The sequence below is a fragment of the Streptomyces sp. NPDC005151 genome (assembly GCF_053599875.1).
Genome location: NZ_JBSFYR010000058.1, coordinates 1 through 48,224 on the forward strand (window position 1 = coordinate 1; position 48,224 = coordinate 48,224).

Sequence of the window (48,224 nt, forward strand, 5' to 3'; positions counted from 1 at the left end):
CCTCCGCCGCCAGCTCGTCCTTATCCCGACCTCGTGCACTCACGACAGACCATTCTGCCTCAATCGCACACCAAGATCTATCCCTGTAGTACTAGTTCATGAGCCCGACCCAGCTGGGTCAGGGCAGTCGTCTTGCCCGTGCCGGAGGCGCCGGAGAGGATCACACCGCGACGGGCAGAGATCTGATTGCGGTTGAGCTGGATCAGCAACCGCGAGGTGGCGATGACCTTGCGGATGGTCGGGGTGTTCACCATCGGCAGGTCGGCGTGATACTCCCGGCGCCGTTCCTCCTCGCGCAGGCGCTCGTTCCGGTTCAGCGCTGCCTGTTCGGCCGCCGTCAGCAGGCGGGGCGGGACCGGCTCATGCGCGACGAAATGGCCCCATCCCTCCTTCGTGGTCAGCGGACTGTCCGGAGGTGCCGTCCCGCCCGCTTCGATGTCCGGGACGGACGGCTTGCGCTTGCTCATAGCCACCTTTCGGCTTCTGCGCGGGCGTCGAATACCCCGAAACCTGCCACCGCGGCCGGAGGACGGGCCTCGGGCTCTGGACCGGGGGCCATCTCGATCTCAGGTGTCACAGCCGGCGCGCGGACGGCAGCAGCGACGCGGGTGCGGCCGACCACCTTGGCCGACCGGGTGTCCGGGCCGTGCTCGGCGCGGGTCAACAGCGTGTCCAGGACGCGGGCCACCGCCGTCTCGTTGGTGTCGTCCAGGCCCGACTCGGCGGCCAGGCGACGGGCGTGCTGCCACGTGAAGTCCGCGAAAGGCGCGTTCACCAGCGGCAGGTGGACCCAGGGGACGGTGATCCAGCCCTGTTGGGTGCGTACGAACACCTGGGACAGGTCGTAGGGGTCGTAGTGGACCTCCCAGAGACCGCGCTTGGCGGCATGTCCGGAGTGCTGGCGCCGCAGGGCCCCAACTCGGCGCTGTCGTAGGTGCGGTAGTTGATCCTGATGCCGTAGCCGTTGATGGTCCGCCAGGTCACCGGCAGCAGTTCCAGGTAGTCCTCACCACGCAGGACCAGCGGCAGGTAGCCGCAGGCCGCGACCAGGGACGTGTACTTGTCGTTCGGCGACATCGCCTTCTTCGGGCGGAACAGGTCGCGCAGAGCATCGTGTGCTCTGGCCTGCCACCCGGCCAGCAGCCACTCGTCCAGCAAGTCCTGGAGTTCGGGGACCGTCCAGACGGCCCGATCCTCGATCCGCTCGCCGCGGCGCGAAACCTCCCGCCCGGTGTAGGCGGGAAGGTGCTGGACGAACAGCGTGTTGATCGCGGAGAACGTCGCCTCCACGATGGCCTTGTCGGTCGGCGTGCGCGGACGTGCTCTCTGCACCGAGATGCCGAGCCGGTCGCAGGCCCGCACGAAGGTGTCGGAGATGAACACCTTCCCGCCGTCGATGACGACGGTGTCCGGCACGATCACCGGTTTCGCCGCGGCCTGTTCCATCCGTGCGTCCACGTCCAGCAGCCGCAGGTGAGGCATCCGTGATGCCGCCATCCGCAGCGAGGCAGGCCAGCCGGGCCGCATCGGCTCGGGCACCAGCATCCGGGCCAGCAGCAACGAGGCGTCCACCGCCTTGGTGCCCACCGGCCGCAGTACCGCAGCGCGGATCGTCCGCGTTGCGACGTCGACCGCGATCGTCAGATCCGCGCGGGTGGTCAGCCCGGACCCGTCAAAAGACAGGTGGAAGAAGATCGCTGAGAGCGAACGCGGCCCCGGGAACATAAAGTCGCTCAGGAGCATTGAGTCTGCATAGCTCAACTTGAGTGCCGAAGGGGAGATCATGGCTACTGAGTCCAAGGCGGTCACTCCGCTCACCTTGCCTGTGCTGCCACTCGACGACGAGGTGGTGCTGCCCGGAATGGTGGTTCCTCTGGACCTGTCCGACACCGATGTCCGGGCCGCCGTCGAGGCTGCCCAGGCCGCCGCCCGTCCGGGTGGCGGCAAGCCCGAGGTGCTGTTGGTGCCGCGGATCGACGGGACCTACACCGGGACCGGTGTACTCGGCACCGTCGAGCAGGTCGGCCGGCTCTCCGACGGAGACCCGGGCGCCCTCATCCGCGGCCGTGACCGCGTGAGGATCGGTGCCGGAACCACCGGACCCGGGGCCGCGCTCTGGGTCGAGGGGACCCGCGTGGACGTCTCGGCTCCCGAGCCGCTCCCCGGCGCCGCCGCCGAGCTGGTCAAGGAGTACAAGGCCCTCGCCACCAGCTGGCTGAAGAAGCGCGGCGCCTGGCAGGTCGTGGACCGGGTCCAGCAGATCGACGACATCTCCGCACTCGCCGACAATTCGGGTTACTCACCGTTCCTCACCACCACCCAGAAGGTGCAGCTCCTGGAGACCGCCGACGCGGTCGCCCGGCTGAAGCTCGCCATCCAGTGGCTCGGCGAACACCTCGCCGAACAGGACGTCGCCGAGTCCATTGCCAAGGACGTCCAGGAGGGCGTCGACAAGCAGCAGCGCGAGTTCCTGCTGCGGCGCCAGCTGGAAGCCGTACGCAAGGAGCTGTCCGAGCTCAACGGCGATCCGGAGGATGAGTCCGACGACTACCGGGCGCGCGTCGAGTCCGCCGATCTTCCCGAGCACGTCCGTGAGGCCGCGCTCAAGGAGGTCGGCAAGCTGGAGCGCTCGTCCGACCAGAGCCCCGAGGGCTCCTGGATCCGAACCTGGCTGGACACCGTCCTCGAACTGCCGTGGACCGAACGGACCGAGGACGCGTACGACATCCGCGCGGCCAAGGAGATCCTCGACGCCGAGCACGCGGGCCTGGAGGACGTGAAGGAACGGATCACCGAGTACCTCGCGGTGCGCAAGCGCCGTGCCGAACGCGGCCTCGGGGTCGTGGGCGGGCGTCGGGGCGGTGCGGTGCTGGCCCTCGTCGGACCGCCCGGCGTCGGCAAGACGTCCCTCGGTGAGAGCGTCGCGCACGCCATGGGCCGCAAGTTCGTCCGCGTCGCGCTCGGCGGTGTGCGGGACGAGGCGGAGATCCGGGGCCACCGGCGTACGTACGTCGGTGCGCTCCCCGGACGCATCGTCCGCGCCATCAAGGAGGCCGGTTCCATGAACCCGGTCGTCCTGCTCGACGAGATCGACAAGGTCGGCTCCGACTTCCGCGGCGACCCGGCCGCGGCGCTCCTCGAAGTCCTCGACCCGGCGCAGAACCACACCTTCCGTGACCACTACCTGGAGGTCGAACTCGACCTCAGCGACGTCGTCTTCCTGGCCACCGCCAATGTCCTGGAAGCCATCCCGGAGGCCCTGCTCGACCGCATGGAGCTGGTCAGGCTCGACGGCTACACCGAGGACGAGAAGGTCGTCATCGCCCGCGACCACCTGCTCCCGCGCCAGCTGGAGCGGGCCGGTCTGGAGAAGGGCGAGGTGGCGCTCGACGAGTCGGCGCTGCGCAAGCTGGCCGGCGAATACACCCGTGAGGCGGGCGTACGCAACCTGGAGCGGGCCGTCGCCCGGCTGCTCCGCAAGGTCGCGGCCCAGCACGAACTGGGCGACCGGGAGCTCCCGTTCACCGTCACCGACGAGGACCTGCGGGGTCTCGTCGGACGGCCGCACCACGTCCCCGAGTCCGCCCAGGACCCGGCCGAGCGCCGCACCGCGGTGCCGGGCGTGGCGACCGGGCTCGCGGTGACCGGCGCCGGTGGTGACGTGCTGTTCGTCGAGGCGTCGCTGGCCGACCCGGAGACCGGCGCGGCCGGACTGACCCTCACCGGTCAGCTCGGCGACGTCATGAAGGAGTCCGCGCAGATCGCGCTGAGCTTCCTGCGCTCGCACGGCGCCGAGCTGGAACTGCCCGTCGCCGACCTCAAGGACCGGGGAGCGCACATCCACTTCCCGGCGGGCGCGGTGCCCAAGGACGGTCCGAGTGCCGGTATCACGATGACGACGGCGCTGGCCTCGCTGCTCTCCGGACGGCTCGTCCGTACGGATGTGGCGATGACCGGTGAGGTGTCGCTGACGGGACGGGTGCTGCCGATCGGCGGGCTGAAGCAGAAGCTGCTGGCCGCCCACCGGGCCGGTATCACCACCGTGGTGATCCCCAAGCGGAACGAGGCCGATCTGGACGACGTCCCGGCCGAGGTCCTGGAGAAGCTGGAGGTCCACCCGGTGACGGATGTCCGCCAGGTGCTGGAGATCGCCCTCGCCCCGGCCACGGCCAGGGCGGAGGAGAGGATCCCGGCCGCGGCGTGAGCGCCATGGCGTGACGGGCGTGGCATGACGTGCGCGGCCGGTCGGACGGCCCGCGCCACCCGAAAGGGCGGTGCGGGCCGTTCCGCTTGTCCGGGTACGGGAACGTGCTGTTCCGCGTCCGGGCGGGGGCCTGGAAAGGCCACGCTGCTGCCGCGGTCCGTCGGCCGGACCGCCGTCCCCGTGGACTCCGTGGTGCGGCCGGTCGACGAGGGGGCGGACGAGGGGCGGCTCGCGATGCGCCGGGTGAACCCGGACGGCACCGGGCTCAAGGACACCGGCGCACCGGTGCCGGGGCCCTGCTGTGCGTCGTGACGGCTCAGGGGCGGTAGACAGTCCCCGGCACCGGCTCGGCGGGGGCCATCAGCTGCGGGACCGTCACCAGGGTGTAGCCGCGCTCCTTCAGCGCGTCGATGATGCCCGGCACCGCGGGCACGGTCCCCTTGTAGATGTCGTGCAGCAGGATGATGCCGTCCTTGCTCGCCTGGTCGAGTATCCGCTTCTTGATCAGTGCGGAGTCGGTCGTCGAGTAGTCCTTGGCGGTGGCGCTCCAGAGGATCTGCGAGAGCCCCAGGTCCTTGCTGATGCCGGAGACCGTGTCGTCGGTACGGCCCTGCGGCGGGCGCATCAGCCGCGGCTTCTTGCCGGTGATCTTCGCTATCGCGTCCTGCGTCTTCTCCAGCTCGGCACGTATGTCGGCGGGCTTCCGGTCCGTCAGGATCTTGTGCGACCAGGTGTGGTTGGCCACCTCGTGGCCCTCCGCCTCGATGCGGCGCACCGTGTCGGGGTGCTTCAGCACGTGGTTCTTGCCGAGCAGGAAGAAGGTGGCGTGCACCTTCTTCTCCTTGAGGATGTCCAGCAGGTGCGGGGTGTCCTCGCCGGGCCCCGCGTCGAAGGTCAGCGCTATGCACTTCGCCTTACGGCAGTCCACCGGGCCGAACGAGCCCTTGGAGTCGGAGGCTGCGTCCCCTCGCGCCGAGCCCGGGGCCGTGCTCTGCATCGAGCAGCCGCTCAGCGTGAGAGTGACTGCCGTCACAAGAGCGACGGTCAACCCCGTACCGATCGACTTCGTCTTCCTGGGCAAGATCACGTCACTCCCTCACGGCTGAACATCGCACAAGGTGTGCGATGTCCAGGGACTATACACGGGGCGTATACATCGAGTGCATAGTGACGGAGGCGGAGGCGGAGACGGAGGTGACGGTGGAGGCGTGCGGGAGCCCCGGTGACGGGGTGCGTCACCGGGGCTCCGGGGAGCGGAGGCTCAGCCGTTGGCGAGTGCCTGTACGCGGTCGAGAGCGCCGTTGAAGTGGTTGTGGTCGCCGACGTACGGGCCGGACGACGTGTACTGCCAGATCGTGTAGTAGCCCCAGCCGGCCGGGAGCGTGCCGACCGTGGTGTCGTAACGGGCCACCCACAGCGGGTTGGTGGTGCCGAAGCCCGCGTTGTTCCCGGTGCAGGTCGTCCACCAGCTGGTCGCGGTGTAGATGACCGCGTCACGCCCGGTGCGCGCCTTGTACGTGTTCACGAAGTCGCGGATCCAGGAGACCATGCCGGCCTGCGTCTTGCCGTAGCACTGCGCGCCGTACGGGTTCCACTCGATGTCGAGCACGCCGGGCAGCGTCCTGCCGTCCCTCGACCAGCCGCCCCCGTGGTCCACGAAGTAGTTGGCCTGGGTGGCGCCGCTCGTGGTGTCCGGGGTGGCGAAGTGGTACGCACCGCGGATCATGCCGACGTTGTACGAGCCGTTGTACTGCTGCGCGAAGTAGGGATTCGTGTAGTACGTGCCCTCGGTGGCCTTGGTGTAGGCCCACCGGACGCCGCTGTTCCAGAGAGTCGCCCAGCCGACGTTGCCCTGGTGACTGCTGACGTCCACGCCCTCGGTCTGGGCGACAAGCGTTTCCCGCGGCAGGCCGCCCTGGCCGTCGTGGGCGATGACGCCCATGCCCATTGTGGCCGACCCGCGCGCGGGCTTCTTGGCGGCGGCCGTGGGGGAGTCGGCCGCGGTGGCCGCGCCGGGCAGGGTGAGCAGAAGCGAAAGAGCTGCGAGGAGGGTTCCCAGCGCCGCCAGGCGTGAGCGGCGGGTCGTTCCGGATCCGGATCTGTGCACGGGCATGTGCGTGCCTCCGAGGCCTCGGTGGGGGGATCTGCAGACCCAGGGGGGCGGCTCGGCGCACCCCCTGTGGCATGTCATGGTGTGGACATGCCAGTAGTGACGCTACGCACGTAGACCCGTGCGGGGGAAGAGGGCCTGGGCGGTGCCGTTGGTCTACGCCTGCGAAATACTGGCCGAGCTGCGGTGATGACCAGCGGCGAAAGAAACTTTCAGCGGCAGGAAAGCTCATGAGGGGTGTTGACGTGCGCGGGAGCGAAAGCGGTAGTGAACCCGGCGCGACCGGAGGAAGTGGTGTGGACCACGAATTCCTGGCACTGGAGCGGGAATTGGCTGTCTTTCTGCGCCGCGCGCGGGCCAGTTCCGGTGAGATGGCGCGGGAGGTCCATCCCGAGCTGGAGGCCGCGGCGTACGGACTCTTCGTACGGCTGGAGTCGGTGGGGCAGCAGCGGGCCACCGATCTCGCCGCGTACTTCGGCGTCGGGAAGGCGACCATGAGCCGTCAGCTGCGCGCCCTGGAGGAGCTCGGACTGGTGGCGCGCGAGCCCGATCCGGCCGACGGGCGGGCCTTCCTCGTCCATCTCACCGACGAGGGGCTGGCGCGCTTCCGCAGCGTCCGCGACGCGCGCCGCGACCGGTACGTGAGCAAGCTCGCCGACTGGGACCGGACCGAGGTGGCGGAATTGGCACGGCTGCTGCACCAATTGAACGCGCGGGCCGAGGACTGACGCCGGCCGGGCCCGAACCCGGCCCGGCCAGGCATCCCCGGGTACTCTCCGACCCCGCCCCGTGGAAACCGCCCACGCCGCCGGCGCGGGCCAACCCCGTACCTGGGTGACCTACAGCGCCACGTAGACCGCCGTCGCGTCGTCGTGCGTCTTGCTGCGCCGCAGATACGCACGCTCCGCGTCCGCGTCCTCCAGGGCCCTGACCCGGTCGATCAGCCCCTGTGTGCCCTCCTTGTGGAGCACCGCGAGGCAGGCCGCCCAGTCGCCCTCGTGGAACATTTCCGTCCAGCGGCTCGCCCCGTCCGTCAGCGCGGCCACCGCCCGCACCTCGGTGAGCGGCGTCCGCCCGGTCACGGCGCGGACCGCCACCCCGGGGTCGGCGGCGGCGGTGAAGAAGCCGCCCTCCTTGTTCCGTACCTGCGTATCGGCGATCGCGTCGGTGGCCAGGGAGCCCGGCGGCAGCCGGTCGAGCCGGTCGTCGAGCAGCGCGCGCACCGTTCCGTCCGGCGACTCGAACAGTAGTACGGAGTCGGAGAGCACCAGGTGCTCGATCTCTTCCCCGTCCCAGCGCACCACGACGACGGTCGCCTGGGGAGTGCGTACGTGAGAAAGGTCACACAGGGCGCGATGTGTGTCGGCGGTGCGCCGGATGGACTCGGCGAGGATCTCGGTGAGCGTCAGATCCCGCCGCGAACCCGACAGTTCGACCAGCGATCCGCCCAGCCGCGCGGTGAACCAGGGCACGGAGTGCACACAACCGTCGTCCCCCCGTGGCGGAGTGACTCCGTCGAGCAGAACCAACGTGCCACCCCCGCCGGAAGCGGGAAGCGCGGTGGCTGCCCAGTCCTCGTTGGGGCGCTCGGGGCTACCGGGGACCGAGGCGAGTTCGATGCGCATACGGCCAGTCTGCACGACGCCTTCACGGGGCCTGCACGATCGCGGCGTTGGGCCGTACCAGCAGGTCAGTGGGGAGGCTTGAGCGGAAGGAGTGGCTCCGCACCGGGTGCGGGCGGGCATCCTGCCAAAGCCCGGGCGGAAGTTCCAGCCGATGGTCCAGGTGTGGGCTGCGGCGCCCGGGGGGAGACTTGTTCGTCAACTCCGGAGTGATGTTCACTCGTTCAGGTGGCGGAGCGGTTGATGCGCGCCCCCTCTCAAAAGCACTGGAATGGTCAGAAGCCGTACCAGGGGTCGGGGTGTCCTTCCACATATGACCGTGCGTCACCTCTGCTTCAAGGGTGGACGAGTCAAGATTGCGAGCACCGGTGCAGAAGAAGCGGCCGCGGAGCAAAGGCAGCGAGCGAAGCGGTGCCGGGGCGACACCTCCGGCGCCGAGCGGGAGTGAGCCGACCCGGCGCACCGTCCGCGTACGCAGCCGGCTGGTCGCCGGCGTCGCGGTCGTCGGCATCACCGTCATCGCCGCGGGCGCACCCGCGGCCCTCGGCGCCTCCGCCGAACTGACCGAGTCCCAGCGGTTGGTCACCCTTGCGCAGCTGAACCAGCAGGCGGTGGCCCTCGCCCACTCCCTCGCGGACGAGCGCGACGAAGTCACCGCCTACATCGCGGGCGGCCGGGACGGGAAGTCCGACGCGAAGAACGACGGCCCCAGCGCCCGCGTCGACCAGCAGATCGACGAGATCCGCGACACGGCTCCCGCCGCGCTGCGCCGCGACCTCTCCACGATCCCCTCCCTGCGCCGCACCGCCCTCACCGGCAAGGGCTCGGCACTCGCCGCCCACCAGGCGTACTCCGAGGTCATCGCCAAGCTCCACGACCTCGCCGACGACCTCGCCGAGGAGACCCCGCCGCGGGCTGCCGAGGCCACCCGTGCGCCCCTCGCCCTCGGCCGGGCCGCCGATCAGGCCTCCGCCACCCGCGGGCTGCTCATCGCCGCGCTCTCCGTGCCCCGCAAAGAGGCCACCCCGCAGATCGACCCGTTCACCGGGCTGCCCGTCCAGACCCAGGACGAGGGCGGCAGCGAGGACGACCGCAACCGTGACGAGCTGAGCGCCGCCGCCCAGCAGGCCAGGGTCCGCGAGCTCTCCTCGCTCGCCGACTTCGACCAGGCCGCGGGCAGCACCGCCCGCGAGAAGCTCTCCTCCACCGTCACCGGGCCCGAGGTCAACCGCGCGGAGAAGTACCTCGCCGCACTCACCGACCGTCCCGAGCTGTCGGACTCCGACCAGAAGGCCGACCGGAAGACGGTCGAGGCGGCACTCTCCGCCCGCGTCGACCGGATGCGCAGCGTCGAGTCCGCCCTCGGCACCGACCAGGTGCGACGCCTGGAGCAGCTGCGCGACGACGACGTCACCGCTCTCGAACTGCGCATCGCGCTCCTCGGCGGCTGTCTGCTGATCGCCGTCGGCGTCTCCACCGCCGTGGCCCGTACGCTGACCCAGCCGCTCGCCGTCCTGAGGATCGGCGCCGCCCGCCTCGCCGCGGAGCCCGCCACCGCCGAGCCGGTCCGCTACACCGGCCGCAACGACGAGTTCGCCCAGGTCGTTCGATCCCTCAACGCCCTCCACGGCAAGCTGAACGGGCTGCTCCACGAGTTCAACGGCCGGTTCGGGGATCTGGAGAACGAGCGCGGCGAACTGATCGCCGGACGCGAGGCCCTCACGCTCCAGCGCGCCGAACTCCAGCTCCGCACCGCCGATCTGACCGCCCAGCTGGAGCGACTCAAGAACACGGTCCACCACACCTTCGTGAACCTCTCGCTGCGCACCCTCGGCCTCGTCGAGCGCCAGCTCGGCGTCATCGAGAGCCTGGAGGAGCGCGAGCAGGACCCGGAGCGGCTCACCACCCTCTTCAAGCTCGACCACATGGCCACGGTCATGCGGCGCCACAGCGAGAACATGCTGGTCCTCGCGGGCGCCGAGCACGGCCACGGGCACTCCGGCCCGATCCCGCTGGTCGACGTGTTGCGTGCGGCCGTCAGCGAGATCGAGCGGTACGAGCGGGTCACCATCCAGTCCCTGCCACCGCACGCCCAGATCGCCGGTTTCGCCGCCGACGACCTCAGCCACCTGGTCGCCGAACTCCTGGAGAACGCGACCTCCTTCTCGCCGCCCGACTCGCATGTCGAGCTCTCCGGCTGGCTGCTGGAGACCGGCGAGGTGATGCTCTCCGTGCAGGACGAGGGCATCGGCATGTCGTCCGTACGGATGGGTGAGCTCAACGCCCGCCTGGCCGACCCGTCCTCGTTCGAGGCGGGCGAGCAGAGCGCCGACGGCGCGGGCCTCGGACTCCAGGTGACGTCGCTGCTCGCTGCGCGCCACGGGGTGAGGGTCCAGCTGCGCGAGCACAAGGACGGCGGGGTCACGGCGGTCGTCGTACTGCCGCAGGCGTTGCTGCCGAAGGCGCCGCCCGGCGCCACGCCGCCGCCCGTGACCGCGCCGGGGGACGCGCCCGCGGTGAACCTGCCCGGATCGGTCGCCGAGGCCAACTCCAATGCCCTGCCGGGCCGGACGCTCGCGCTGCCCGGCGACCCGCTGATCGCCGCCGCCGAGCAGAAGATCCGCGAGTCGGCAGCGGACCCGGCCCAGGCGAAGGCGCCCGCTCCGGCGGAAGTGCGCGCTCCGGCGGAGGTGCCCGCTCCGGCGGAACCCGAGCCGGTCGCCCCCGCCGAGTCCGAGTCCGAGTCCGAGACCACGATGCAGGTCCGGCTCCCGGAGCTCCGGGATGTCCCCGCGGCTCAGCCGGTCCCGTCGGCCGCACCGGCCCGCGAGACCCCGGCGACCCCCGACCCGTACGCCGTCGGCCCCGACCGCCACGAGCGCACCGCGGACGAGGCCCCGGAGCCCTTCACCGCCCCGGCTCCTTCCCCGGCGCCCGCCGCCGAGGTCTTTCCCGGCCCCCGGCAGCCGGAGCCGCAGGCCGAGCGCATCACCGACAAGGGCCTTCCCAAGCGCACCCCCAAGGTCCTCAGGCCCGCCGCCGCCCCCACCGCCGAGCGCAAGGGCAGCCTGGACAAGGACGCGCTGCGCCGCCGCCTCGGCGGTTTCCACCAGGGGGCGAAGGACGGCCGCCGCGACGTCGAGGCGGAGATCGCCGACGGTGCCGTCACCGGTGCCGGCACCGCACAGACCGAGCAGACCGAGCGGGCAGACCGTTTCGGCGGTCGAACCGATGAGACGGGGGACACAGTCGAGGAGGCACGCAGTTGACTGCGCCCAGCACATTCGGGCTGAGCACCGAGGCCCGGAACCTTCACTGGTTGCTGAGCAATCTCGTGGAAGAGGTGCCAGGGGTCCATTCGGTCACCGTTGTCTCGTCCGACGGACTGATGCTGCTCTCCTCCGACCCCGGCCGCCAGACAGCCGCAGCGACAGGCGGCCTGCAGGACGGCCCCCGGGGCTCCAGCGCCGACCTGGCGACCATCGTCTCCGGCATCGGCTCCCTCACCATCGGCGCCGCGAAACTGATGGACGGCGGCGGCGTCAAGCAGACCATGGTCGCCATGGACGAGGGCAGCGTCTTCGTCATGTCGATCAGTGACGGTTCGCTGCTCGGCGTGCACGCCACCCCCGACTGCGACATGAGCGTCATCGCGTACCACATGGCGCTCTTCGTCGGCCGTGCCGGACACGTACTCACCCCCGAACTCCGCAGTGAACTGCGCAAATCGATGGAGAGCGCCCAGTGACGCCCGCTGCTGAACCCGCCCGCAAGCTTCCGGTCCGCGGGTCCGACCGACGGCCCGCCCGGGTCCGCCCGTACTCGCTCACCGGCGGCCGCACCCGCTTCGGTCACGTCCTTCTCGTCGAGACGTTCGTGGCCGCGCTGGAAGCGCCCGAGGAGCGCCGCGAGCTCACCAACGGCAACCTCGCCACGCGGGTGATGCCGGAGCTCCAGGCCATTGTCGAAATCTGCCGCCGCATGCGTACGGTCGCGGAGATCTCGGCCCTGTTGAAGATGCCGCTCGGCGTGGTCCGAGTGCTGCTCAGCGACTTGGCCGACCAGGGAAAGATCCGTGTGTACGGGACCGGTCACGGCACCGGTCAGCCCGACCGCGCACTGCTCGAAAGGGTGCTGAATGGACTCCGTCGTCTCTGATCCGCTCCTGTCCGCCCCGCGTCAGCCGGGACCGGAGGACCAGGCCGAGGAGTCGCTCCAGGCCTGGCAGTTGGATCACACCAGGGCCCCCGTTGCCACGAAGATAGTGGTCGCGGGCGGGTTCGGGGTCGGCAAGACGACCTTCGTGGGATCGGTCTCCGAGATCACCCCGCTGCAGACCGAAGCGCTGATGACCCAGGCCAGCGAGGAGACCGACGACCTCACCGCGACGCCCGACAAGGTCACCACGACCGTGGCGATGGACTTCGGCCGTCTCACGCTCGACGACGACCTCGTGCTGTACGTGTTCGGCACGCCCGGACAGCAGCGCTTCTGGTTCATGTGGGACGACCTGGTGCGCGGCGCGATCGGTGCGGTGGTGCTCGCCGACACCCGGCGGCTCTCCGACTGCTTCCCCGCGCTCGACTACTTCGAGAGCTGCGGACTGCCGTACATCGTGGCCGTCAACCACTTCGAGGGGACGCTCGGTTACGAGGCGGAGGACGTCAGGGAGGCCCTGACCGTACCCCCGGACGTGCCTGTTGTGATCATGGACGCGCGTAACAGGATCACCGCCGTCGAGTCGCTGCTGGCCCTCGTGGGTCACGCTCTTGACGCGACCCCCGCCTAGCGCCGCTCCCGGCAAGCTTTGCCCCGTCGCGCCGCCCAGCACGCGCGGGACGACGCTCCTTGGACCGACCGGTAATTGGGGGGCGGCGTCACGGGGCTGGGGCACGCACCTCGCGGCGTTGTCGTCCATCACCATGGCTCCGCCATGGCTCAATCCTCCGCCTTGCGATGCACGCACCCCAGCCCCGCTCCTTCACCCACCCCCCAATTGCCGGTCGGTCTTATGGGGCAAACATTGCCGGTCACGGCACTGGACACACCTCGCGCACGTACCACGTAGACGTAACGGAGAACCGCGATGCGGAAGATACTCATAGTCGGAGCCGGCCAGTCCGGTCTCCAGCTCGCCCTCGGACTGCAGTCCAATGGGTACGAAGTCACCCTGATGTCCAACCGCACCGCCGACGAGGTCCGGTCCGGCCGGGTCATGTCGACGCAGTGCATGTTCGACACCGCGCTGCAGCACGAGCGCGACCTTCAGCTCAACTTCTGGGAGTCCCAGGCCCCGCGCATCGAGGGCCTCGGCGTCTCGGTCGCCGCCCCCGACTCCTCGCGCGCCATCGACTGGGTCGGCAAGCTGGACGGCTTCGCCCAGTCCGTCGACCAGCGCGTGAAGATGGCCGGCTGGATGGAGACGTTCGCCCAGCGCGGCGGACAGCTCGTCATCCACGGTGCGGCCGTCTCCGACCTCGACTACTTCTCCCGCACCTACGACCTGGTGATGGTCTCCGCGGGCAAGGGCGAACTGGTCTCCATGTTCGGCCGGGACGCGTCCCGTTCGCCGTTCGACGCCCCGCAGCGAGCCCTGGCCGTCGCGTACGTCCACGGCATGGGCCCGCGCCCCGAGCACCCCGAGTTCGACGCGGTCCGCTGCAACCTGGTCCCCGGTGTCGGCGAGCTCTTCGTGATGCCGACCCTGACCACGTCCGGCCGCGCCGACATCCTGTTCTGGGAAGGCATCCCGGGCGGCCCGCTGGACGTCTTCCAGGGCATCAAGGACCCCTCCGAGCACCTCGCGAAGACGCTGGAGCTCATGGAGCAGTTCACGCCGTGGGAGTACGCGCGTGCCACCAAGGTCGAACTGACCGACGCCAACGGCACCCTGGCCGGCCGCTACGCCCCGACCGTGCGCAAGCCGATCGGCCGGCTGCCCGGCGGCGGCCTGGTGCTCGGCGTGGCGGATGTCGTCGTCGCCAACGACCCGGTCACCGGCCAGGGCTCCAACTCCGCCTCCAAGTGCGCCGACGCGTACCTGAAGTCGATCATCGAGCACGGCGACCAGGCCTTTGACGCGGACTGGATGCAGTCCACGTTCGACCGCTACTGGGACACCGCGCAGCACGTCGTGAAGTGGACGAACGCCATGCTCGGCGTACCGCCGGAGCACGTGCTGAACCTGATCGGCGCCGCCGGTCAGCTGCAGCCGGTCGCCGACCGGTTCGCCAACGGGTTCAACAACCCGGCGGACTTCGACAACTACTTCTTCGACCCGGAGAGGACGAACGCGTACCTCGCCGAGGTATCTGCCGCTGTTTAAGCGTCTGACCTGCGAAGCAGTGGTCAGCGTTGGTGACTGTGGGCCGCCCTCGGACGGCCCACAGGCGGCCCGGTCGGCGCATGCGCGGCGCCGCCGGTTGCCCCAACGCGGCCGGCGGTCTGGGCCACGGCGGCGCCATCAAGCACGGCAGCGACAAGACGAACCTGAAGATCTACCAGGACGGCACGCTGGTCAAGACCCACGACTGGCTGTCCACGTCGATCGCCAATCTCCCGACCACGACCTCCACGTACACCTTCGACCTGAGCGCCGAACGCGACGCGGACATCTACCGGCTGTCCACTCGCGTCCACTCGGTGTGGCAGGTGAAGTCCGCCCCGGCCGACCCGGCGCGGATCGACCAGATGGCGGTGCTGCAGCTGGACTACAACATCGACACCGACCTCGCCGGTGACGCCCGCGGCGGCAGCCAGTCGCTCCGGGTCACCCCGGGGCACCTGCCGAACGCGGTCGGCGCCGGGAAGATCGAGGGCACCACGCTGTCGGTGTCGTACGACGACGGCGCGACCTGGAAGCCGGCGCAGCTGCGCCAGGACGGCACGTCCGGTGCCTGGACCGCCTCTTACGACGCCCCGCACCACGGCTATGTGTCGCTGAAGGCCGAGGCCTGGGACGACGCAGGCAACCGCGTCAGCCAGGAGGTGATCCGCGCCTACGGTCTGAAGTAGGCGAAAAGGCCCGATACGGAGGCTGTCGGCCCCCTTCCATCACGTCACCCACCCCCCCCAGTGACTGATGGAACGATAGCCTCCGTATTCTCACCTGGACTTCGCTCGATCGATGCGATCGAACCACTCGATCACGAGGAGGTCCTGTGCTCTCGATGCTCGGGCTCGGCCCGGCCGAGGAGGAGGTCTACCGCCTCCTGGTGGCCCGTGCCGGCGCCAACGCCGACCAGCTGGCGGCCGAGACCGGCCGCCCGCCCTGCGAGGTGCTGCCGCTGCTCACCGCGCTGGCCCGGCGCGGCCTCGCCATGGTCGGCACCGACGGCGGCGAGAGTGACGAGGGTGACGGCGCCTGGCCGGAGACGTCGACGGTCTTCACCGCCGCGCCCCCGGCCATAGCGCTCGGCGGAACGTTGCGGCAACGCCGCGACGACCTACGGGCCGCCGAAGAATCCCTGCTGGCACTCACCGAGGAGTACCGCAACGCGGCGGCCGGCGGCAGCATCGTCGAAGTGATCACCGACCCCTGCGCGGTACGGCACCGCTTCATGCAGCTCCAGGAGTCCGCCCGGCACGAGATCCGGGCGATGATGGTGCCGGAGTCCACCGTCGTGCAGCCCGAGCACAACACCGCCGAGCACGCCGGGGTGCGCCGCGGTGTGCTCTACCGCACCATCGTGCAGCGCGAGGCGCTGGGCCAGCCCGGCATGGTCGCCGAGGCGCTGGGCGCGATCGCGGCCGGCCAGCAGGTCGGCGTCGCGGAATCGGTGCCGGTGAAATTCATGATCGCCGACCGGGAGCTGGCCATGGTGCCCCTGCTGCCGGGGCGCCGCTCCGCCCCCGCCTCGATCCTGGTGCACGCCTGCGGGCTGCTGGAGGCCCTGATCGCCTACTTCGAACTGGCCTGGGAGCGCGCCTATCCGCTCTCCCCCAACACGGTGGGCGACGGCGTCACCGAGGTGCGCCCCGACGGCCTGGACGAGATGGACGCCCGGGTGCTGGCCCTGGTCCTGGCCGGTCTCACCGACCAGGCCGCCGCCGGCCAGCTCGGCGTCTCCCGCCGCACCGTCCAGCGCCGCATCGGTGAACTCATGCTCAAGGCGGGCGCGGAAAGCCGCATCCAGCTCGGCTGGATCGCCGCCCGCAGAGGGTGGGCCTGACGACCGCGCACGCCCATACGTACGTCACACGGGCAGGTGGGCAGGCAGGCGAACGGCGCAGCCACAGGCGGTCGATTCGGGGCCGGCGGCCCACAGATGACCCACGGCATGTCATGAGCCCTCAATCTGCGGAGAGTTCGCAGGTAGGGGGCTCGGCGCCCGTGTGTGCCTCATTCTCCGACCCGGAGAAGACGAACACGTACCTCGCGCAGGTCTCGGAGCCGGCGGCGGCCCGACCGCCGTACCGCCAGGACAGACACGATAGGCCGGGCCGGTTCCCGTCGGGAGAGCGACGGAGCGCGGCCCGGCTGACGTGTGTACGGGGGTACTGCGTGCGGCTACTCGTCGTCCGGCGCGGACGAGGAGTTGTACCCCGCATCCGAGCCGTCGGACGTGTTTTGGGCCGGCTCCGGGAGGCTGTACCTGCTCAGCGGCGGGCTCTCCGGATCCGGACGCACGGCGCCCAGCGGCGGATTCGACGCCAGCGGCGAGACCTTCACCTGCGACCCGGGCCGGGGCGCCTGCACCACCAGGCCGTTGCCGACGTACAGGGCCACGTGCGTGGCCTTCGGGAAGTAGATCACCAGGTCACCCGGGCGCAGCGCGTTCAGCGGTACCTTCCGCAGCTGCTTCCACTGCTCCTGCGAGGTCCGCGGAATCGCGTGCCCCGCGTTCGCCCAGGCCTGCGAGGTGAGCCCGGAGCAGTCGAACGACCCCGGACCCTCCGCGCCCCACACATACGGCTTGCCGAGCTGCCTGACCGCGTATTTCACCGCCTCGTCGCCCTCCTGAGACGGCGGCCGGGCCGAGGACAGGGCGCCCGAGGTGACCAGCGTGCCCTGGGCCTTGTCCGTGGCCTGCTGCTCCAGCCGGGACACCTTGGCGATCTGCTCGGCGGAGAGCTTGGCCAGCAGCGCCTCCACCTTGCTCAGCCGCGACTGCACGGTGTCGCGCTGCTTCTTCTGCCGCGCGGCCAGCACCCGCTGCCTCTCGAGCACCTTGCGGGACGCGGAGGCCAGCCCGTCGGCGCGCTTCTCGGCGCCGGTGAGCCGCTTCACGGTCGCGGCCCGGCCGGCCGCCACCCGCTGAATGACGTGTTCCTGGTCCAGGGCGTGCTCGGGATCGCGGGACAGCATCAGCTGGACGTACGAGGAAAAGTCGGACTGCCCCTGGTACTGCTTCCGGGCCAGCCGCCCCGCGTCGTTGCGGCTGCGGCCCAGCGCGGTCCGCGCCACGGCGAGAGCGGTGTCCAGCTTCTTCGCCTCCGTCTTCCGCTTCTTCAGCTTCGCCGTGGTTCCGTTGTACGCCTCGCTGGCCTCCTCGGCCTGCTGGTACAGGTTCTTGAGCTCGGTCAGCAGCTCAGCGACGCTCTTCGTGGCGTGTGGCTCACGAGAGGGGCCGGAGGGGCCGGGACTGCTCGGGTCCGTGGGGGCGGCGACGGCGGGGGCGGCGACGGCGGGTGAGGCCGCGACCGCCGCGGCGAGTGCTGCCGCGCAGACGGTGCGCAGAACCCTGGACGACACGGGATCACCTCCGATGACGGGGCGATCGCGGGACTACCCCATGAGTGAGCGCAACGCGTCAATACGGTCACTCGGGGGCGGGCGACGCAAGAACCGTGCGGCGTGGCGGCACCCGGATTCGCCCGGACGGCGGGACGACCCTCAAGGGGCCTGGCGGATCACGGCCGGGGCCCTGATCCGCCGGACACCCCCGAGGTCACTTCACCGGGAACGCGTAGAACATCCGTTCCCGCTGGACGACGGCGGACTTCCCGAAGGCCAGCACCCGGTACGGGGCGGTGACCGTGGCGCCCTTCGGGTCCTGCACCCCGATGTCCTGGAACTTCCACAGTCGCCGGCCGTCCGCCGCGGCGAACGCGGTGACCTGCGCGGCCCCGGCCGCCAGCACCGTCCTGCCGCTGGAACTCACGGTGACGACCGGCGCCCATCCGCTGGGAACCGCCTCGGTGGACCGCCACCAGCGCAGCTTTCCGGACTCCCGCTCGACCGCGCCCACTTCCTGGTCGCGGCTGGTGGTGTGCAGCAGGGCCCCGGCCGGGACCGGTGTCCCGAACACGGACCCGGGCGTGCCGTTCAGCGTCCACTTCGGCTTGCCCGCGGGCATCTCGAACGACTGGAGGGCGTCGCCCGCCGCCGCGTACAGCAGTCCCTGGTCATCCCCGACGGCTGCCCCGTCCGGACCGACCGTGCTGAACGACTTGGTCCACAGCAGCTTCCCGCTCCTGCGGTCGAACCCACGGAAGACGGCCTTGCCCTTGGCGGCCTTGACGTCGCCGGGGGTGAGCGTCGCGCTCTTCTGGCGTACGACGATGTCGTCGGGGCGGACGGCGATCAGCTGGTAGGCGGGGGTCGTCGATTCCCGGCCGGTGGGTACGGGGGTCCGCCACAGCTCCTTGCGCCGCACGATGTCGTACGCGAACAGGAACGACGTGACGACCTGCGTGTCCTTCCCGGGCTTCTTGCCCTTCTTCGGCTTCTTGGCCTTCACGGTGACCTTGTGCGAGCCGGTGAACCAGATCGCCGGACCGGACTGGCCGATGACGTCGGACACCGTCAGGAACGGTGCGCCCTCGAACTGGTTCTCGTACGCCACCCGGTGCGCGACCGTTCCGTCCTTCGGCGACAGCCAGAGGAACTCGGACGGCCCGGCGACGAAGCAGAACGCGTCACCGGCAGCCAGGGCCGCCTGCCCCTTCGCCGCGTCCGGGCACTCCCAGAGGCGGTGGCCGGTCCGCAGATCGACGGCGGAGGCCTGCGTCTCGCCGGTCAGCACGAGCAGCCGGTCGCGCCAGAGCGCGGCGGTGAGCGGCGTGGGTTCGGCCTCGGGGTGGCTGTACACCCAGCGCGGCTGCGGCGGCAGCCCGGCCACGGTGGGGCCGCTGGGGGACGGGGCGGGCTTGCCGTCGTCCGGGGCGTCGGAACCGTCGGCCCCGAGGGCGAGCGCACCCCCACCGCCGACGATCAGCCCGGCCGCGCCGGCGGCCGCACCGAAGAGCAGGGTGCGACGGTCGAGGGCGGCGGAGGGGGACGAGGAGGAGGGTGCGGGTGGGGGCGTGGGCGTCACGGGCGGCGGGGGCGAGGCGGGAATTGCCGCTGCCGGGGCCGGGAGGGGGCGCGGCACGAGCGGCGCGACGGGCGGCAGGACGGCGGGCAGCCGGTCCGGGGGACCGGTCCGTTCACGCGGGATGGACAGCTGGGTGGTCGGCCGGTCGGGCTCCGGGGCGCGGGGGCTGCCGACGCTTCCGATCCGGGTGGTCCGGGTGTCCTCTCCGAGGCCGCTGTCGCCGGGCGCGCCGGTGGCGGGGCTGTCGGGTGCGGCGTCGGCAGGTTCGGTGAGAGACCCGCGCGGGGCTGTGCCGACGGGGCTGTCCGCCGGCTCGTCGGCCGCGCCTGCGGACACCAGCTCCCTGACGCGGGACTCCTGTTCCGTAAGCGTCTTCGACAGCTGCTCCGGCAGCCAGCCGCCCCTCGCGAGGCCCGCCGCGCCCTCCAGTGCCAGTCCCGCCGCCACCGTCCCGGAGCTCGGCCGGTCGGCCGGGTCCTTGGCCAGGCAGCGCGCGATCAGCCCGCGCAAGTCCTCCGGGACCGCGCCCAGTTCCGGCTCCGCATGCGCGATCCGCTCGGCTGCCTCCGCCGCCGGGCCGTCCGCGAGCGGGGTCGTGCCGGTCGCCGCGTACGCCAGCAGCAGGCCGAGCACGAAGAGGTCGGAGGCCGGTCCCGCCGTCTCGCCCTCGACCTGCTCCGGGGTGAGATATCCGAGCCGTACGGAGAGCTGCCCGCCCGTTCTGGCCTCGGCATCGGCCGCCGCGCCCAGCGGGCCGAAGGCGGTGAGCCGCGGTCCGTCCCCGGCCAGCAGCACGGTCCTCGGGGCGAGCCCCTCCAGTACGGCCCCGGTGGCGTGCACCCGGGAGAGCGTCTCGGTGATGCCCGCGCCCAGTATCCGCACGGCACGCTCGGGGAGGGGACCCGCGGCGTCGATCGCCTCGGCGAGCGTCAGCGCCGGTACGTACGCCACGGCCGTCCACAGCTCCCCGTCGTCCGTACGGGTGGCGACCTGCGGCTGGACCCAGCCACCCGCCAGCCGGTCCGCGGTGCGCGCCTCCGCCTCGAAGCGGCGGCGGAAGGCGGGCAGTGCGGCAAGCTCGGGCCGGGCCGCGGTGATCACGACGGTCTGGTCCGCGGTGCCGTCCGTGGTGTCGGCCGCGCTCGCGTCGTGCGCGAGGTAGTGGACAGCGCTCGCCGTCTCGCGGAACCGCGCCAGCACGGTGTACGGACCGAAGCGGCGTGGGTCGTCCTGACGCAGCGCCTCCATGGCGCACCCCCTTGTGACCGTTCTCGTGACCATGGATCCGTCGATCCTAGAGGGTCCGGCAATCGAGAGGCGGCCGACGCACCCCGCCGGGACCAGCGGGTCAGATCGGTTTCGACCAGGGCCACTTGAGAGTGTGGCGCTCGCGGCCCTCGGGGGCGTACTCGTACACCCAGCCGCGCTGCACACCCAGCCGCTTGGAGTATCCGGCCGGGACCCGCCGGTACGCGTACACGGTGGCCGGTCCGCCGTCGGCGTCCGGCACCGGGACCTCGTACCACTTGGGCGGGTGGCCGGTCGAGCCGACGAGGACGGGGAGGACCCGCCCGTCCAGCGGGCCGCCCCTGAAGGTGGTGTTCTCGCTTCTCACGTCCCCAGTCTGACCCAGGGCGTGTTCCGGGGCTCGCGGCCTCCCCGGCCACAAGGAGTGGGCTCCCGGCGTCATGCGACTTTGCTTGCGGCGTTGTCGTCGGTCACCGACGCTCCGCGTCGACTCCGTCCTCCGCCTTGCCATCGAAGCCGCATGACGCCGCTCGCTGATCCACTCCCTGTCGTGGGGGAGGCCGTCAGTCCGGTGGCAGCAGGTGGGCCGCCCCGCCGACCACGGGGACCAGCCGGGCCGCCAGCTTCCCGGCAGGACCGGAGGCGGTCTCCAGCGGCAGCAGTGCCGCCACCACGGATGCCGTCTCCTCGTCCGTCGCCGCGGTGGCCGCGAGCAGGACGATCAACTGGTCGACCAGCCAGGCGCGCAGCTCGTCGGCGACGGGCCGTTTCTCCTCGTCCGGACAGGTCGCGGCTCCCGGCCATGATCCGCCGGGCACTCCCTGCGGCGCTCCCCCCGCCGGGGGAGCCGGCTCAGGCCAGCAGACCCGAGCTCTTCCACAACCTGCGCCCCAACCCGTTCAACACGCCGATGTCGTCGAGGAAGTCCGTCAGCCGCTTCGCACCCGACTGCATGACCTCCGCCCGGTGGCCGCTCGCCTTCACCTGGGCGACGGCCTCGCGGCGGTTCAGGCCGACGTTCTCGTACACCTGCGGGTTGATGAAGCAGACGGAGAAGACGCGCGCCACCTCCCCGCAGCTCAGCCGGGTGAACTCGCGCTCCCAGCGGGGTGCCGTGACCATCTGGTGGCGCAGCTCCTCGCGGGCGTAGCGCACGTGCCGTGCCTCCTCGACCACATGGATCCGGGTCACGCCGCGCACCAGCGTCTGGACGCGTTCGTCCGGGAACGTCAGACGCTGCATCCAGTCGAGGATCTCCTCGCCGAGCAGGGTCGCGGCGAACGAACCGGGCGTCGTGGACACGGTCTTCAGCACCCGCGCCAGGTTGTGGTAGACGCGCGGTACGGGATAGCTGGGCGCCTGCCCCCACTGGATCATGCGGCCGAACATCATCGAGTGTCGGCACTCGTCGGCTATCTCGGTGAGCGCGTAACGGACATGATTGCTGGTCACCGGCTTGTCGTAGATGTGCCGGACCAGCAGCTGCATCAGGATGATCTCGAACCAGATGCCGAGCGAGGCCAGCGACGCCGCCTCGTGCCGGGCCAGGTCCATCCGCTGCTCCTCCGGCATCTTCCGCCACAGCGGGGTGCCGTAGAGGGAGACGAGCTCGGGCGGCCAGAACCACTTGCCGTCCTCGACCGCCGCATCCCAGTCGAGTTCGGTGTCCGGATCGAAGGAGTGCTTGGCCGAGGACTCCAGGAGGCGCTCGGCGATCTGCTCGCGGTCCCGAAGCGGGCCGAGTGCGTCGCGGAGCACCTGCACGTCGCGTTCGGTCACTGTCGTCATGGCTGGGGGCACCTCACACATGGGTTACCGGGGGTCACCTTTTATGAGACTGCTTGTCAGTAAGGCAGTCAATCCCCCGCGCACGACTTGTTGACCCGGCGTCTACCAACGTGTGAACCTGCCAACTGACGCCGCCCCCCAATTGCCGGTCGGTCTTATCGGAGCATGCGAGGCGAAGGAGCCGTCCGTGTCGACACGCGACCTCTACACCACCGCCCCCGACACGCCCCTGTGGCAGGTGCCCGCCTCCGGCGCGGCCCGCTTCAGCTGGGACTACGACGACGGCCGTGAACGCCTTCTCGCCCTCTACCAGAAGGGCAAGGACAAGCAGTGGGACGGCAACAAGCGCATCGACTGGTCCCTGGAGGTCGACCCCGCCGACCCGCTGGGCACCCCCGACGAGGCTCTCACGCTGTACGGCACCCCGCACTGGGCCAAGATGACCGAGAAGGACCGGGGCGAGCTGCGCAAGCACTACACCTCGTGGCAGTTCAGCCAGTTCCTCCACGGTGAACAGGGCGCGATGGTCTGTGCCGCCCGGATCGTGGAATCGGTCCCCGACCTGGACGCGAAGTTCTACTCCGCGACCCAGACCATGGACGAGGCCCGGCACGCGGAGATATACGGCCGGTTCCTGCACGAGAAGGTGCAGATGCTCTACCCGATCAACGACAACCTCCAGGGCCTGCTCGGCGACACTCTGCGCGACTCCCGCTGGGACATGCCCTACCTGGGCATGCAGGTCCTGATCGAGGGCCTGGCGCTGGCCGCGTTCGGCATGATCCGTGACACCACGGCCAAGCCGCTGCCCAAGCAGATCCTCGCCTACGTCATGCAGGACGAGGCCCGGCACGTCGCCTTCGGCCGGATGGCGCTGCGCGACTACTACAACCAGCTGAGCGACGCCGAACTGCGCGAGCGCGAGGAGTTCGTCATCGAGGGCTGCTACCTGATGCGCAACCGCCTCAGCGGCGTCGAGGTGCTGGAGAACTTCGGGATAGGCAAGAAGGAGGCCAAGGAGCTCTCCGAGCACTCGGAGTACCTGCAGCTCTTCCGCAAGCTGCTGTTCAGCCGGATCGTCCCGTGCGTCAAGGACATCGGTCTGTGGGGCGAGCGGCTACAGAAGGCGTACGTCGGCATGGGCGTCTTCGAACTCGGCGACTCCAACCTCGACCTGCTCATGGCCCAGGACGAGGAGATAGCCGAGCAGCTGGACCGGGACCGGTTCGCGGCGGAGGAGCGGGCGCGGGTCGCGGAGGTCGAGGAGGCGATAGCGGAGGGCGCCGCCTAGCCCTCGCCGCCGTGGTCCCGTGCGTGGAGAAGAGGCATGGACTCACCGTAGGACGCCCCGAAGAGGTCGAGATCATCCGTAGGCAGGACGGAACGAGCCGCTTCCGTGGGCCATGATGGATATACGACTTCTGCCTCCTACGTCAGGATGGCCCGTATGACGCCTCCGTCCACGGCCACGACCGCTGACTCGGCGGCGGCGCGGCGAAGCCTCGAAGGGCTCGCGCTCGGCGACGCGTTCGGAGAGCGGTGGTTCCCGCTCTTCCGCCCGCCCCGGCAGGCCTACAACGAGATCCGCGCCCGTCGCACCCCGGCCGAACCGGTCTGGCACTGGACCGACGACACCGCCATGGCACGCGCCCTGCACCGGGTCCTCGACGACCACGGCGAGGTCGACCAGGACCGGCTCGCCGCCTGCTTCGCCCTCGGGTACGACATCGACCCGGCCCGCGGCTACGGCCACGGCATGCACATCCTGCTGCCCGAGCTGCTGACCTCCCCGGCCGACTGGCGCACTCTCGCGCCCGGCCTGTTCGAGGGCGGCAGCCTCGGCAACGGCGCCGCCATGCGTGTCGCACCGCTCGGCGCCCGGTTCCATGCCGACCTCGAACGCGTAGTGCGCCAGGCGGAGTTGTCGGCCGAGGTCACCCATGCCCACCCGCAGGGCGTCGCGGGCGCGGTGGCCGTGGCCGTCGCCGCGGCGCTGCATGTGCGGGGCGAGTTCACCCTGACGGCGGTCGCCGACCGCACGCCCGAAGGGCCGGTACGGGACGGGGTCCGGCGCGCGGCCGACGTGCCGTTCACCACCGAACCGTGGAAGGCGGCCGACTTGCTCGGCAACGGGCAGCGCATCCGGGCCGACGACACGGTCCCGTTCGCCCTGTGGACCGCCGCCCGGCACCCGGACGATCTGGAATCGGCGCTCTGGGCCACGGCGGAGGGCTTCGGCGACGTCGACACGACCTGCGCCATCACCGGCGGGGTCGTCGGTGCGGTCACCGGAGTGGGCGGGGCGCCGGCCGAATGGCTGCAGCGGCGCGAGCCGTTGAGCTGAGCGCCGGGAAGCTGGTCCGCAGCGTGAACGCCCTGTCCGTCGGGCCGTGTTCGCGCAGGATCCGCAGGCGCTCCTCGGCATCCTGCACCGTCGGGCGCTCGCCCGCCGGAACCCACCACAGTGCGGTCATCGCCTCCTCCACCCGCTCGAACCATTCGCGGCGCCGGGCGAGGAGTTCACGATGCTGCCCCTGGTACATGAAGGCCGTCAGCGCGTCCGTGTCGCGCCACACCGACATGTTCACGATCAACCAGGAGTCTCCGAAAACCGGTACGTCGGTGGCGTTCCCGGTCTCGCTCTGCAGCCTCCAGATGAACCCCGCGGCTTGGTCGGCGACCGTGTTGACCGGATCGAGGGCGCCGACGAAGTCTTTCAACTCGGGTGAGTCCAGCGGGAATGTGAGCCGGGCGATGTTCACCTGGGCGAGTTCGTGGCCGGTCTCCGGCGTCATGGATGTCATGGCCGCAGTTTGACGTGCTCCCCGGCCTGAAGTCCGGGTATTCCTGCCACGGTTGGCTGACCGTTTCGGTGGCTTCCTGCTTCAACGCGCTGTGCTGGGACTTTCGTCCTGGTTTTACCTGCGCTCTGCGAGGCGTTTCGGTCATCAGCGTGTGCCGCGCCGCACGCGCCGTTCCGAGCCGCGAGACGCCCCGGACGGGGGCGCGCCCCCCGTGCCGTCAGCCCGCAGCGCCGCCTCCATGACGGCCCGGGCGATCGGCGCCGCGCTGCCGCCCCCGCTGATGTCCGCCCGCTTCGCGGCGGCGTCCTCGACGACCACCGCGACCGCGACCGCCGGCCGGGTCGAGTTCGGCGCCTGTGCCCAGGAGATGAACCAGGCGTACGGGGTGCCGGAGTTGTCGATGCCGTGCTGAGCGGTGCCGGTCTTGCCGCCGACCGTCGCCCCGTAGATCGCGGCATTGGATCCGGTGCCCTGCTCCACGACGTCGATCATCATCTGCCGCAGCTGCGTCGCCGTCCGCGGGCTCATCGCCTGGTGGTAGGAGCGCGGGCGGTTCTGATGGACGGTGGTGCCGCTCCTGGTCGTCGTACGGTCCACCAGATACGGGTGCTTGAGGTCACCGCCGTTCGCGACGGCCGACGCCACCATGGCCATCTGCAGCGGTGTCGCCGTCGTGTTGAACTGTCCGATCGACGACAGGGCCAGCTGGTCGTCGCTCATATCAGTGTCGAAGTTGCTCTTTGCCACGCCCGACGGGATCTTCAGCCCGGTGTCGTTGAAGCCGAACTTCCGCGCCGCCTTCACCATCCCGTCCAGCCCGACCTCCACCCCCAGATGGGCCATCACGGTGTTGCACGACACCCGGATCGCCTCGGCGAGCGACGCGTACTCGCAGCCGCCGGCCTCATTGGGGAGCGTGGTGCTGGTCCCCGGCAGGACGTACGGGGACGGGGTGTCGGTCTCCGCGTAGGGGTCCTCGACCGCACCCGTGTCGAGCGCCGCGGCCGCCGTCACGATCTTGAAGGTGGAGCCGGGCGGATAGGTCTGCCGGATCGCCCGGTTGAGCATCGGCTGGCTCCTCGCCCTGTTGAACTGCCGCCAGGCGTCGGTGACCGACGAACCGGTGCCGGAGAGCCGCTCGGGGTCGTACGAAGGGGTCGAGACCAGCGCCAGGATCTTGCCGGTCGACGGTTCGAGGGCGGCGACCGCACCCCGCCGCCCGCCCAGCCCGGCGTACGCGGCGCGCTGCATGGAGTCCTTGACGGTCGTTGCGACATTGCCGCCGGGCTGCCGGCTGCGGGTGATCTCGTCCCACAGCGGCAGCGGGGCGAGCAGCGGATCGGTACCGGAGAGGATGTCGTCCTCGGCGTTCTCGATGAGCGTCGTGCCGTACGTCTGCGAGGCGTACCCCGTCACCGGCGCGTACAGCGACCCGTCGGTGTAGGTGCGCTCGTAGGTGAGCCGCTCGTCCGTGTTCCTGGAGCCGGTGACCGGCTTGCTGCCGACCAGGATGTTGCCCCGCGGCTGGTCGTAGCGGGCGATCGTCCGGCGGCGGTTGGCGGGGTTGTCGTCCAGCTCGTCCGCCTGGAAGACCTGGATGCGGGCGGCGTTCAGCAGCAGCGCCACGAGCAGCAGCAGGCAGAACGCGGCGGCCCGCCGGATGTAGCGGATCACGACGGGTCCTCCACGATCGGTGCGATGACCCCGGTCTCCACCTGGTCGGGGTGGGGGGTGCGGGCGAGGTCGCTGATCCGGATGAGCAGCGCCACGATGATCCAGTTGGTCACGACGGACGAACCGCCCTGGGCGAGGAACGGCATCGCCATGCCCGTCAGCGGGATCAGCCCCATCACGCCGCCCGCGATCACGAAGACCTGGAGCGCCAGGATCGATGCGAGCCCGATCGACAGCAGCCGCCCGAAGGGGTCGCGCAGGGCGAGCCCGGCCCGGTAGCCGCGGGCGACCAGCAGCGCGTACAGCAGGAAGACCGCGGTCAGCCCGGACAGCCCGAGCTCCTCGCCTGCCGTGGCCAGGATGAAGTCGGACTTGGCGGCGAAACCGATGAGGATGGAGTGGCCGAGACCGAGCCCGGTGCCGAGCATCCCGCCCGCGGCGAACGCGAACAGCGACTGGGCGAGCTGGCTCGGTCCCTGGCCCGCGTCGATGGAGGCGAACGGATCGAGCCAGTCCTGCACCCGGCTGTGCACATGTGGCTCGAGGGAGCCGACGGCGAACGCGCCGACGGCGGCGAGCAGCAGCCCCACCGCGATCCAGCCGGTCCGGCCGGTCGCCACGTACAGCATGATCACGAAGAGGCCGAAGAAGAGCAGCGAGGTCCCCAGGTCGCGCTCAAGGACCAGCACCCCGACACTGAGCAGCCAGATCGCCACGATCGGGCCGAGCACCCGGCCGGTGGGCAGTTGGAGTTTCCAGATCCTGCGGCCCGTGTAGGCGAGCGCGTTGCGGTTCGCGGAGAGGTACGCGGCGAAGAAGACGGCAAGCAGGATCTTGGCGAACTCGCCCGGCTGGAACGAGAGTCCGCCGATCCGGATCCAGATCTTGGCACCGTTCACCGCGGGGAAGAAGATTGGCACGATCATCAGGACGAGCGATGCGGCGACCGACAGGTATGCGTACCGCTGGAGCACCCGGTGGTCACGGAGGAAGACGACGACCACGATGAAGAGCGCGACCCCGAGCGTCGACCAGATCAGCTGGGTGGGCGCCGCCTGGTCCTTCGGGGTCTCCAGGTCGAGCCGGTAGATCAGCACCAGCCCGAGACCGTTGAGCAGGACGGCGATGGGGAGCAGCAGCGGATCGGCATGCGGGGCACGGAAGCGGACGGCGAGATGGGCGAGGAGTGCGAGCAGCCCGAGGCCGGCACCGTAACCGGCGACATCGGGCGGGATCGCGTGGTCGTGCGCGAGGCCGACGGCGGCGTAGCCGTAGACGGAGATGAGGACGGCTCCGACGAGGAGTGCGAGCTCGACCCCGCGCCGCTTGGGCAGGCGTAGCTGCGGCGGGGGCGCGTCCGTCCTCGTTGCGGTCATGCCTCGCAACGTAGCAAGAGGTGCACCATATTCCCCTTATGTCACTTCATTTCCCTTACGTCGCCTCTGTCTGGTCGTCATGGCCGGGCGGTTCGCCGCCGTCGAGTCGTACGTATTCCGGGAGCGTCAGCCGCGCCACCGCCCCGCCGTCCTCCGCGTCGGCGAAGACGAGCTCGGCGCCGATGACCGCCGACTGCCCGACGGCGATGGTCAGTCCGAGCCCGTGGCCCTTGCCGCCTTCCTCGGTACGGAACCGCTGCGGACCGCCGGCCGGCAGATAGTCCGGGAATCCCGGACCGTGATCGCGTACGGTCACCACCGGCCCGTCGACCGTCACGACCACCGGCGGCCGGCCGTGCTGGTGCGCATTGGCGATCAGATTGCCGAGGACCCGCTCCAGCCGCCGCTTGTCGGTCTCCACCCGCACGGGCCTCGCCCCGGTTCCGGCTTCCGCCCCCAGGACACGGACCTCGGTCTCCGTTCCCGAGGCGCCCGCCACTCGCACGGCGAGCGGAGCCAGTTCGTGAACCGCGAGATCGACCTCTTCCGTGTGGGCGTCGAGCCGGGAGATTTCCAGCAGATCCTCCGTCAGCGCCCGCATCGCCCGCACCCGGTCCCGCACCAGCTCGGCCGGGCGGCCCGCCGGCAACAGCTCGGCCGCGGCCGAGAGGCCGGTCAGCGGGGTGCGCAGCTCGTGCGCCACATCGGCGGTGAAGCGCTGCTCGGCCAGCAGTTTGCGCTGGAGCGTGGACGCCATCGTGTCGAGTGCACCGGCGACGATCGCCACCTCGTCCTGCCGGCGCGACGGGTCCGAGGTACGGGGGTCGTCGACGCGGGCGTCGAGATCGCCCGCACCGATCCGGCGGGCCACCTGGGCGGTCTGGTGCAGCCGACGGGTGACCCGGGTGACGGCGAATGCGCCGACCAGCAGCGTGGCACCGATCGCCAGCAGCGAGGAGCCGACGAACGCCCGGTCGAGGCTGTTGATCACGTGGGCGCTCCGGCTGAAGTCGATCGCGGTGGCCAGCGCGCGGCCGTCGGCCGGGCCTGCCGCCCACATGGTCGGACGCCCGTGGTGGTCGGCGACGAGCGTGCCCTGATGCCCGCTCTCGGCGAGGGCGCGCAGGGACGCGGGCAGCCCGGGCGGATCGATACCGGAATCCGGCAGGAGCGCCTCGCCCGCCTTGTACGCCGCGGTGACGTCGTTCAGCCGGGAGAGCGCGTCGGTGCGGGCCTCGTCGAGGGTCTCCCGGGTCACCGCGGTGTGCACCAGTACGCCCAGCAGTGCGGCGAACGCGCAGCACATCACGGTGATGAACACGGCCGACTTCCAGGCGAGCGTCGCGGTCCACGCGGGCGCGCGCAGTCTCCGTCGCCTCATCGCCGCCCCGCGGAGGCGGTGACCGGCGGCGGCACCATGGTCGCTTCGGGGCTGGGCTTCGCGCTCGGCCGGCCGGTGGGCGCCACCTCCGGGGCCTTCCGCAGGATCTCGTCCCGAGTCGGCAGCATCGCGCGCTGATGGTCGTCCCAGGACCAGGCTGTCCGGTACTCGTATCCGGCGATCGCTGACGGCACTCGCATGATCACGTCCCGCCCGGCCAGCTCCACGCTGATCACGGAGTCCGAGACGGCCATGATCCGGGTCAGCCCGCCCGCCTCCGCCATGTAGACACGCACCGAGATCCGCCCGTCGCTCCGCCGCACGCCGAGCACCATGTCGTTCCTGCCGGCGCCCGTCAGGTCGCGGTAGTACGGCTGCAGGACCGGGCAGGCGGCCGGCGCGCTGCGGCACGCGGTGATCTTCCGGGCCGTGTCGGCGGGGAGCTCGTCCGAACCGCTGGACTGGCTGGTGGTGGCCTTCAGGTCGGCCTGCACCACGGCGACCGGGTCCAGCTGGTGCACATCGTCGTGCGGGACCGTGATCCCGGGGATGCGCGCCGTCGCGCCCTCGCCGTAGTCGTACGGGGCGGCGGAGGCGGGTGGCAGCTGCGGCCAGAGCCGGGCGGGCCCGATGGCGGCCGGGGCCCTTCCGGCACTCTTCGGCTCGCCGCCGGTGCCGCAGCCGGTCAGCAGTGCGGCACCGGCGCCGGCCACGAGGGCCGCCTGCGCGCGGCGCGTCACCCGGTGATGCGGGCGCATGACTCCCTTCCTTCCCGGACGTCCGGTCATGGGTCCGCCGACCCATGACCCATCGACCTTATGCGGAAGAAAGTCCCTTATGTTCTTTTGTTGCCGGTATGGCCGCGGTTGTGTCAGTGCTGGTAGGGGTGACCAACTGTTGGCTTTCGAGGTCGTTCGAGTGTGCGTAACCAAATTTGGGTGAGCGCGTTGTTCCGGGTGTGAATCTGACGGAGTGGGCGAGGGTGCAGGGTGTGCATCCGCAGACGGCGTATCGCTGGTTCCGTGAGGGCACGTTGCCGGTACCGGCGCAGCGGGTCGGGCCGCGGATGATTCTGGTGAATGTGGAGGCCGTTGCGGCGCCCGGGACGGTCGGCGGTGTCGGGTTGTATGCCCGTGTTTCCTCGCGCGACCAGACGGGTGATCTCCAGCGTCAGGTGGCCCGGCTGTCGCGGTGGGCCGCGCAGTCGGGTCACCGGGTGGTGCGGGTGGAGTCCGAGATCGGGTCGGGTATGAATGGCTCCCGCGTCAGGGCCCGGCGTTTACTGGCCGACCCGGACGTGACCACCGTGGTGGTCGAACGCCGTGACCGGCTCGGCCGAATGAACACCGAACTTGTCGAAGCGGCACTCGAAGCCGCGGACCGGCGTCTCGTTGTCCTGGATGACGGGGAGCTCGAAGACGACTTGGTGCGGGACATGATGGAGGCGCTGACGTCGTTCTGTGCCCGCCTGTACGGGCGCCGTTCGGCGAAGAGCCGGGCGAGGAAAGCCCTGGAAGCTGCCGACCATGGCTGAGTCGAAGAACCAATTGCGCACGATCGCCCCGCCGTTCGTCGCCGTCGGACCCACAGGTGTGGCAATACGCGACCGGCTCAAGCACCACACCGCCCAGGACGAAAGAGTCCTGCGCGCGGTCGGCGAGCACCAAGGCCGTCTGAGCTCCCGTGACCTCAAGGCCCGCTGTGCGGATGGTCTGGAGCACAGCGCGGACACCTGGGCGGCGCGTAAGCGGGACCTGACGGCACTGTCGTCGTCGCGGATCGCGGGTGCGATCACCAAGGCCACGCACGATCAGTGGGCGCTCGCACGCCGTTGCCAGGCGGCTCACATCCGGACGCTGGATGCTGGGGTCAAGATGCTGCGGCACCGCCTGTCCCTCCCGGTCGGGGCGCCCGGAACGAAGCGGGCCGCGGGTGGCTACCGGTCGAAGAGCGAGTGGTTCCGCAAATCTCGCCGTCTCGCGATGCTGGAAGACCGGCACACGGCTGCTGTTGCCGAGTGGCAGGCCGGGCGGGTGCGGGTGGTGCGGGGCGGCAAGCGTCTCCTGAACACCCGCCACCATCTCACCGACGCCCGGCTCACCGAAGGCCAGTGGCGGCAACGGTGGGAGGCGGAGCGCTGGTTCATCGCTGCGGACGGTGAGTCGGGGAAGCGGTTCGGGAACGAGACGATCCGCGTCACCCCGGACGGCGAGGTCAGCATCAGGCTGCCTGCTCCGCTCGCGCACCTGGCCAACGCCGGGCACGGCCGGTACGTCCTCACCTCCCGGATCGCGTTCGCGCACCGGGGTGCGGAGTGGGCCGACCGCATCACCGCGAACCGGGCCGTCGCCTACCGCATCCACCTCGATACGGAGCGTGGCCGCTGGTACCTCACCGCATCCTGGCAACGCCCCCTCGTGAAGACCATCCCGTTGGAAACCGCCCGCGCTCGGGGCATGATCGGTGTCGATACCAACGCCGATCACTTCGCCGCCTACCGGCTCGACCGGCACGGCAACCCCATCGGAGATCCGCGCCGCTTTCCCTACGACCTGTCCGGGACCGCCGGTCACCGCGACGCACAGATCCGCCACGCCCTCACTCGGCTGATCAACTGGGCCCGGCGGGCCGGGGTCGCCGCGATCGGCATCGAAGACCTGGACTTCACCACCGAGAAGACCCGCGAGAAGCACGGCCGCCGGAAACGGTTCCGGCAGCTCATCTCCGGCATGCCGACCGGCAGGCTCAAGGCCCGGCTGGTGTCCATGGCCGCCGAACACGGCCTGAGCATTGTCGCGGTCGACCCCGCCTACACCTCCCAGTGGGGTGCCCAGCACTGGCAGAAACCGCTGACCACCCCCCACCGCACCATGTCCCGTCACGATGCCGCCGGTATCGCGATCGGACGACGCGCCCTCGGACACCCGGTCCGGCGTCGGACGGCACCGCCCCCACACGACCGGAGTGATCGTGCGGGGCATCGGACCGTCCAGGCCGGACCAGGTGACCGGGGGCGTGAGGGAACCCGCCCACCCGCAACGGACCGGCCCCTGGAGGGCCGGCGCCGAGTGGGAAGCGAAAGCGGGAACCCCGTGCATCCAACACCGTTCGGGATGCGCCCAGTACGCAGCAGTGGGTCCAGGACTCACTTATGCACACTGGTTAGGAACGGTTCTGTCCGTCCTGGGCATATCCCGGCTGCTGCTGGGCCTGTCCGAACGGGTTGCCGTCCTGCGATGCCACGTGTTGCGCCAGCAGTTGGTCGGCCTGCTCCTTCGGGATCTTCTGCTCCCCGCCGCAGAACGTGCACTGCGTCGCGTACTTCGTCGAGAACGGGAACAGCGGCACGAAGAACAGCGTGAACTTCGTGACCCGCTTCCGCAGTGTGTGCGCGGCCGGATTGCCGCACCAGCCGCAGACCATCGTCAGAACGGCCAGTTGGTACAGATAGCCTCGCGTACCAAAAATGATCATGTCGTGGGCCCCTTCCCCGTTACTTCGTGAAGCGCTCGCCGGCAGAACACCAGCAGCTTTTCGTCCTCGTATGTGTCGTGGCTGCCGTACCCGCCGGCCGTCGCGTTGTGACGTCGTACGGAGGCGAGTTCGGCGCGCAGTACATGTGCCGCATCCGACCCTGCACCAGCAACACCCATCAGCGCCAGGCATTCGGCCACCCGGACCCTGACATGACGGTTCTTCTCCCAGGCGGCCAGCATGACCGGTACGGACTCCTCGGTCCGCCCCGTCACCTCCCACAGCGCGATCGCCGCATCCACCCGCAGCCACAGCTCGTCATGGAGCAGCAGCGCCCGCAGCCGGGGTGCCGCCGCGGCCGCGTGCGCACCCAGCCCGCCCAGCGCGCTCACCGCCGAGCGCCGCTCGTGCGCATGCTCCGCCCCCAGTCCCTCGATCAGAACCGGCAGCACGGCCTCCACGTCCCCCGCGACCGCCCACAGTGCCTGAGCCGCTTCCCTCGCCACTGGGGGCCCCGGGCGGCGGATCAGCGCCCGCAGCTCCGGGACGGCGCACCGGGCGGCCGGACCGAACGAGCCGAGCGCCCGCAGCGCCGAGGTCCGCAGCCACTCCCCGCGGTACTCCGGCGCCCCGCGGAGCACCCGCAGCACCTCCGGCGCCGCCTCGCCCGCCCGCAGCGCGGTCAGCCCGCCGAGCAGCGGATTCGCCCGGTCGTACACCCCCTCGTCGAGATCGAGCCCGCCCAGCCTGCGCCGCAGCACTCCGGCGAGCGGGGCCGCGGCCGCGCCCAGATACCCGATGGCGAACCCCACGTCGTGCGGCACCTCGGGCCGCTCCAGCGCGGCGGCCAGCGCGGGCACCGCCCGGGCGTCACCCAGCCGGGCCAGCGCCTTCACCGTGCTGCCGAGCCCCGGTGGCTCGCTCGCCCACTCCTTCACCCAGGACCCGGGATCCGCCGCCACCCGCGCCGCCAGCGCGTCCGCGGCGGGCGCGGCCAGCCCGAACAGCTCCTCCAGCATGTGCGAGGCGGCCTCGGCCAGCCGCCGCTCGGGGGCCGCGAGCTGGGCACCCACGAGGCGGACCAGCTCCTCGTACGAGCCCCGCCAGGCCCGTATCAGCCCGCTGCTCATCTGTACCGCATCGATGCGCTGCCGGCGGTCGGGGCTGCGCAGCTGGTCGATCAGCAGCGCGCTCCGGTCGGCGACCCGGTCATCGAGCCCGACGTGCAGCGTTCGCAGCAGATCCGCCGTCCAGGGGGCGGTGCGCCCGGCGGATTCCGCCGCGGACAGTGCCCGCACCTGCCCCACCAGGGTCACCGGCGCACCCCGCTCCTCGGCGGGTTCGCCCGGACCCGGCTCGTCGGCCTGTGCGGCGGCGCCCACCGGGTCCGGCACGCCGACCGCCGTGCCGGGCATCGAGCGCAGCTCCGTCAGCAGCCCCGCCACCATCCGTACGACATCGCCCGGCAGCGCGTCCGGCGCGCAGCGGGCCAGCTGGGCGAGGGCAGCCAGCCGCAGCGCCGGGGCGTACGCCTCCGCGGCGAGCCGGCTCAGCCAGTCCGCCGCCTGCCCGGCCAGCGGGCGGTTCCGCAGCGCGACCCGACCCGCCGCCTCCACGAGCGCGAGCCGCACCTCCTCGTCCGGCTCCACCGGCAGCCGCTCCCGCAGCAGCGCGAGGACCCGCGCCGGGTGGCTGTGCAGCGTGGCGAGCGCCAGCGGCGCGGCGAGCCGTACCCCCGGGTCCTCGTCGGCGATGAGCTCGAAGAACGCCCCGGCGCACGCGGTGACGGCCGAGGCCGCCATCGCGTAGTTCGCCGCGCCCTCGATCTCCTCCTCGTCGAACTCCTCCTCGTCGAAGTCTTCGTCGTCGTCCTCGTCCAGATCGATGCCGCCGATGCTGGTGAGCAGCTCGACGATGCTGCCCCGGTCGTGGATCCCCGGATCCACGACCAGCTCGAAGAGGAAGGGAATGCAGGCGAGTGTGCAGTCGTACACATCCCCCTGGTGGTGAACGGCCCCGTACATACCGTCCAGCGCCTGTTCGCGCTCCGCCGGATCGGCGGACGCGAGCCCCCGCAGCAGGCCCGGCACGTCGTCGGCAGGCCCGTAGGCATGCTCCATCGAGGCCCAGTCGACCTCGTCGATCCCCGCGAACATGCCGTCGCCTCCCCGCGCATTCACGTAATGCAGTGTCTGCGCAGAGTGTGCACCACGGCCCGGGCAATCCACCCGCCACATGCAGCCTTTTGCTTGCCGACATGACAACGGCCGGATGCGTGCGCCATCAGGGCAGCGGCCGGGCCCGGTTCGGATTGATGAGCGGGCCGAGCAGATCCCCGTACCGCTCCAGCCGCCCGGCCATGTCGCCGGCCAGAAAGACCAGCCCGGCGGGGCTCCGGCAGTCCTCGATCTCCGCCCAGGTGACGGGCGCGGACACGGTCGGCTCGGCCCTGGCGCGCAGCGTGTACGGGGTGGCGGTCGTCTTCGCCGCCGCGTTCTGACTGAAGTCGACGAACACCTTCCCCGGCCGCAGCGCCCGTGTCATCCGGTGCACCACCAGCTCCGGAAGATCCCGCTCCGCCTCCTCCGCCAGCTGTTTCGCGTACGCCGACACCCGATCGGAGGAGGCCGGTTCCAGCGGTACGAGAACATGCAGCCCCTTCGATCCGGAGGTCTTCCCGTACGCGAGCAGCCCGTCCGCCGCCAGCCTGTCGCGCAGCCACAGGGCCACCGCGCAGCACTCCACGACGGTTGCCGGAGCCCCCGGATCGAGGTCGAACACCATCCGGTCGGCGATCCCCGGCCTGTCGGCCGGCCACTGCGGCGTATGGAACTCCACCACCAGGTTCGCCGCCCACATCAGCGACGCCAGATCCTGGATGAGCACCTGTCCGGCCTGCTGCGCCGTATGCCGCGGCACCTCGGCGATCCGTACCCAGGACGGGGTGCCCGGTGGGGGGTTCTTGGTGAAGAACCGCTGCCCGTCCGGCCCGTCCGGATAGCGCAGGAAGGACACCGGCCGGTTGTACAGATGCGCGAGCAGGGCCCCCGCCGCCGTGGCCGCGTAATAGTGCAGCACCTCGCCCTTGGTGGTTCCGGTGGCCGGATACAGAACCTTGTCGAGATTGCTGAGCGCCAGGCGCCGCCCCTCCACCTCGGTGATCGGCGTCATACGATAAGAATCACATGAATTCAGGATCAATAGTGATCTATCGGTATGTCTATGGACAAAGGGGCGAACGGTGAGGTCCATCTGGAACGGCGCGATCTCCTTCGGGCTGGTCAGCATCCCTATCAAGCTGGTCAACGCCACCGAGAGCCACTCGATCTCCTTCCGCCAGATCCACCTCGCCGACGGCGGCCGGATCCGCTACCGGAAGGTCTGTGAAGTCGACGAGCAGGAAGTGACGGCCGCCGAGATCGGCAAGGGGTACGAGGACGCGGACGGCTCGATCATCCCGATCACCGACGAGGACCTCGGCTCGCTCCCGCTGCCCACCGCGAAAACGATCGAGATCGTCGCCTTCGTGCCCGCCACCGAGATCGACCCGCTCCAGATGGACACGGCGTACTACCTCTCCGCCAACGGAGTCCCCGCCGCCAAGCCGTACACGCTGCTGCGCGAGGCCCTGAAGCGGAGCCGGAAGGTGGCCGTCGCCAAGTACGCGCTCCGCGGCCGGGAACGGCTCGGCATGCTGCGCGTCGTCGACGACGTGATCGCGATGCACGGCCTGCTCTGGCCCGACGAGATCCGCGCCACCGACGGTGTGGCCCCGGAGACCGACGTCACGGTCCGCGAAGCCGAACTCGACCTGGCCGACGCCCTGATGGCCACTCTCGGCGAGGTCGACATGGACACCCTCCACGACGACTACCGCGAGGCGGTCGAGGCGCTGATCGCCTCGAAGGCCTCCGGCGAGGCACTCGAACCGGCAGCATCCGGCGACACCGGCGGCGGCAAGGTCATCGACCTGATCGCGGTACTGGAGAACAGCGTCCGGGCGGCGAAGAAGGCCCGCGGCGAGGAGGCGGAAGAGGCAGAGGAATCCGGGAGCGCACCGGTGGCCGAGGTGACGTCGCTCGCCGCCCGCAAGAAGAGCGGCGGAACCGGCGCGAAGAAGAAGGCCTCCGCGACCGCCACCCCCCGGAAGGCCGCCGCGAAGAAGTCGACGCCGGGCAGAACCCCGGCGAAGAAGACCGCCGCACGGTCGACCACGAAGTCGACCGCGAAGACGGCGACGAAGAAGACCGCGAAGACGACGGCCAAGAAGGCAACACCCAGGAAACGCGCGTCGGCCTGACGGGACGCCGGCAGCCGCTGCTCCTGCCCGCGGCGACGTGGCGCTGCCGACCGTGGCCGGTCCACGCCGATGGGTGCCGTGCCGGCGACTCCCGACGAGCGACCGCCGGCGCGGCTGTGTACGGAAGACGGAACCGCCCGCCGGCGCGTGGCGCCGACGGGCGGGGCGGAAGGTTATCAGTGCATGGTCATCGACTCCGGGCAGGGCGAGCGCATCCGCCGGGACCGGGCGTCCGCAGCGCTGCCACGCAGGACTGCCCCGGAGCCGAAGCCCCGGGGCAGTCATCGCATCGAGCCCGTGCGTCAGTCCCGGCGGTACGAGTTCACGTATCCGGCTGCCGGAGTCCCGACACCCGTCACGTCGTCGTATCCCTTGACCGCCTTGAGCGAGGCGTCCTTGCCGAGGCTGCGCACCGACGTCAGAGGACGGGGCGCGGTAGGTCCGGCTGCCCTTGCGGTAGTTGCGCAGCTGGGTGCTGAACGCCTTCTCGGCCGCGGCGACGTCACCGGTGGCGGAGACGTAGTACTGACGGGCGCCGGTGACGGTCAGCCCGCTCGACTTCAGCCACTGAACGACCTGGTCGATCTGCTGCCGGGTCGCCCCGAACCGGGCCTGCGCCTTCTTGGCGCTCAGGTACTTCCCGTACGAAGGGGACGCCGGGTCGGACACGGCGGCGGCGTAGGCGGCCAGCCCCTTCGCGTCCCGGCCGGCCAGATGGACCCGGACACTCACCTTTCCGCTGTCGGCGGTGGCCCCCTGGTCGGCCTTGGCCGTGGCCCAGACCGGCTTGGTGCCCTGCAGAGCGTCACGACCGGCGGGTGCGGAGTCCGCGCTGGCGGACGGTATACCGAAGGCGAGTGCACCGGCGAGCAGCGGCAGTGTCGCTGCCATGCTCAGCCCGGCGCGACGTCTGGCACGACTGGTTCTCATGTAACCCCTGACCGCGCCCGGCCCTACCACCATTTTCGCCGCCAAGAAGGGTGTCAATCAGGGCGGAACATCCACGAACGGCCCATCAAACAGCTGCCCGGGCCGCCCCCATCAGTAGACTGAGAGGCGCCGCGACTGGCGCGCATCCCGGCAGGGGTGCTCCGTGGAACCGACCACGAGGAAGCGGCACACTCCGGGCCTGTCCGGAGGCGTCACCACCGGAGAGCCGTCCGCCTGGGCATCCGGGTCCATGCGGCAGCCATGCGCCAGACCCGGGAGGATCCCGTGACGACACCCGAGAACCGCCGCCCCGCACTCACCGCCACCGACCCGGAGCTTGCCGCCCTCGTCACCGCGGAGGAGCAGCTCCAGGCCGACACCCTTCGCCTGATCCCCAGTGAGAACTACGTCTCCGCAGCCGTGCTGGAGGCCTCCGGCACGGTGCTCCAGAACAAGTACTCCGAGGGCTACCCCGGCAAGCGGTACTACGAGGGCCAGCAGATCATCGACCAGGTGGAGACGGTGGCCGTCGAACGGGCCACATCCCTCTTCGGCATGGACCACGCCAATGTGCAGCCGTACTCCGGATCGCCCGCCAACCTCGCGGTGTACCTGGCTTTCCTGCAGCCCGGCGACACCGTGCTCGGCATGTCGCTGCCGATGGGCGGCCACCTCACGCACGGCTGGGGCGTCTCCGCGACCGGCACCTGGTTCCGCGGTGTGCAGTACGGCGTCCGCCGCGACACCGGCCGCATCGACCTGGACGAGGTCCGCGACCTGGCCCTCGCCGAGCGCCCCAAGGTGATCTTCTGCGGCGGTACGGCAGTGCCCCGGGAGATCGACTTCGCCGGCTTCGGCGAGATCGCCGAGGAGACCGGCGCGGTCCTGGTCGCCGACATCGCCCACATCGCGGGCCTGATCGCGGGCGGCGCCCACCCCTCGCCCGCCCCGTACGCCGACGTGGTCTCCACCACCACCCACAAGACCCTGCGCGGTCCGCGCGGAGCGATGCTGCTGAGCCGGGCGGAGCACGCCCGCGCCATCGACCGCGCCGTCTTCCCCGGCCTCCAGGGTGGCCCGCACAACCAGACCACGGCGGCGATCGCGGTGGCCCTCAAGGAAGCCGCAACCCCCGGCTTCAGCGACTACGCCCACCAGGTCGTCGCCAACGCCCGTGCCCTGGGGGAGGAGTTGGCGTCCCGCGGCTTCGACCTGGTCTCCGGCGGCACGGACAACCACCTCCTGCTGATCGACCTCACCGGCAAGGACGTACCCGGCAAGATTGCGGCGAAGGCCCTGGACCGGGCCGGGATCGTCGTCAACTACAACGCCGTCCCGTACGACCCCCGCAAGCCGTTCGACCCGTCCGGCATCCGCATCGGCACCCCGGCCCTGACCTCCCGCGGGATCCCCGCCTCCGAGATGGGCGCGGTCGCGGAGTGGATCGACCGCATCGTCGAGGCGGCGCGCACCGGTGACGAGGCCGTGGTGGAGAAGGTGCGCGAAGAGGTGAGGACCCTGATGGACGCGTACCCGGCGCCGGGGCTGCCGGTGGCGTGACCTGACCGCTCCGCCGGATCCCGGGCACCCCGGGATCCGGCCCGCGGGGCGCGTCATCGGCGCCACGGTGAGGATGCCGTCCAGCCGGCTGCTTGCTCGACGGCGCGGCAGCACGCCTGTCAAGGCGGCGTCCAACGGGCACGGAGGTCGTCCGTTCCCTGCTCGGCCGCACGGTCCTGATACGCGCGGAAGGCGTCTACAGAAATGTCGGGAGCGGTACGCGAGATGTCGGCGAACTCGCTAGGGGGGGACGAACCTCCTGCGCCGCCGTAGCGGTATCAGCTCACCGATCTGGCGGCCCTCCCGGGCCACGGTGAACGACCTCCTGCCCTTCCCCGTCGGCGACTCAGGCCAGCTCGCTGACGAACGTGCGCCAGGCGTCGCGGTCGAAGGTGATGACGGGGCCGTTGGGGCGCTTGCTGTCGCGTACGGGGGCGAGGTGGGGGAGGTTGTCGGCGATCTCGACGCATTCGTTGTTGCCGCCGCTGTACGTGCTGGTGCGCCATCTCGCGCCCGACAGGTCCGGCGTGCTGCGGTGTGCGCCGCTCATTCTTGATGCTCCTTGGATCTGCGATGGATGACAGCGCGGGACTCGTTCGGCGAGAGCGCTGATGTGCGCGCAGCGTCGAACAGGTTTTGGTAGCGCGAGACATCCGCTGCTCGCTCCAACCACATGGACCCGGAGGGGTTGTCGACCAGAACCACGTCGAGCACCCCCTCCTCCGGAAATCCCAGCAGTACGTATGGGCCGAACATACTTGCATGGGCTCCACGGCTGAACGGCAGCACCTGAACTGTCACATTGGGGTGCTCGGAACTGGCCAGCAGGTGTGTGAGCTGCGCGCTCATTACCTGAGCACCGCCGACCTCCTGAAGCAGTACGGCCTCCGAGATCACTGCCCATAGCTGGAGTGGTTCGTCGGACAGAAGGCGCTCTTGCCGGGCGAGACGTACCTGTACGAACTTCTCGATCTCATCGGCTGTCTGCCACTGCTGAGAGGCCACGGTGACGGCCCGGCGGCTGACGCTGGGGAGTTGGTGCTCTCGGAGCTGGTGACCAACGCCGTGCGGGTGCCCGCACCCGGTGACCGGATGGTCGGCGTGCCGCTGGTAGTGGCAGGCCTTGGATCGGGCCTGGTGTCGGCGTCGCCAGTCGGACCAACTGAGCCGGTGTGCCGCATCGTGTGCGGGCTGGACGACGAGCGTGATGAACAGGCGCTGGATCTCGTTGCAGCTCATGGCGGGGGTTACAACGGTGCGGCGTCCGCCCTGCCCGGGCAGGCGAATCTGCCGCCTGCTACGTCTAGGATCCGCTGTCGTGGGGAAATCAAACACTGAGCCTGGGGCAGGCGTTGTTCTTGCCAACGGCCGTACTCGGATGTGGGTGGAGCGAGGTGCGCTGCACTGCAGGCGGGGGCGTATGACCGTCACCGTGCCGGGAGCGCAGATCCGGGAGGTCAAGGTGACGGGGCAGTCGCTGGCCGTGGTCCTGTTCGAGGAGGCACAGGCTGACACGGCCATGACAGTCCAGCATCGCAATGAGGCGGTGGTTGCTGCGCTCGGTCGCGAGATTGTAGCGATCATGAGCGACGCGGGCCCCTCGGGGAGTCGGCGGCCAGTCCAGCGGCAGTTGGTGCGCGTCTGGCCCGTGCGGGTGCTGGCTGATCTGCGTAATCGGGTGCGGCACGGCAGCCCGTGGTGGCGGCGTGCCCTCTGGTACGTGGTTCTGGGGTTCCCCCTGGCCGTGTTGCTGCCGGTGGAGCCCCGCTTCCTGGGTCCCCTTGCCTGGCTGTTGCTGCCGCTGAGCGTCGCCTCGCTGCGCGCATGGGTGCGCATGGCCGAGCTGGACACGCGGTGGGTGATGTGGCGGCGAGGCATCACCGTACGGGCAAGGTTCGAGTCCGACCCGCACAGCGACAGCACCAGTAGCTACATTGTCCACTTCCGCACGCTCGACGGCCGGAAGGTCACGGCGAACGGGCAAGTGCGAGGGCGCCGGGAGGAGATTCGATACGACCCGCAGGACCCCTCACGTGTGCTCGCGCCGACCCGCGTGGCCTGGCTGGGGGTCGCCTTGGCCGCGTTCATGATGATCGGTTTCTGGGGTGTCGTCTTCAGTATCCCGACGGTTCTCTGGCTGATTGGGCTGCTGGCACTGCCGTTCTAGTACTCCATCCGGACTTCCGTATTTCCGCAGGTCAGCGGCATCGCCAAAGGCGTCCGAAACTGACATCGCGTCAGCTATGGGCTCCTTCGCGCCGCGCTCACCAGGAGGAATCCCAGCCTGCCGACTCAATGCGGGCGCGTTGTCGGCGGGGACTCGCGCGAAGTCCGGCTGGAGTACTCGTACTCCGGCTGCAGTTCGTGATCTTGGTGATTTTCGCTAGGGTTCTCCGGGTCTTCAAGTGGGGGACGTGCTGTCTTGAGGCAGTCTGAGCAGGCATTATGCACGGGTGAGCATCAGCATCAAGTTCTTCGTCGCCCCTGACGACACCTCGGCGGCAAGCAGCGTGGACCGCGGGCCGGACAAAGTCTTCGGCTCACTGACCTGCGGCAACTTCGATGCTGCAGAGGCGGTGATTGAGTGGGAGAGCCTGCTCACCGGACAGAGTTTCGAGGCGCTCGTCGCGTCCGATGAGCCGCATATGGTTGCCGAACCCGGAGAAGAGGGCGGTCCACTGCTGTTTGTCGTCTCGGCTGCGCTTCAAGGGGCGCTGGGCGGTGCTTCGGTGGCTCGCCTTGCCGAGGTCGGCGAGCTGTGGATCCAGGAACGGGCCACGGAGGGCGAGGTGTTCGACCCGGAGATGGTGGGGGAACTCCTGGGTGATCTGGCGGACCTGGCCCGCATCGCCGAGGGGCGGGGTCACGGCCTGTACTGCTGGATGACCTAGCCTCCCAACCCCCGTCGTGCGGTCCCGCCATTTGGACCGGGGACGAGATGGTCGCGGCCACCGATGATCATCGTGGTTTGTGAAGACAACGAACGATCAAGCGGTGGCCGCAGTTCACAGAGTAGACCCGGCCCGATGGCAGGACGCATTCGAGGGCCTGATGGGCCGGATCGCGGGTCGTTTCGCCCGCGTGGAACCCCGCCGGCGAGTCAAGCGGTTGGTGCTCGGCATCCTGTCGGACATCCCTCGCAAGAACTGCTGGACGATCGCCGAATGGGTCGGGGAGTCGACCCCGGACGCCATGCACCACCTGCTCAGCCGGGCCAAGTGGGAGGCCGACGCGGTCCGTGACGATGTGCGGGGCTACGTGGTGGAGCGCCTGTACGACGAGCGGGCGGTGCTGGTGGTCGATGAGACCGGCGACGTGAAGAAGGGCACCGCCACGGTCGGCGTCCAGCGCCAGTACACCGGCACCGCCGGAAGAATCGAGAATGCCCAGGTTGCCGTCTACATGGTCTATGCCGGCGGGCGCGGGCACGCCGCGGTGGACCGGGAGTTGTACGTCCCGCGCTCCTGGACCTCCGACCCCGACCGCTGTCGCGCAGCCGGGCTCAGTGGTGGGTGCGCCGAATCCCGGACCCCGAGTCGGAGGTCGGGGAGGGTGCCTGGGCCCGGTGGGTGATCGTCCGCCGCCGCCCGACCGAACCCAAACTACAGCGGCGACACTGATCTACGACTGAAGGGTTAGAGGCACGCCGTCGAATGCCGTAGGACGGACCGGGGTGCAGCCGCGGGAAACTCCGGATGTGCCCCCGGCCGAGGTGGAGTTCCGGGTGCTGGGTCCGATGGAGGCGACTGTTGGCAGCCGGGCGGTGGATCTGGGAGCGCCGAAGCAGCGTGCTGCGCTTGCGCTGCTGGTCAGCCAGGTGGGCCGGCCGGTGTCGGTCGATGTGATGTTGGAAGAGCTGTGGGACGGGCAGCCGCCGCCGTCGGCGATGACGTCGCTGCACGCGTACGTAGCCAATTTGCGGAGGGTGCTGGAGCCGGATCGCGCACCCCGGAAACCGGCGACGGGGCTGCGCACGCACGGCCGGGGTTATCTGCTGGATGGCCGCGTTGCGCAGGTCGACGCCCACCGCTTCGGCGAGCGTGCGACGGCTGGGTGGCAGGCACTGGACCGGGGCGACCTGCGGCGGGCACTGAGCGCGTTCGAGGCGGGGCTGGCGTTGTGGCGTGGGCAGGCCTACGCGGAGGTGGCCGATACCGCGCAGGTGGCTCCGGAACGGGTACGGCTGGAGGAGTTGCGGTTATCGGCCACCGAGGGCCGCTGCGCGGCGCTGATCGCTGTGGGCGCGCATGGGGTCGCCGTGTCCGAACTGGCGGCCTTCACACGTGCCCATCCGCTGCGCGAATACGGTTGTGAACTGTTGGCCCTGGCGTTGTACCGGGCCGGACGGCAGGCCGACGCATTGGCTGCGCTGCGGACCCATCACAAGCGGATGGCGCAGGAGCTGGGCATCGACCCGAGTCCGGCGCTTCAGCACCTCGAGGGTGAGATCCTGCGCCAGGCCACGGAGTTGGGCTGAGGTTCGGGTCGCGTCCGCGTCCCGTCCTTGCCGGGCCTCCCGGCGGATGCCGGAAGGCCCTGGCGGAAGGTCGTGGCGGAAGGCCGTCACGTACCTTCGAGCGCGGGTTCGAGGTCGGGCTTGCCGACCGGCGCCGTGGGGGCGTCGTCGTGCCGCCCGAACAGCCTGCTGGGCCACCACATCCACCGGCCCACGTCCAGGGTCAGCGCGGTGACCAGCACCGAGCGGACGATCATGGTGTCCAGCAGCACGCCGAACGCCACCGTGAATCCGAGCTCGGCCGCGAACAGCAGCGGCAGCGAGGCCATCGCCGCGAAAGTGCCGGCCAGCACCAGACCCGCTGAGGTGATCACACCGCCCGTGGCGGACAGACCCTCCAGCGCGCCGCGCCGGGTGCCATGCTGCTGGGTCATTTCGCGTACCCGGGTGACCAGGAAGATGTTGTAGTCGACGCCCAGAGCGACCAGGAACACGAACGCCAGGAGCGGGAAGGAGGCGTCCGCCCCGGCGAAGTGGAACACGTGGTTGAACATCAGGCTGCTCACGCCGAGGGCCGCGGCGAACGACAGCACCACCGTCGCCATGAGCAGCAGCGGAGCGACGATCGCCCGGAGCAGCAGCGCAAGGATGAGCAACACCACGACGAGCACAATGGGGATGATCACCTTGGAGTCGCGGGTGGCCGCATCCCGCGTGTCGAGAGTGATCGCCGCGTTGCCGCCGACTTGGGCATCCGCACCCTCGATCCCGTGGACCACGGTTCTGGCCTGCTTGACGGTGTCCATCCCGGCCTTGCTGCTGGGAGCGTCCTTCAGTTCTCCGGGCACGAGCGCGTCACCGCCCTTGACCACCGGCGTCGAGACGTCGGCGATCCCTGGGACACCGGCCAGCGCCGTCCTCACCCGGTCTGCCGAGGCAGCCTTGGTCACGACGTAGATGGGGTCGCCCGAACCGGCCGGGAAGTGCCTGGCCTGGATCTCCTCGCCGATGGCCATCTGCGGTTTGTTGGTGAACTGATCCTTGCTGGAGAGCCCGTCGGCCTTGAGCCCGACCACAGCGACAGCCATGGCGCCGAGGACAACCGCGGTCCCGATCCACACCGTCCGCGGCCGGCCGGAGATGGCGGTGCCGACCCAGGTCCAGATGCCTTCCCTGGCCGCCGCGGCTGCTCCGTACGCCGGCTTGACCGGCCAGAAGATCCAGCGGCCGAAGATGACCAGGAGCGCCGGCATCAGGGTGACCATGGCGAGCAGCCCGACGGCGATGCCGACGGCACAGGCCGGCCCGAGCCCCTGGGTGGAGCGGAGAGTGGCCAGCATCAGCAGCGTCAGGCTGACCGCGACGGTGGCGGCGCTGGCGATGATCGCCGGACTGCAACGGCGCAGCGCCTCCGCCATCGCCTCGTGCCGGTCCTCGTGCCGCCCCAGCTCTTCTCGGTAGCGCGAGGTGAGCAGGAGCGCGTAGTCAGTGGCGGCGCCGAATACCAGCACGGTCAGAATGAAGCTGGTTTGCGAATTGACGGTGAGTCCGGCGTTCTTCGCCAGCAGATAGATCACCGCTTCCGACGCGACCAGGGCGCCGCCCGCGGTCAGCAGTGGCAAGAGCGGCAGCACCGGGCTGCGGTAGGTGAGCAGCAGAATCACGACCACCACCAGCGCGGTGATGGCCGTCAGGCCGCCTCCTCCGCTGAAGGCCTTGATCGAGTCGGATGCGTAACCGGCCGGTCCGGTGACGTGGAACCCGAGACCGTTGACGTTCTCTTCGCCGACCTTGTTCATCGCGTCGACGACCTTGCCGATCCCTTCCCAGCCCGTCTTGTCCTTGTGAACCTGGACCACGGTCTGGATGGCCTTGCCGTCCTGGGCCTTCACTGGGCCCTGCGCCTGCCCCACGACGTTCTTGATGCCCTTGAAGGCTTCGGCGTCGACTCGGGCCTTGGTCATGTCGGCAGGGGTGATGCCCTCGGGCCGGTCGTAGATCACGATCGCGGGCATGGTGTCGGAACGCTGGAACTTGTCGGACCGCTCGACGACCTTGGTCGACTCCGCGTTTGCGGGCAGCCAGGCCGAGCTGTCGTTCTTCTGAACGTCGGCGAGCTTGCCAGCGAGGGTGAGGGCCGGGACCAGCACGGCCACCCAGAGGGCGAGGACGATCCATTTCGCCACCCGGCCACTGGGTAAGGAAATCATTCTGCGAAGCATGTGTTACTCCTGAGCGATCGCTTGATGTGTGAGAGCTTGTCGGGATTGGCGACGATGTAGATCCCGCATACCTGATGGCCGTCCGAGGTGAGGTCGAGGACGATGACGGCCTGAGTGGTGTCGCCATCGAACATCACTGCCGACGGGGCGCTGTTGACGCTGCGGTACTCGATGTCGAGGTCCTTGCCGAAACGGCGAGCGCTGCCGATGAGCGCGCGGGCGACCTTGTCCCGGCCGTGGAACGAGCGCAGCCCGCCCACCGGGTGGGCCTTGCCGTCGCCGTTGCCGTCGCCCCACAGGCTCACCTCCGGGGCCAGGACCTGCAGCAGGGCGTCCACGTCGCCGCCAAGGGTGGCGGCCAGGAACCGCTCGGTCACCTGCTGCCGGATGCCCGGGGCGGGCTCGTAGCGGGGGCGCCGGGCGTGGACGTGCTCGCGGGCGCGGTGGGCGAGCTGGCGGACTGCCGACGGAGAGCGGCCGAGGATGTGCGCGATCTCGGTATGGGGGTAGCCGAACACCTCGTGCAGGACGAACACCCCCCGCTCCAGCGGGGAAAGGGTTTCCAGGACTACCAGCAGCGCCAGCGACACCGACTCGGTGTGCATCACCGCATCGGCGGCATCGGCGGCATCGTCGAAGGCGGGTGTGTCCACGCAGGGGGTGGCGATTGGTTCGGGCAGCCATGGCCCGACGTACGTCTCCCTGCGGCGGGTGACGGTGGCCAAGTGGTCGAGAGCCCGGTTCGCCGCGATCCGCACCAGGTAGGAGCGCGGGCTGTCGATCCGCTCCGCGCCCGGTGCCCGGTTCCTGGTCATCCACGACAGCCAGGTCTCCTGCAACACGTCCTCGGCGTCGGTGACACTGCCGAGCATGTTGTAGACGATGGAGAGCAGCAGGTCGCGGTGCTCAGTGAATGTCTTTGTCGCAGCCCTTGCCACTGGATCCGATGCCGCCTCCTGCGGGCTGCCCTGGGATAGGGCCGAGTCTGACGGGGGGTAGGACATCTTCGGGCCTCTCATTGCGGATGCATTCCGAAACTGAGACCCGTCCGGCACCCAGGAGTGTGACATCATCCCGCACGATGTGGCGTGCATCACGTCGGCGCCAACCAGCCGTACAGTCCCGGCCAAGGCACGTGGCCGACGATATTGCTCCGCACCCGTATTCGGCATACCCGAAAAGGAATGGTGGCCAGGGCTGCCGCAAAGTCCTGCGTGTAGACGTTTCCGCTGGTTAGAGGCCCGTGCCTGGAAAGGTCGAAGCTCCGTTGGGGTGGGTGACCTCGCAAGTCGCCCTGAATCAACGGAGCTTCGGTGAAACGTCAGTCTGTCACGTCCGTGTCCCGGTCGGAGTTGCTGTCGCTGGTGTCGGCGCGGGTGGCGTTGTGGCAGCGGCTCGGCGAGGTGAGCGATCCGCGCAAGGCGCGGGGGCGTCGTTTCCCGTTGCCGGTCCTGCTCGTGATCGCGTTGTGCGCGACGGCGGCGGGTTTCGGGTCCTGGCGGGCGATGGCGCAGTGGGCCGCTGCCGCGGAGCCTCGGGAGAAGTTGCGACTGGGGCTGGTTCCCGTCGGCGTGTTCGGGCTGGTGAGGGCGCCGGGGGCGGACACGTTGCGCAGGGTGTTGTCGGCGGTGAGGCCGGGTGAGCTGGAGGTTCTCCTGCGGGTGCGGGAGGTGGCCCTGGAAACGGTGGCGGCGGACGGCAAGGCCCTGCGAGGATCACGGCGGGGTACACAACTGCTGGGCGGGTAAGTCGTTTTGGCGCAGTTAGGCACGTTTGAGTGAACGGCGTGACGATCTGCTGGTGTGCCTGGCGGGGTG

General features: G+C 70.3%; 41 protein-coding genes and 4 pseudogenes. 21 read left to right on the forward strand and 24 right to left on the reverse strand.

Annotated elements, in window-relative coordinates; translation table 11 throughout:
• Positions 1-77 precede the first annotated feature (77 nt).
• From ACWD6R_RS26480 to ACWD6R_RS26490, 3 genes are read right to left on the reverse strand one after another with little or no spacing between them, the layout of a single operon-like run.
• On the reverse strand, positions 78-467 hold the full coding sequence (locus ACWD6R_RS26480; RefSeq protein WP_451820992.1) for a hypothetical protein: 390 nt from the start codon (positions 465-467) through the stop codon (positions 78-80).
• Positions 464-775 (reverse strand): hypothetical protein, encoded by a 312-nt coding sequence (locus tag ACWD6R_RS26485; RefSeq protein ID WP_451820993.1) that lies wholly within the window; start codon positions 773-775, stop codon positions 464-466. Before ACWD6R_RS26485 ends, ACWD6R_RS26480 begins: the two co-directional genes overlap by 4 nt.
• The gene (locus ACWD6R_RS26490; protein ID WP_451820994.1) at positions 772-1,743 is read right to left on the reverse strand and encodes an integrase catalytic domain-containing protein; all 972 of its coding nucleotides are present in this window, start codon (positions 1,741-1,743) and stop codon (positions 772-774) included. The genes ACWD6R_RS26485 and ACWD6R_RS26490 overlap by 4 nt, the downstream gene beginning before the upstream one ends.
• Positions 1,744-1,783: 40 nt before the next feature.
• Between ACWD6R_RS26490 and lon the strand changes: the two genes are divergently transcribed.
• Positions 1,784-4,204 carry an endopeptidase La gene (lon, locus tag ACWD6R_RS26495; RefSeq protein WP_451820995.1) on the forward strand — a complete coding sequence of 807 codons (2,421 nt, stop codon included), beginning with the start codon at positions 1,784-1,786 and terminating at the stop codon, positions 4,202-4,204.
• A 180-nt stretch (positions 4,205-4,384) separates the two neighbouring features.
• Positions 4,385-4,516 carry a hypothetical protein gene (locus ACWD6R_RS26500; RefSeq protein WP_451820996.1) on the forward strand — a complete coding sequence of 44 codons (132 nt, stop codon included), beginning with the start codon at positions 4,385-4,387 and terminating at the stop codon, positions 4,514-4,516.
• Positions 4,517-4,520: 4 nt separating this feature from the next.
• Here ACWD6R_RS26500 and ACWD6R_RS26505 read toward each other — a convergent pair whose 3' ends face one another.
• Together ACWD6R_RS26505 and ACWD6R_RS26510 are read right to left on the reverse strand one after the other, a co-directional pair.
• Complete coding sequence (locus tag ACWD6R_RS26505; protein ID WP_451821028.1) at positions 4,521-5,201, reverse strand: polysaccharide deacetylase family protein; 681 nt, start codon at positions 5,199-5,201, stop codon at positions 4,521-4,523.
• Between the two features lie 264 nt (positions 5,202-5,465).
• Positions 5,466-6,317: a lysozyme gene (locus ACWD6R_RS26510; RefSeq protein ID WP_451820997.1), complete on the reverse strand. Its 852-nt coding sequence runs from the start codon at positions 6,315-6,317 to the stop codon at positions 5,466-5,468.
• A 242-nt stretch (positions 6,318-6,559) separates the two neighbouring features.
• On the opposite strand from ACWD6R_RS26510, the gene ACWD6R_RS26515 reads away from it, so the two are divergent.
• Positions 6,560-7,042, forward strand: a complete 483-nt coding sequence (locus tag ACWD6R_RS26515) for a MarR family winged helix-turn-helix transcriptional regulator (RefSeq protein WP_451820998.1) — start codon at positions 6,560-6,562, stop codon at positions 7,040-7,042.
• A gap of 111 nt (positions 7,043-7,153) precedes the next feature.
• On the opposite strand, the gene ACWD6R_RS26520 is transcribed toward ACWD6R_RS26515, so the two are convergent.
• Positions 7,154-7,939, reverse strand: coding sequence for a hypothetical protein (locus ACWD6R_RS26520; protein WP_451820999.1), 786 nt, complete (start codon positions 7,937-7,939; stop codon positions 7,154-7,156).
• 365 nt (positions 7,940-8,304) lie between these two features.
• Here ACWD6R_RS26520 and ACWD6R_RS26525 point away from each other — a divergent pair, with 365 nt between their 5' ends.
• From ACWD6R_RS26525 to ACWD6R_RS26555, 7 genes are all read left to right on the forward strand, one after another.
• Positions 8,305-11,205 (forward strand): nitrate- and nitrite sensing domain-containing protein, encoded by a 2,901-nt coding sequence (locus tag ACWD6R_RS26525; RefSeq protein WP_451821029.1) that lies wholly within the window; start codon positions 8,305-8,307, stop codon positions 11,203-11,205.
• The gene (locus tag ACWD6R_RS26530) at positions 11,202-11,684 is read left to right on the forward strand and encodes a roadblock/LC7 domain-containing protein (RefSeq protein ID WP_451821000.1); all 483 of its coding nucleotides are present in this window, start codon (positions 11,202-11,204) and stop codon (positions 11,682-11,684) included. Before ACWD6R_RS26525 ends, ACWD6R_RS26530 begins: the two co-directional genes overlap by 4 nt.
• Complete coding sequence (locus ACWD6R_RS26535; RefSeq protein WP_451821001.1) at positions 11,681-12,094, forward strand: DUF742 domain-containing protein; 414 nt, start codon at positions 11,681-11,683, stop codon at positions 12,092-12,094. The genes ACWD6R_RS26530 and ACWD6R_RS26535 overlap by 4 nt, the downstream gene beginning before the upstream one ends.
• On the forward strand, positions 12,075-12,725 hold the full coding sequence (locus tag ACWD6R_RS26540) for a GTP-binding protein (RefSeq protein ID WP_451821002.1): 651 nt from the start codon (positions 12,075-12,077) through the stop codon (positions 12,723-12,725). The genes ACWD6R_RS26535 and ACWD6R_RS26540 overlap by 20 nt, the downstream gene beginning before the upstream one ends.
• Before the next feature lie 297 nt (positions 12,726-13,022).
• Positions 13,023-14,261: a styrene monooxygenase/indole monooxygenase family protein gene (locus ACWD6R_RS26545; RefSeq protein WP_451821003.1), complete on the forward strand. Its 1,239-nt coding sequence runs from the start codon at positions 13,023-13,025 to the stop codon at positions 14,259-14,261.
• 80 nt (positions 14,262-14,341) lie between these two features.
• The gene (locus ACWD6R_RS26550; RefSeq protein WP_451821004.1) at positions 14,342-14,950 is read left to right on the forward strand and encodes a hypothetical protein; all 609 of its coding nucleotides are present in this window, start codon (positions 14,342-14,344) and stop codon (positions 14,948-14,950) included.
• Between the two features lie 155 nt (positions 14,951-15,105).
• Entirely contained in the window at positions 15,106-16,107 is a 1,002-nt protein-coding gene (locus ACWD6R_RS26555; protein WP_451821030.1) for a helix-turn-helix domain-containing protein, read from the forward strand.
• 338 nt (positions 16,108-16,445) lie between these two features.
• Here the strand turns inward: ACWD6R_RS26555 and ACWD6R_RS26560 are convergent, their stop codons facing one another.
• The 5 genes and pseudogenes from ACWD6R_RS26560 to ACWD6R_RS26580 form a co-directional block, all read right to left on the reverse strand.
• A complete protein-coding gene (locus ACWD6R_RS26560; protein WP_451821005.1) occupies positions 16,446-17,630 on the reverse strand; it encodes an NlpC/P60 family protein in 1,185 nt (394 codons plus the stop codon).
• A gap of 196 nt (positions 17,631-17,826) precedes the next feature.
• Positions 17,827-20,442: an outer membrane protein assembly factor BamB family protein gene (locus ACWD6R_RS26565; protein WP_451821006.1), complete on the reverse strand. Its 2,616-nt coding sequence runs from the start codon at positions 20,440-20,442 to the stop codon at positions 17,827-17,829.
• A gap of 100 nt (positions 20,443-20,542) precedes the next feature.
• A complete protein-coding gene (locus ACWD6R_RS26570; RefSeq protein WP_451821007.1) occupies positions 20,543-20,809 on the reverse strand; it encodes a hypothetical protein in 267 nt (88 codons plus the stop codon).
• Between the two features lie 196 nt (positions 20,810-21,005).
• Positions 21,006-21,221: pseudogene (locus ACWD6R_RS26575) on the reverse strand (TetR/AcrR family transcriptional regulator); the annotation flags it as partial.
• Between the two features lie 73 nt (positions 21,222-21,294).
• Positions 21,295-22,230, reverse strand: a complete 936-nt coding sequence (locus ACWD6R_RS26580; RefSeq protein WP_451821008.1) for an AurF N-oxygenase family protein — start codon at positions 22,228-22,230, stop codon at positions 21,295-21,297.
• A gap of 187 nt (positions 22,231-22,417) precedes the next feature.
• Here ACWD6R_RS26580 and ACWD6R_RS26585 point away from each other — a divergent pair, with 187 nt between their 5' ends.
• The gene (locus ACWD6R_RS26585) at positions 22,418-23,521 is read left to right on the forward strand and encodes a ferritin-like domain-containing protein (protein ID WP_451821009.1); all 1,104 of its coding nucleotides are present in this window, start codon (positions 22,418-22,420) and stop codon (positions 23,519-23,521) included.
• Positions 23,522-23,677: 156 nt separating this feature from the next.
• Positions 23,678-24,574: an ADP-ribosylglycohydrolase family protein gene (locus ACWD6R_RS26590; RefSeq protein ID WP_451821010.1), complete on the forward strand. Its 897-nt coding sequence runs from the start codon at positions 23,678-23,680 to the stop codon at positions 24,572-24,574.
• Here ACWD6R_RS26590 and ACWD6R_RS26595 read toward each other — a convergent pair.
• The 5 genes from ACWD6R_RS26595 to ACWD6R_RS26615 form a co-directional block, all read right to left on the reverse strand.
• Positions 24,516-25,025, reverse strand: coding sequence for a DUF3291 domain-containing protein (locus ACWD6R_RS26595; RefSeq protein ID WP_451821031.1), 510 nt, complete (start codon positions 25,023-25,025; stop codon positions 24,516-24,518). The genes ACWD6R_RS26590 and ACWD6R_RS26595 overlap by 59 nt on opposite strands.
• 153 nt (positions 25,026-25,178) lie before the next feature.
• Positions 25,179-26,708, reverse strand: a complete 1,530-nt coding sequence (locus tag ACWD6R_RS26600) for a peptidoglycan D,D-transpeptidase FtsI family protein (protein WP_451821011.1) — start codon at positions 26,706-26,708, stop codon at positions 25,179-25,181.
• Positions 26,705-28,084 (reverse strand): FtsW/RodA/SpoVE family cell cycle protein, encoded by a 1,380-nt coding sequence (locus tag ACWD6R_RS26605; RefSeq protein ID WP_451821012.1) that lies wholly within the window; start codon positions 28,082-28,084, stop codon positions 26,705-26,707. The genes ACWD6R_RS26600 and ACWD6R_RS26605 overlap by 4 nt, the downstream gene beginning before the upstream one ends.
• 55 nt (positions 28,085-28,139) lie before the next feature.
• The gene (locus ACWD6R_RS26610) at positions 28,140-29,465 is read right to left on the reverse strand and encodes an ATP-binding protein (RefSeq protein WP_451821013.1); all 1,326 of its coding nucleotides are present in this window, start codon (positions 29,463-29,465) and stop codon (positions 28,140-28,142) included.
• A complete protein-coding gene (locus tag ACWD6R_RS26615; RefSeq protein ID WP_451821014.1) occupies positions 29,462-30,223 on the reverse strand; it encodes a hypothetical protein in 762 nt (253 codons plus the stop codon). The genes ACWD6R_RS26610 and ACWD6R_RS26615 overlap by 4 nt, the downstream gene beginning before the upstream one ends.
• Before the next feature lie 200 nt (positions 30,224-30,423).
• Between ACWD6R_RS26615 and ACWD6R_RS26620 the strand changes: the two genes are divergently transcribed.
• Entirely contained in the window at positions 30,424-30,999 is a 576-nt protein-coding gene (locus tag ACWD6R_RS26620; protein ID WP_451821015.1) for an IS607 family transposase, read from the forward strand.
• A pseudogene (locus ACWD6R_RS26625) lies at positions 30,992-32,631 on the forward strand (IS200/IS605 family accessory protein TnpB-related protein). The gene ACWD6R_RS26620 and the pseudogene ACWD6R_RS26625 overlap by 8 nt, the downstream one beginning before the upstream one ends.
• Here ACWD6R_RS26625 and ACWD6R_RS26630 read toward each other — a convergent pair.
• The 3 genes from ACWD6R_RS26630 to ligD form a co-directional block, all read right to left on the reverse strand.
• Entirely contained in the window at positions 32,628-32,939 is a 312-nt protein-coding gene (locus ACWD6R_RS26630; protein WP_451821016.1) for a zinc-ribbon domain-containing protein, read from the reverse strand. The pseudogene ACWD6R_RS26625 and the gene ACWD6R_RS26630 overlap by 4 nt on opposite strands.
• Positions 32,936-35,095 carry a HEAT repeat domain-containing protein gene (locus tag ACWD6R_RS26635; protein ID WP_451821032.1) on the reverse strand — a complete coding sequence of 720 codons (2,160 nt, stop codon included), beginning with the start codon at positions 35,093-35,095 and terminating at the stop codon, positions 32,936-32,938. The genes ACWD6R_RS26630 and ACWD6R_RS26635 overlap by 4 nt, the downstream gene beginning before the upstream one ends.
• A 127-nt stretch (positions 35,096-35,222) precedes the next feature.
• On the reverse strand, positions 35,223-36,110 hold the full coding sequence (gene ligD / locus ACWD6R_RS26640; RefSeq protein WP_451821017.1) for a non-homologous end-joining DNA ligase: 888 nt from the start codon (positions 36,108-36,110) through the stop codon (positions 35,223-35,225).
• 70 nt (positions 36,111-36,180) lie between these two features.
• On the opposite strand from ligD, the gene ku reads away from it, so the two are divergent.
• Positions 36,181-37,239: a non-homologous end joining protein Ku gene (ku, locus tag ACWD6R_RS26645; RefSeq protein WP_451821018.1), complete on the forward strand. Its 1,059-nt coding sequence runs from the start codon at positions 36,181-36,183 to the stop codon at positions 37,237-37,239.
• Positions 37,240-37,656: 417 nt separating this feature from the next.
• On the opposite strand, the pseudogene ACWD6R_RS26650 reads toward ku, so the two are convergent.
• A pseudogene (locus ACWD6R_RS26650) lies at positions 37,657-38,169 on the reverse strand (protease pro-enzyme activation domain-containing protein); the annotation flags it as partial.
• Positions 38,170-38,430: 261 nt separating this feature from the next.
• Here ACWD6R_RS26650 and ACWD6R_RS26655 point away from each other — a divergent pair.
• Positions 38,431-39,729 carry a serine hydroxymethyltransferase gene (locus ACWD6R_RS26655; RefSeq protein WP_451821019.1) on the forward strand — a complete coding sequence of 433 codons (1,299 nt, stop codon included), beginning with the start codon at positions 38,431-38,433 and terminating at the stop codon, positions 39,727-39,729.
• A gap of 346 nt (positions 39,730-40,075) precedes the next feature.
• Here ACWD6R_RS26655 and ACWD6R_RS26660 read toward each other — a convergent pair whose 3' ends face one another.
• Both ACWD6R_RS26660 and ACWD6R_RS26665 read right to left on the reverse strand, forming a co-directional pair.
• The gene (locus ACWD6R_RS26660) at positions 40,076-40,279 is read right to left on the reverse strand and encodes a DUF397 domain-containing protein (protein WP_451821020.1); all 204 of its coding nucleotides are present in this window, start codon (positions 40,277-40,279) and stop codon (positions 40,076-40,078) included.
• Positions 40,276-40,968 carry a DUF5753 domain-containing protein gene (locus ACWD6R_RS26665; RefSeq protein ID WP_451821021.1) on the reverse strand — a complete coding sequence of 231 codons (693 nt, stop codon included), beginning with the start codon at positions 40,966-40,968 and terminating at the stop codon, positions 40,276-40,278. Before ACWD6R_RS26665 ends, ACWD6R_RS26660 begins: the two co-directional genes overlap by 4 nt.
• A 181-nt stretch (positions 40,969-41,149) precedes the next feature.
• Between ACWD6R_RS26665 and ACWD6R_RS26670 the strand changes: the two genes are divergently transcribed.
• The 4 genes and pseudogenes from ACWD6R_RS26670 (at position 41,150) to ACWD6R_RS26685 (ending at position 44,206) form a co-directional block, all read left to right on the forward strand.
• A complete protein-coding gene (locus tag ACWD6R_RS26670) occupies positions 41,150-41,896 on the forward strand; it encodes a hypothetical protein (RefSeq protein ID WP_451821022.1) in 747 nt (248 codons plus the stop codon).
• A 286-nt stretch (positions 41,897-42,182) separates the two neighbouring features.
• Positions 42,183-42,620: a hypothetical protein gene (locus ACWD6R_RS26675; RefSeq protein WP_451821023.1), complete on the forward strand. Its 438-nt coding sequence runs from the start codon at positions 42,183-42,185 to the stop codon at positions 42,618-42,620.
• Positions 42,621-42,780: 160 nt separating this feature from the next.
• Positions 42,781-43,233, forward strand: a pseudogene (locus ACWD6R_RS26680) (IS701 family transposase); the annotation flags it as partial.
• A 193-nt stretch (positions 43,234-43,426) separates the two neighbouring features.
• Positions 43,427-44,206, forward strand: a complete 780-nt coding sequence (locus tag ACWD6R_RS26685; RefSeq protein WP_451821024.1) for an AfsR/SARP family transcriptional regulator — start codon at positions 43,427-43,429, stop codon at positions 44,204-44,206.
• 86 nt (positions 44,207-44,292) lie between these two features.
• Here ACWD6R_RS26685 and ACWD6R_RS26690 read toward each other — a convergent pair whose 3' ends face one another.
• Both ACWD6R_RS26690 and sigJ read right to left on the reverse strand, forming a co-directional pair.
• Positions 44,293-46,407, reverse strand: a complete 2,115-nt coding sequence (locus ACWD6R_RS26690) for an MMPL family transporter (protein ID WP_451821025.1) — start codon at positions 46,405-46,407, stop codon at positions 44,293-44,295.
• A complete protein-coding gene (sigJ, locus tag ACWD6R_RS26695; RefSeq protein ID WP_451821026.1) occupies positions 46,392-47,345 on the reverse strand; it encodes an RNA polymerase sigma factor SigJ in 954 nt (317 codons plus the stop codon). Before sigJ ends, ACWD6R_RS26690 begins: the two co-directional genes overlap by 16 nt.
• Before the next feature lie 375 nt (positions 47,346-47,720).
• On the opposite strand from sigJ, the gene ACWD6R_RS26700 reads away from it, so the two are divergent.
• Entirely contained in the window at positions 47,721-48,155 is a 435-nt protein-coding gene (locus tag ACWD6R_RS26700) for a transposase family protein (RefSeq protein WP_451821027.1), read from the forward strand.
• The last annotated feature ends 69 nt before the right edge of the window (positions 48,156-48,224 follow it).

Excerpts from the sequence above, each read along its gene's own strand:
- ACWD6R_RS26480 (WP_451820992.1), bottom strand. The coding sequence starts at position 467 with ATGAGCAAGCGCAAGCCGTCCGTCCCGGACATCGAAGCGGGCGGGACG.
- ACWD6R_RS26490 (WP_451820994.1), bottom strand. The coding sequence starts at position 1,743 with ATGCTCCTGAGCGACTTTATGTTCCCGGGGCCGCGTTCGCTCTCAGCG.
- lon (WP_451820995.1), top strand. The coding sequence starts at position 1,784 with ATGGCTACTGAGTCCAAGGCGGTCACTCCGCTCACCTTGCCTGTGCTG.
- ACWD6R_RS26505 (WP_451821028.1), bottom strand. The coding sequence starts at position 5,201 with ATGCAGAGCACGGCCCCGGGCTCGGCGCGAGGGGACGCAGCCTCCGAC.
- ACWD6R_RS26510 (WP_451820997.1), bottom strand. The coding sequence starts at position 6,317 with ATGCCCGTGCACAGATCCGGATCCGGAACGACCCGCCGCTCACGCCTG.
- ACWD6R_RS26520 (WP_451820999.1), bottom strand. The coding sequence starts at position 7,939 with ATGCGCATCGAACTCGCCTCGGTCCCCGGTAGCCCCGAGCGCCCCAAC.
- ACWD6R_RS26540 (WP_451821002.1), top strand. The coding sequence starts at position 12,075 with ATGGACTCCGTCGTCTCTGATCCGCTCCTGTCCGCCCCGCGTCAGCCG.
- ACWD6R_RS26545 (WP_451821003.1), top strand. The coding sequence starts at position 13,023 with ATGCGGAAGATACTCATAGTCGGAGCCGGCCAGTCCGGTCTCCAGCTC.
- ACWD6R_RS26550 (WP_451821004.1), top strand. The coding sequence starts at position 14,342 with ATGCGCGGCGCCGCCGGTTGCCCCAACGCGGCCGGCGGTCTGGGCCAC.
- ACWD6R_RS26555 (WP_451821030.1), top strand. The coding sequence starts at position 15,106 with ATGCTCGGGCTCGGCCCGGCCGAGGAGGAGGTCTACCGCCTCCTGGTG.
- ACWD6R_RS26565 (WP_451821006.1), bottom strand. The coding sequence starts at position 20,442 with ATGGAGGCGCTGCGTCAGGACGACCCACGCCGCTTCGGTCCGTACACC.
- ACWD6R_RS26580 (WP_451821008.1), bottom strand. The coding sequence starts at position 22,230 with ATGACGACAGTGACCGAACGCGACGTGCAGGTGCTCCGCGACGCACTC.
- ACWD6R_RS26590 (WP_451821010.1), top strand. The coding sequence starts at position 23,678 with ATGACGCCTCCGTCCACGGCCACGACCGCTGACTCGGCGGCGGCGCGG.
- ACWD6R_RS26595 (WP_451821031.1), bottom strand. The coding sequence starts at position 25,025 with ATGACGCCGGAGACCGGCCACGAACTCGCCCAGGTGAACATCGCCCGG.
- ACWD6R_RS26605 (WP_451821012.1), bottom strand. The coding sequence starts at position 28,084 with ATGACCGCAACGAGGACGGACGCGCCCCCGCCGCAGCTACGCCTGCCC.
- ACWD6R_RS26610 (WP_451821013.1), bottom strand. The coding sequence starts at position 29,465 with ATGAGGCGACGGAGACTGCGCGCGCCCGCGTGGACCGCGACGCTCGCC.
- ACWD6R_RS26615 (WP_451821014.1), bottom strand. The coding sequence starts at position 30,223 with ATGCGCCCGCATCACCGGGTGACGCGCCGCGCGCAGGCGGCCCTCGTG.
- ACWD6R_RS26630 (WP_451821016.1), bottom strand. The coding sequence starts at position 32,939 with ATGATCATTTTTGGTACGCGAGGCTATCTGTACCAACTGGCCGTTCTG.
- ACWD6R_RS26635 (WP_451821032.1), bottom strand. The coding sequence starts at position 35,095 with ATGTTCGCGGGGATCGACGAGGTCGACTGGGCCTCGATGGAGCATGCC.
- ligD (WP_451821017.1), bottom strand. The coding sequence starts at position 36,110 with ATGACGCCGATCACCGAGGTGGAGGGGCGGCGCCTGGCGCTCAGCAAT.
- ACWD6R_RS26655 (WP_451821019.1), top strand. The coding sequence starts at position 38,431 with ATGCGCCAGACCCGGGAGGATCCCGTGACGACACCCGAGAACCGCCGC.
- ACWD6R_RS26660 (WP_451821020.1), bottom strand. The coding sequence starts at position 40,279 with ATGAGCGGCGCACACCGCAGCACGCCGGACCTGTCGGGCGCGAGATGG.
- ACWD6R_RS26665 (WP_451821021.1), bottom strand. The coding sequence starts at position 40,968 with ATGAGCTGCAACGAGATCCAGCGCCTGTTCATCACGCTCGTCGTCCAG.
- ACWD6R_RS26670 (WP_451821022.1), top strand. The coding sequence starts at position 41,150 with ATGACCGTCACCGTGCCGGGAGCGCAGATCCGGGAGGTCAAGGTGACG.
- ACWD6R_RS26690 (WP_451821025.1), bottom strand. The coding sequence starts at position 46,407 with ATGCTTCGCAGAATGATTTCCTTACCCAGTGGCCGGGTGGCGAAATGG.